General features: G+C 70.7%; 49 protein-coding genes and 4 pseudogenes. 18 read left to right on the top strand and 35 right to left on the bottom strand.

Features of this window, described 5'->3' with window-relative positions:
• Positions 1-96: 96 nt before the first annotated feature.
• Entirely contained in the window at positions 97-912 is an 816-nt protein-coding gene (locus HW837_RS46660) for an oxidoreductase (protein ID WP_193382984.1), read from the bottom strand.
• Between the two features lie 204 nt (positions 913-1116).
• Here HW837_RS46660 and HW837_RS46655 point away from each other — a divergent pair, with 204 nt between their 5' ends.
• From HW837_RS46655 to HW837_RS46645, 3 genes are all read left to right on the top strand, one after another.
• On the top strand, positions 1117-1740 hold the full coding sequence (locus tag HW837_RS46655) for a TetR/AcrR family transcriptional regulator (RefSeq protein WP_193382088.1): 624 nt from the start codon (positions 1117-1119) through the stop codon (positions 1738-1740).
• Positions 1741-2059: 319 nt separating this feature from the next.
• On the top strand, positions 2060-2179 hold the full coding sequence (locus tag HW837_RS46650; protein WP_177262143.1) for an alpha/beta fold hydrolase: 120 nt from the start codon (positions 2060-2062) through the stop codon (positions 2177-2179).
• A gap of 115 nt (positions 2180-2294) precedes the next feature.
• Positions 2295-3017, top strand: coding sequence for a methyltransferase domain-containing protein (locus tag HW837_RS46645; protein ID WP_045558033.1), 723 nt, complete (start codon positions 2295-2297; stop codon positions 3015-3017).
• 63 nt (positions 3018-3080) lie between these two features.
• Here HW837_RS46645 and HW837_RS49460 read toward each other — a convergent pair.
• Positions 3081-3327, bottom strand: a pseudogene (locus HW837_RS49460) (IS5-like element IS4811 family transposase); the annotation flags it as partial.
• Positions 3328-3773: 446 nt separating this feature from the next.
• On the opposite strand from HW837_RS49460, the pseudogene HW837_RS46640 reads away from it, so the two are divergent.
• Positions 3774-4305 (top strand): annotated as a pseudogene (locus tag HW837_RS46640) (DUF1152 domain-containing protein); the annotation flags it as partial.
• Between the two features lie 474 nt (positions 4306-4779).
• Here HW837_RS46640 and HW837_RS46635 read toward each other — a convergent pair.
• The 7 genes from HW837_RS46635 to HW837_RS46605 form a co-directional block, all read right to left on the bottom strand.
• Positions 4780-6945: a 3-hydroxyacyl-CoA dehydrogenase NAD-binding domain-containing protein gene (locus HW837_RS46635; protein WP_193382089.1), complete on the bottom strand. Its 2166-nt coding sequence runs from the start codon at positions 6943-6945 to the stop codon at positions 4780-4782.
• Between the two features lie 38 nt (positions 6946-6983).
• Positions 6984-8198 (bottom strand): acetyl-CoA C-acetyltransferase, encoded by a 1215-nt coding sequence (locus HW837_RS46630; RefSeq protein ID WP_045557804.1) that lies wholly within the window; start codon positions 8196-8198, stop codon positions 6984-6986.
• Positions 8199-8341: 143 nt separating this feature from the next.
• Positions 8342-9889: an acyl-CoA synthetase gene (locus HW837_RS46625; RefSeq protein WP_193382090.1), complete on the bottom strand. Its 1548-nt coding sequence runs from the start codon at positions 9887-9889 to the stop codon at positions 8342-8344.
• A 61-nt stretch (positions 9890-9950) separates the two neighbouring features.
• Positions 9951-11351: an aldehyde dehydrogenase family protein gene (locus tag HW837_RS46620; RefSeq protein ID WP_193382091.1), complete on the bottom strand. Its 1401-nt coding sequence runs from the start codon at positions 11349-11351 to the stop codon at positions 9951-9953.
• Positions 11352-11364: 13 nt separating this feature from the next.
• Positions 11365-12156, bottom strand: coding sequence for a coniferyl-alcohol dehydrogenase (locus HW837_RS46615; protein WP_045557807.1), 792 nt, complete (start codon positions 12154-12156; stop codon positions 11365-11367).
• Positions 12157-12176: 20 nt separating this feature from the next.
• Positions 12177-13436: a cytochrome P450 gene (locus HW837_RS46610; protein WP_093792394.1), complete on the bottom strand. Its 1260-nt coding sequence runs from the start codon at positions 13434-13436 to the stop codon at positions 12177-12179.
• Positions 13437-13473: 37 nt separating this feature from the next.
• Complete coding sequence (locus HW837_RS46605) at positions 13474-13875, bottom strand: SCP2 sterol-binding domain-containing protein (protein ID WP_045557809.1); 402 nt, start codon at positions 13873-13875, stop codon at positions 13474-13476.
• A 244-nt stretch (positions 13876-14119) separates the two neighbouring features.
• On the opposite strand from HW837_RS46605, the gene HW837_RS46600 reads away from it, so the two are divergent.
• Positions 14120-14680 carry a TetR/AcrR family transcriptional regulator gene (locus HW837_RS46600; RefSeq protein WP_045557810.1) on the top strand — a complete coding sequence of 187 codons (561 nt, stop codon included), beginning with the start codon at positions 14120-14122 and terminating at the stop codon, positions 14678-14680.
• Positions 14681-14804: 124 nt separating this feature from the next.
• Positions 14805-15842 carry an MBL fold metallo-hydrolase gene (locus tag HW837_RS46595; protein WP_193382092.1) on the top strand — a complete coding sequence of 346 codons (1038 nt, stop codon included), beginning with the start codon at positions 14805-14807 and terminating at the stop codon, positions 15840-15842.
• A 9-nt stretch (positions 15843-15851) separates the two neighbouring features.
• Here HW837_RS46595 and HW837_RS46590 read toward each other — a convergent pair whose 3' ends face one another.
• Positions 15852-16874 carry a MaoC family dehydratase gene (locus HW837_RS46590; RefSeq protein ID WP_196790401.1) on the bottom strand — a complete coding sequence of 341 codons (1023 nt, stop codon included), beginning with the start codon at positions 16872-16874 and terminating at the stop codon, positions 15852-15854.
• Between the two features lie 53 nt (positions 16875-16927).
• On the bottom strand, positions 16928-17815 hold the full coding sequence (locus HW837_RS46585; RefSeq protein WP_196790402.1) for an HpcH/HpaI aldolase/citrate lyase family protein: 888 nt from the start codon (positions 17813-17815) through the stop codon (positions 16928-16930).
• Between the two features lie 83 nt (positions 17816-17898).
• On the opposite strand from HW837_RS46585, the gene HW837_RS46580 reads away from it, so the two are divergent.
• The 3 genes from HW837_RS46580 to HW837_RS46570 are packed head-to-tail and all read left to right on the top strand — an operon-like array spanning position 17899 to position 20861.
• The gene (locus tag HW837_RS46580; protein ID WP_045557813.1) at positions 17899-19056 is read left to right on the top strand and encodes an acyl-CoA dehydrogenase family protein; all 1158 of its coding nucleotides are present in this window, start codon (positions 17899-17901) and stop codon (positions 19054-19056) included.
• Between the two features lie 37 nt (positions 19057-19093).
• A complete protein-coding gene (locus HW837_RS46575) occupies positions 19094-20143 on the top strand; it encodes an LLM class F420-dependent oxidoreductase (protein ID WP_045557814.1) in 1050 nt (349 codons plus the stop codon).
• Positions 20144-20150: 7 nt separating this feature from the next.
• Entirely contained in the window at positions 20151-20861 is a 711-nt protein-coding gene (locus HW837_RS46570) for a TetR/AcrR family transcriptional regulator (protein ID WP_193382093.1), read from the top strand.
• An 81-nt stretch (positions 20862-20942) separates the two neighbouring features.
• On the opposite strand, the gene HW837_RS46565 is transcribed toward HW837_RS46570, so the two are convergent.
• The 21 genes from HW837_RS46565 to HW837_RS46465 all read right to left on the bottom strand — a co-directional run bounded on the left by HW837_RS46565 (position 20943) and on the right by HW837_RS46465 (position 42418).
• The gene (locus HW837_RS46565) at positions 20943-22085 is read right to left on the bottom strand and encodes a CaiB/BaiF CoA transferase family protein (RefSeq protein ID WP_093792384.1); all 1143 of its coding nucleotides are present in this window, start codon (positions 22083-22085) and stop codon (positions 20943-20945) included.
• Positions 22086-22096: 11 nt separating this feature from the next.
• Entirely contained in the window at positions 22097-23332 is a 1236-nt protein-coding gene (locus HW837_RS46560) for an NAD(P)/FAD-dependent oxidoreductase (RefSeq protein WP_193382094.1), read from the bottom strand.
• On the bottom strand, positions 23332-23523 hold the full coding sequence (locus HW837_RS46555) for a ferredoxin (protein WP_045557817.1): 192 nt from the start codon (positions 23521-23523) through the stop codon (positions 23332-23334). Before HW837_RS46555 ends, HW837_RS46560 begins: the two co-directional genes overlap by 1 nt.
• Positions 23523-24854, bottom strand: a complete 1332-nt coding sequence (locus HW837_RS46550; protein WP_045557818.1) for a phytoene desaturase family protein — start codon at positions 24852-24854, stop codon at positions 23523-23525. The genes HW837_RS46555 and HW837_RS46550 overlap by 1 nt, the downstream gene beginning before the upstream one ends.
• A 36-nt stretch (positions 24855-24890) precedes the next feature.
• On the bottom strand, positions 24891-25754 hold the full coding sequence (locus HW837_RS46545) for an SDR family NAD(P)-dependent oxidoreductase (protein WP_193382095.1): 864 nt from the start codon (positions 25752-25754) through the stop codon (positions 24891-24893).
• A gap of 32 nt (positions 25755-25786) precedes the next feature.
• The gene (locus tag HW837_RS46540) at positions 25787-26953 is read right to left on the bottom strand and encodes an acyl-CoA dehydrogenase family protein (protein ID WP_193382096.1); all 1167 of its coding nucleotides are present in this window, start codon (positions 26951-26953) and stop codon (positions 25787-25789) included.
• A 2-nt stretch (positions 26954-26955) separates the two neighbouring features.
• Positions 26956-28152, bottom strand: a complete 1197-nt coding sequence (locus HW837_RS46535; RefSeq protein WP_313895672.1) for an enoyl-CoA hydratase-related protein — start codon at positions 28150-28152, stop codon at positions 26956-26958.
• Positions 28153-28232: 80 nt separating this feature from the next.
• Entirely contained in the window at positions 28233-29426 is a 1194-nt protein-coding gene (locus HW837_RS46530; RefSeq protein WP_093792376.1) for an acetyl-CoA acetyltransferase, read from the bottom strand.
• On the bottom strand, positions 29423-30889 hold the full coding sequence (locus HW837_RS46525) for an OB-fold domain-containing protein (protein ID WP_093792374.1): 1467 nt from the start codon (positions 30887-30889) through the stop codon (positions 29423-29425). Before HW837_RS46525 ends, HW837_RS46530 begins: the two co-directional genes overlap by 4 nt.
• A gap of 5 nt (positions 30890-30894) precedes the next feature.
• Complete coding sequence (locus tag HW837_RS46520) at positions 30895-32112, bottom strand: acetyl-CoA C-acetyltransferase (RefSeq protein WP_206705204.1); 1218 nt, start codon at positions 32110-32112, stop codon at positions 30895-30897.
• The gene (locus HW837_RS46515) at positions 32109-33371 is read right to left on the bottom strand and encodes an acetyl-CoA hydrolase/transferase family protein (protein WP_193382097.1); all 1263 of its coding nucleotides are present in this window, start codon (positions 33369-33371) and stop codon (positions 32109-32111) included. The genes HW837_RS46520 and HW837_RS46515 overlap by 4 nt, the downstream gene beginning before the upstream one ends.
• Positions 33372-33382: 11 nt before the next feature.
• Positions 33383-33604 (bottom strand): hypothetical protein, encoded by a 222-nt coding sequence (locus HW837_RS46510; RefSeq protein ID WP_177262142.1) that lies wholly within the window; start codon positions 33602-33604, stop codon positions 33383-33385.
• An 11-nt stretch (positions 33605-33615) separates the two neighbouring features.
• The gene (locus HW837_RS46505) at positions 33616-34146 is read right to left on the bottom strand and encodes an aromatic-ring-hydroxylating dioxygenase subunit beta (RefSeq protein WP_193382098.1); all 531 of its coding nucleotides are present in this window, start codon (positions 34144-34146) and stop codon (positions 33616-33618) included.
• A gap of 3 nt (positions 34147-34149) precedes the next feature.
• Positions 34150-35430 carry an aromatic ring-hydroxylating oxygenase subunit alpha gene (locus HW837_RS46500; protein ID WP_045557825.1) on the bottom strand — a complete coding sequence of 427 codons (1281 nt, stop codon included), beginning with the start codon at positions 35428-35430 and terminating at the stop codon, positions 34150-34152.
• A complete protein-coding gene (locus tag HW837_RS46495) occupies positions 35427-37130 on the bottom strand; it encodes a class I adenylate-forming enzyme family protein (protein WP_193382099.1) in 1704 nt (567 codons plus the stop codon). Before HW837_RS46495 ends, HW837_RS46500 begins: the two co-directional genes overlap by 4 nt.
• Before the next feature lie 75 nt (positions 37131-37205).
• Complete coding sequence (locus HW837_RS46490; protein WP_196790403.1) at positions 37206-38822, bottom strand: class I adenylate-forming enzyme family protein; 1617 nt, start codon at positions 38820-38822, stop codon at positions 37206-37208.
• Positions 38823-38824: 2 nt separating this feature from the next.
• Positions 38825-39619: an enoyl-CoA hydratase/isomerase family protein gene (locus HW837_RS46485; RefSeq protein WP_193382101.1), complete on the bottom strand. Its 795-nt coding sequence runs from the start codon at positions 39617-39619 to the stop codon at positions 38825-38827.
• 16 nt (positions 39620-39635) lie between these two features.
• Positions 39636-40445, bottom strand: a complete 810-nt coding sequence (locus tag HW837_RS46480) for an enoyl-CoA hydratase/isomerase family protein (protein WP_193382102.1) — start codon at positions 40443-40445, stop codon at positions 39636-39638.
• Position 40446: 1 nt separating this feature from the next.
• Positions 40447-41220, bottom strand: a complete 774-nt coding sequence (locus HW837_RS46475) for an enoyl-CoA hydratase/isomerase family protein (protein ID WP_196790404.1) — start codon at positions 41218-41220, stop codon at positions 40447-40449.
• On the bottom strand, positions 41217-41966 hold the full coding sequence (gene fabG, locus HW837_RS46470) for a 3-oxoacyl-ACP reductase FabG (RefSeq protein ID WP_193382103.1): 750 nt from the start codon (positions 41964-41966) through the stop codon (positions 41217-41219). The genes HW837_RS46475 and fabG overlap by 4 nt, the downstream gene beginning before the upstream one ends.
• Positions 41966-42418 (bottom strand): MaoC family dehydratase, encoded by a 453-nt coding sequence (locus tag HW837_RS46465; protein WP_193382104.1) that lies wholly within the window; start codon positions 42416-42418, stop codon positions 41966-41968. The genes fabG and HW837_RS46465 overlap by 1 nt, the downstream gene beginning before the upstream one ends.
• Positions 42419-42540: 122 nt before the next feature.
• On the opposite strand from HW837_RS46465, the gene HW837_RS46460 reads away from it, so the two are divergent.
• From HW837_RS46460 to HW837_RS46430, 7 genes and pseudogenes are all read left to right on the top strand, one after another.
• The gene (locus tag HW837_RS46460) at positions 42541-43341 is read left to right on the top strand and encodes an SDR family NAD(P)-dependent oxidoreductase (RefSeq protein WP_193382105.1); all 801 of its coding nucleotides are present in this window, start codon (positions 42541-42543) and stop codon (positions 43339-43341) included.
• Between the two features lie 12 nt (positions 43342-43353).
• The gene (locus HW837_RS46455) at positions 43354-43992 is read left to right on the top strand and encodes a TetR/AcrR family transcriptional regulator (RefSeq protein ID WP_193382106.1); all 639 of its coding nucleotides are present in this window, start codon (positions 43354-43356) and stop codon (positions 43990-43992) included.
• Between the two features lie 50 nt (positions 43993-44042).
• Positions 44043-45197: an acetyl-CoA C-acetyltransferase gene (locus tag HW837_RS46450; protein WP_193382107.1), complete on the top strand. Its 1155-nt coding sequence runs from the start codon at positions 44043-44045 to the stop codon at positions 45195-45197.
• A 4-nt stretch (positions 45198-45201) separates the two neighbouring features.
• Positions 45202-46356 (top strand): acyl-CoA dehydrogenase family protein, encoded by a 1155-nt coding sequence (locus HW837_RS46445; RefSeq protein WP_045557835.1) that lies wholly within the window; start codon positions 45202-45204, stop codon positions 46354-46356.
• Positions 46357-46659: 303 nt separating this feature from the next.
• Positions 46660-47060, top strand: a pseudogene (locus tag HW837_RS50555) (transposase); the annotation flags it as partial.
• A gap of 55 nt (positions 47061-47115) precedes the next feature.
• Positions 47116-47485, top strand: a pseudogene (locus HW837_RS46435) (GH32 C-terminal domain-containing protein); the annotation flags it as partial.
• Positions 47486-47744: 259 nt separating this feature from the next.
• Complete coding sequence (locus HW837_RS46430; RefSeq protein WP_045557837.1) at positions 47745-48395, top strand: TetR/AcrR family transcriptional regulator; 651 nt, start codon at positions 47745-47747, stop codon at positions 48393-48395.
• A gap of 6 nt (positions 48396-48401) precedes the next feature.
• Here the strand turns inward: HW837_RS46430 and HW837_RS49450 are convergent, their stop codons facing one another.
• The 3 genes from HW837_RS49450 to HW837_RS46415 all read right to left on the bottom strand — a co-directional run bounded on the left by HW837_RS49450 (position 48402) and on the right by HW837_RS46415 (position 49792).
• A complete protein-coding gene (locus tag HW837_RS49450; protein ID WP_234442521.1) occupies positions 48402-48572 on the bottom strand; it encodes a hypothetical protein in 171 nt (56 codons plus the stop codon).
• 216 nt (positions 48573-48788) lie between these two features.
• Complete coding sequence (locus tag HW837_RS46420; protein ID WP_193382108.1) at positions 48789-48926, bottom strand: hypothetical protein; 138 nt, start codon at positions 48924-48926, stop codon at positions 48789-48791.
• A 122-nt stretch (positions 48927-49048) separates the two neighbouring features.
• Entirely contained in the window at positions 49049-49792 is a 744-nt protein-coding gene (locus tag HW837_RS46415) for a TetR/AcrR family transcriptional regulator (protein WP_193382109.1), read from the bottom strand.
• 135 nt (positions 49793-49927) lie between these two features.
• On the opposite strand from HW837_RS46415, the gene HW837_RS46410 reads away from it, so the two are divergent.
• Entirely contained in the window at positions 49928-51559 is a 1632-nt protein-coding gene (locus tag HW837_RS46410; RefSeq protein WP_193382110.1) for an MFS transporter, read from the top strand.
• Positions 51560-51795: 236 nt separating this feature from the next.
• The coding region (locus HW837_RS46405; RefSeq protein ID WP_193382111.1) for an FAD-dependent oxidoreductase at positions 51796-52313 on the top strand (518 nt) is incomplete at its 3' end.

Below are 52313 nucleotides of genomic sequence, written 5' to 3'. Positions count from 1 at the left end.
GGACCACCGTCGGCTGACCATCGGGATCACCACCCTGCAGCGCGTGAAAGGTGCCGTGTGGCAGGTCGAAGGTGACGTGTTCAAATTCCATGGGTGTCAGCCGGCCAGTCGGTTGAGCTTGCGGATTTCTCTGTCGAAGGCGCGCGAGGGCACGAACCGGCGCAGGAGGCTGACGCGCTTGGCCATCGGGCCCGCGGGGTACCGGAGCTTGGGCTTGGAATCGGTGGCCGCCGCGACGATCACCTTCGCGACAACGTCCGGGTCGTCGGCGCTGCGCACGGCCGTGGCCAGCACATCTCGGGCGACCTCCCGCTGCGCGGCGTAGACCGGCACGGGCGAGTCGGGTGCCATGCTGCTCGCCTCGAAACCCGTGCGTGTGTAGGTCGGCTCGACCAGCAGCATCCGCACGCCGTGCTCACGAAGCTCGTGGTCGACGGACTCGGCGTAGCCCTCGACCGCATGCTTGGTGGCGGCGTAGACGGCCATGAAGGGGGCTGGGATCCGACCGAGCATCGAGGAGACGTTGACCACGCGGCCACGGCGCTGGGCGCGCATCTGGGGCAGCACCGCGTTCGTCATCCGCATCAGACCGAAGACATTGACGTCGAAGACCTCCTTGGCCTGGTCGATCGAGCTCTCCTCGCCGGCGCCGACCGCGCCCACGCCTGCGTTGTTGACCAGGACGTCGATCCGGCCGAACCGCTCGATCACCTCCTCGACCAGGGAGCGGACCGACTCGTCGCTGGCCACGTCGAGATCGAGGAACGTCACCCCGGCGATCGGCTTGGCGTTCGCCGCATTGCGGCTCGTGCCGACCACCGCGAAGCCGGCACCCACGAGGGCGAGCGCCGCCGCCCGCCCGATCCCGGAGGACGCGCCCGTCACGAGGGCCACTGGGGAAGCTGTCTGCATGGTGGTTCCTTCGGTTGCGGGAACGACTTCGTCGTGCCCTGCGCGGGGTCGCCTGGACTCAGGTCGACACAGTTCCCACCGGTCCTGCAAGCCCGGACCAAGCCGGTCCGGCCAAGCTCGGGATCGTTGTGGACTGAACGGTAAGGAACCTAATGGTTCTGTACTGGGTTGTCAAGAAGGGTGGGTCGGTCGTACCTTCGATGCATGGCCAGACCACGAAGCTTCGACCCCGACCACGTCATGCATGCCGCCGAGCGGCAGTTCCGCACCTCGGGCTACAACGGCACGAGCGTCGACGACATCAGCGCCGCGACCGGCCTGGGCCGCGGCAGCCTCTATGCCGCGTTCGACGGCAAGCGCGGCGTGCTGATGCAGGCGATGACCGGCTACTTCGCCCGGCTGGGGCAGGGTCCGCGGAAGGCGCTCGCCGGACCGGACGAGGGCGCCCTGGAACGCCTGCACGCCTACCTGCTCCGCGCCGTCCACGGGGTGCCACTCGCCCCCGACGTGCCCCCCGCCCCCGACCGGACGGCGGCGGCCTGCTTCGCCGCCAAGATGGCCCTGGAGATCGGCGCCTCCGACCCCGAGGTACAACGCCTGGCCCACGACTGCTTCTCCGTAGTCCGGGCGGCCGTGGCCGAGTGTGTGCAAGCGGCGCAGCGCAACGGCGACATCGACCCCGACGCGGACCCCGACGACCTCGCCTACCTCCTGCTGACCGTCATCCGCGGCAGCGACGTCGTCGGCGCATACGGCCACAGTCCCGACCGCCTCACCTCGATCGCGGAAAGCGCGTTCGCACTCCTGCCCCGCCCACGCCACCACTGACAAGGGCACGGCCGGCCTCGCCGGAATTCGTGCCAGTGCTCCGCCGCGGTGCCCTCGTAGAGCTTGGGTGTCATCCCCGCGGATGCGGGCAGCGGTACGGACTCCCGCCGGGCATCGACGATCGGCGACCGGTCCGATGGTCGCCCTCCTGCGCGAGCGTAAGCCTGACGTCCCGCTCACCCACGTGGCGGACGCCCCCGTGCAACCGGGACCACAACCGGCACAGGCGACCCCAGGTTCCTTACCGTTCAGTACACAACCGTCCTGAGCTCACCCCGGGGCCGACGACAACTGCTTTTCCGTGGAGGTGAGCAACGGCATGGACGACCTCTTCACGAACGGCTTCGAACGCATCGTCATACCCGGCACAGGGCACTTCCCGAACCTCGAACAGCCCAAGGCGGTCGCCGACCACATCCTGGGCTTCCTGAACAGCTGACCCCCTCCAACCACCCAGAACTCGAAGGGTTGACCGAACCATGACTGACAAGGAAAGGCAGGTGGCCACGGCTGTGACGACTCCTTTCGCGGAAAAGCACCGCGGCACCGAGGCCATGCTGGCCCTCCTCGACGCGATGGACCAGATGCCGAGCGCCAGCCTGCTGCGGGCCCGCTCCTACGAGCTGCTGTCTCTTGTCCCGGGCTCGTCCGTCGTGGACGTCGGCTGCGGTGCCGGGCGGGCCGTCGCCGAGCTGGCCGAGCGTGGCGTTAACGCGGTGGGCGTGGATCCCGATCCGTGGATGCTGTCCGCGGCCCGGAAACGGTGGCCGGCGGCCGAGTTCCGGGAGGCGGGGGCGGAGGACCTGCCGTTCGCCGACGGAAGTGTGCGCGGCTACCGTGCCGACAAGGTCTTCCACGCACTTCAGGAGCCATGGCGCGCGGTGGCGGAAGCGCGGCGCGTCCTCTGCCCGGGCGGCAGGATCGTCCTGGTCGGGCAGGACTGGGACGCCATCATGGTCGACTCTGATGATGCCGCGCTCACCCGCACGATCGTGCACGCCCGCGCCGACCTCCTGGGCACGCCCCGCGCCGCCCGCCAGTACCGCAACCTGCTCCTGGACGGCGGCTTCAACGACGTCACCGTCGAGGTGCACACCAGCGTGTTCACCGATCCCGCGATGCTGTCGCTGCTCACCGGGCTCGCCGAGTCTGCCTGCATGAGCGGTGCCGTCGGCCGTGACCAGGCCGATGAGTGGCTTGCCGAACAGCACCGACGCGCCGAGGCCGACCGCTTCCTCATCGCCATTCCGTTCTTCGTGGCTGCCGCCTCCGCCTAGAGAGCAGATGGAGCACGGGCTGCGGGGATCCGCTTGACCGGGGAACGGTGACCACGCCTGCCAGGCGCTCGTGGCCGATGAGGGTTTCCTTGGCCAGCTGGGGGTGGCCCCCTTCCGTGCGAGACGCCTGGCCATGAGGGTGATGACGGCCCAGACGACCAGGGTCTCAGTACTGGATGAGCCGTTCGTAGTCCCGGGCATGGCGTTGTGCGTGCATCATCCACGCGAGCGACCTCGACGCCCCAGCGCCGGGGCAGCACGACGAAGCCACAGGCGTCCTGGGGCGGCTGACCGGCTTGCCGGTCAGGTTGTCACCGGCCCGGTCGAACGGCCGGTCAGCTCGGCGAGTTCACGGCGGGCCTCAGCCTGGTCGTCGAGTACGCCGGCGACGATCCCGATCCGCACGAGCAGTGGCGCGACCTGGCGTCCGCGCCGGTCGCCGACGACGCGTACCGCGTGGTCACCCCGGCCGACTGGTCACCGACGCCCCGCTCGGTCAGGGAACTCGCCGACCGCCCCTGGGTCACCGCACCGCCCGGCACGGCGTGCGGCCGCGCCCTCGCGCGCATCTCCGCGCAGTACGCCTACACCCCGAGCTGCCTACATGACTCCTCCTGTGTCCGTGGCGCACTCTGTGCCAGAGCCCGGAAGAACCCGCCGTAGCCAGGCCTAGGACTTGTCGGACCTAAACGTCACCTTCAGCAAGGCGATGACGTCGTTGTTGCCGGTCCCCCGGAGGTCGGGAGGTTCGAGGTGAACGTCCAGGCGGTGCCGGTGAATTGTCGCCGGAGTGGCCCGTCACCTGGTACCCGTCGGACACGAGGAGGGAGGAGGTCAGAACAGGTCCTAGCGGCAGAACTCCCCCGCACCTTCGCCCTGATCGACCCGGGGAAGAGCCGAGGGCGTCACGCGCCAACTCTAAGAACTGGTCGCCTACTTGCGGCCGACCTCAATCGATGTCCTGGACGTCGGCGGCGACGTGTTGGCCCGAGGCGACGAACCGACGCTGAAGAGCCCACTCGTCCACGCCTTCACTGCCGAGGACGCGGAACCGATCAGCTCAGTCCTGGAATGGCACCCCTCAGAGGCAACAGGCATGCTCGCGGCAGCCGCCCGAGTCGTACGCGGCACGTGCGAAGTCCGAGATGCCGGACTCCCCATCCCCCTCACCAGCGAGAGCCCGACGGTCCACCAGGTCGACTTGGACGAGGCGTTGAACCGCAAGGAGTTGGCTCGCGTCATCATGTCGACAACAACCCTGGCAGAGGTGGAGGCGCTGAGCCGCGAGGCTTCTCTGAGATCGACACCTCACACTCGTCCGTCACGCCCTCGACTACGAGGGCCGATAGGCCCGAAAACACCGCGCCCACAAGCTCATTGACATCGCGCACACGATGGCAACGACGACCGTCCCCCTTCGCTACCACCGAATACGTGACAGAACCGAACGTTTCGCGGTCCCGACCGAGGTACTCGCGCGAGGGGGCGTGCGGCGCTGTCCTGGTGGATCCCCGCCTGGCTGGACCGTCTGTTGCCCGACCTGGACGTCGAGGGCGACAAGCTCGCGCAGAAGATCCCGCTGCCCCGCTCCGCCGCCTCCCGCGGGCATCGGTCTTCGACGCCGACGCCCGCGGCTGATCGCCGTCCTCCTCTGTCCGCCGAGCACGTAGCCGCGGCTCACGACCTCGCTCCGGTAGGTCCGGCCGACCGCAGGACGGCGGCCGGGTCAGGCAGCCTCAAGTCGAACCGTTCCGCTGTCGTTTCAGGCACGGTCGCCGGACGCGTCGGCCCTTGCGACCAGGGACGGCGTCGGGAGGAAGCGCTCACCGTAGCGGTCAGCCAGTTCACGGGCACGCGTCACGAAGCCCGCCACACCTCCCGGGTAGCCCTTGGCGTACTGCACGACGCCCCCGGTCCAGGCCGGGAAACCTATGCCCAGAAGAGACCCGATGTTGGCGTCCGCTTCGGAGAGGATCACCCCTTCGTCGAAACACCGCACAGCCTCCAATACCTCGGCGAACAGCATCCTTTCCCGCATGTCCTCGAAGGAGATCCGGTGCCGACCGGAGCCGAAGTGCTCCGCCAGACCGGGCCACAGCCGAAGGCGCCCGCCCTCGGCGTATTCGTAGAAGCCGGCCCCCGCTGTCCTGCCTCCGCGGTTGAAGTCCCTCACCATGCGGCGCACGACGTCGTCCGCGCCGAAGACGGGCGCGTCCCGCCCCTCCTTCTCCAGGGCCTCGATCGTCTCCTCCCGGACCTTGAGCCAGAGGGTCAACGAGAGTTCGTCCACCAGTTGCAGAGGCGGCGCGGGATACCCGGCCTGAGCGCCCGCCTGCTCGATGGAGGCGGGCGGCAGCCCCTCCCCCACCATGCTCACGGCCTCGTTGACGAACGCCCCGATCACCCGGCTGGTGAAGAATCCCCGGCTGTCGTTGACCACGATCGGAGTCTTGCCGATCTGGCCCGCGAGGTCGATCGCCCGGGCCAAGGTGGCGCCGCTGGTCCGCTCGCCCCGGATGATCTCCAGCAACGGCATCCGCTCGACCGGCGAGAAGAAGTGCAGCCCGATGAAGTCCGCCTGGCGTTCGACACCTTCGGCCAGCCCGGTGATCGGCAGGGTGGAGGTGTTGGAGCCGAGCAGCGCGTCGGGGGCCACGATCTCCTCGATCTCGGCGAAGACCTTGTGCTTGAGTTCCTGGCTCTCGAACACCGCCTCGATCACGACGTCGCAGCCGGTCAGGTCCGAGGGGAGTGCGGTGGCCGTGATCCTTGCCAGGACGGTGTCGGCGTCCGCCTGGGTCATCCGGCCCCGCTGTACCGCCTTGGCAAGGAGCCCTGCCGAATGGTCCCTGCCCTTCTCCGCGGCCTCGGCCGACACGTCTTTGAGGACGACCTCCAGTCCGGCCAGGGCGCAGACGTGGGCGATGCCCGCCCCCATCATGCCCGCGCCGAGGACACCGACCTTGTGTGCGACCGACTTCGCGTGGCCATCGGGCCGGGAGCCGCCGGACTGGATGTGCTGGAGGTCGTAGAAGAACGCCTGGATCATGTTCTTGGCGGTCTGTCCGGTCGCCAGCTCCACGAAGTAGCGCGACTCGATACGCAGCGCGGTGTCGAAGTCCACCTGCGCGCCCTCGACCGCCGCCGACAGGATGGCCCGCGGTGCGGGGACCGGTGCGCCCTTGAGCTGCTTGCGCAGATTCGCGGGGAGGGCGGGCAGGACGGCGGCGAAGGAGGGGGTGGACGGGGTGCCGCCCGGGATGCGGTGTCCCTTGGTGTCCCAGGGCTGCACCGGCTCCGGGTTCGCCCGGAGCCACGCCTTGGCCCGGGGCAGGAGTTCCGCAGCCGTGTCGACGACCTCGTCCACCAGGCCGATGGCCACTGCCGCCTGCGGTCGGTGCTTCTGCCCCTGGAGCAGCACTTTGAGCAGCGCGTCCTGAACGCCGAGCATGCGGACCGTGCGGACGATGCCACCACCGCCGGGCAGCAGGCCGAGAGTGACCTCGGGCAGCCCGATCCGGCAGCCCGGGGTGTCCGCGGCAATCCGGTGGTGACAGGCCAGGGCGATCTCGAGGCCGCCGCCGAGGGCGCTGCCGTTGATGGCGGCGACCACGGGCCTGCCCAGCCGTTCCAGCCTGCGCAGCTGGTCCTTGACCCGGGTGGCGGTGTCGAGGACCGACCGCGCGTCCTCGGAGCGTGCGGCCATGATGTCGTGCAGGTCGCCACCGGCGAAGAAGGTCTTCTTGGCGGAGGTGACCACGACTCCGGTGATGGTGTCGCGCTCCGCTTCCAGCCGGTCGACGGCCCGGCCCATGGACGCGACGTAGGCGGCGTTCATGGTGTTGGCCGACTGGCCCGGGGCGTCCAGAGTCAGTACGACGACGCCGTCCTCGTCACGGGACCAGTGAATGGTGTCCTGCTCGCTCATTTCTTGTCTTCCTCTTCCCTACGACGTGTTGGACGGCGTCAGATGCGTTCGACGAGGGTCGCCACGCCCATGCCGCCGGCGACGCACAGGGTGATCACGGCCCGCCGGGCGCCACGGCGTTCCAACTCGTCGAGGGCGGTGCCCACGAGCATGGCGCCGGTCGCGCCGAGGGGGTGTCCCAGGGCGATGGCGCCGCCGTTGACGTTGAGCTTCTCCAATGGCACGCCCAGGTCCCTCGCGTACTTCAGGACCGCGGAGGCGAAGGCCTCGTTCATCTCGAACAGGTCGATGTCGTCGACCGTCAGCCCGGCGCGGGCGAGCAGCCTGCGAGTGGCCGGGATCGGGCCGGTCAGCATGATCGTGGGATCCGCCCCGGAGGTCGCGGCGCCGGTGATCCGGGCCCGGGGCGTGAGCCCGAGGTCGTGTCCAGCCTGCGCGGAGCCGAGGAGCAGCAGGGCCGCTCCGTCCACGACGCCGGAGGAGTTGCCGGCCGTGTGCCGGTGGTCGACGGACTCCACGTGGTGGTACTTCTGCAGGGCGACCGCGTCGAATCCGCCGGCCTCGCCCACCTTGGCAAACGCGGGCGGCAGCAGGCCCAGGCTCTCCGCGGTGGTCTCGGGCCGCAGGTGTTCGTCGCGGTCGAGCACGACCAGGCCGTTCTGGTCGGTCACCGGGATCACGGAGCCCGCGAACCGGCCCTCCTGCCAGGCCCGTGCCGCTCGCTCGTGCGAGCCCGCCGCGTACCGGTCGAGATCCGCGCGGGTGAAGCCCTCCATGGTGGCGAGGAGGTCGGCGGCGACGCCCTGCGGCACGAATCCCAGGTCGTAGGCGGTGGCCGGGTCGGCCGCGAGGGCTCCGCCGTCCGAGCCCATCGATACCCGCGACATGGACTCCACACCGCCCGCGAGGAACAGGTCGTCCCATCCGGAGCGGATCTTCTGCGCCGCGGTGTTGACCGCCTCCAGGCCGGAGCCGCAGAAGCGGTTGAGCTGGACGCCGGTCACGGTGTCCGGCAGTCCGGCCACGAGGGCGGCGGTGCGCGCGATGTCGCCGCCCTGGTCCCCCACCGGCGTGACGACGCCGAGGACGAGGTCGCTGAGACGGTCGAGGTCCAGAGTCGGGTTGCGCTTGCGCAGGGCGTCGATCAGCCCGACGACCAGGGAGACCGGTTTGGTGCCGTGCAGTGCGCCGGTGTTCTTGCCGCGGCCTCGCGGCGTGCGGATCGCATCGTAGACAAAGGCTTCGGTGGTCACAGGCGGCGGGCCTTTCCCGGCAGTAGATTTGAATCTTGGGTAGATTAGAAAACATGGATGCAGGTGACCGCAGGCGGCTTCCGGCCCATGCTGTAGGAGGCTCCGGCGGGTGGGCCCCTCGGTAAAAGACGGCTGCGCGCGGGTCAGACCAGTCGGGTGGCCTGACCCGCCCAGTACTCGTCCTTCAGCAGGCGCTTCAGGAGCTTGCCGTTGGGGTGCCGGGGCAGTTCCGCGCGGAAGTCCACCGAGCGCGGGCACTTCACGTGCCCCGCGCGGTCGCGGCAGTACGCGATGAGCCGTGCGGCTACGGCCTCGTCGGAGTCGGGGCCCGGCACCCGTGTGACGACGGCCTTGACCTGTTCGCCGAACTCCTCGTCCGGCACGCCGATCACCGCGACGTCCTCGACGTCGGGGTGGCTCGCCAGCAGGCTCTCGATCTCCTGGGGGTAGATGTTCACCCCGCCGCTGATGATCATGTTGCTGAGCCGGTCGGTGAGATGGAGGTAGCCGTCCTCGTCCAGCCTGCCGATGTCGCCCATGGTGGCCAGACCGCCGGGCAGCTGTGCCGACCTGGTCTTGTCCGGGTCCTTGTAGTACTCGAACGGCGGCCCGCCGGAGAAGTAGACGACACCCTCCTGGCCGGGGCCGAGTTCCTCTCCGCCCGCGCCGACGATGTGCACCCGGCCGACCACCGCCCGGCCGACGGCGCCCGGGTGCTCCAGCCACTCCGGGGTGGTGCACACGGTCATGCCATGCCCTTCGGAACCCCCGTAGTACTCGACGAGAATCGGCCCCCACCAGTCGATCATGGCCTGCTTCACCTGCGGCGGGCACGGCGCCGCCGCGTGAATGGCGATTCGGTGGGAGGACGGGTCGTACCCGCGCCGTACCTCCTCGGGCAGCCGGAGCAGACGGGTGAACATGGTGGGCACCCACTGGCTGTGCGTGACATGGTGCTTCGCGATCGACTCCAGGGCCAGGGCGGCGTCGAACTTCCGCAGGAGGACCACGGTCCCGCCGACGGCCGTGACGCTGCGGGTCCATCTGGCCGGCGCCGCGTGGTAGAGCGGGGCCGGGGAGAGGTACACGGTGTCCTCGTCGACCTGGAACATGGACAGGGCCGGTGCGGGGATCGGGGGCGTGGTGCCGAGCGGGGCGCCGACCGAGGTCGGCCTGATGCCCTTGGGCCTGCCCGTCGTACCGGAGGAGTACAGCATCTCGGAGCCCTCGACCGCGCCCGGGAGCGGTTCGGCGGGCTGGCCGCTCTTGAGGACGGACAGTTCCTCGGCCCCGTCGTAAGGCGTTGCGTCGAGGGTCAGAACGGCGACGCCGGGGACCGCCGCCCGTACCGCATCGAGGTGGACTGCCGCGGTCGTCGCGGAGAGGACCACGGCGCCGGCCTCGCAGTCCCTGACGATGTGCGCCACCTCGTCCGGGGCGAGGTGGGTGCTGATCAGCGTGTAGTAGAGGCCCGCGTAGTGCGCGCCCCACACCACCTCCAGGTAGTCGACACGGTTCTCCGCGCAGATCGCCACGTGGTCGCCCGGGGCGAGCCCGCGGCTCCCGAACACGCGCGCGATCCTGTTGGCGGCGTCGTCGAGCTCGCCGTAGGTGAGGACCTCGCCGGTGTCCGCCATGACGACCGCCGGCTTGGTCTCCTTGTCCCCCCGGTGCGCTCCGGGGTACCACATGGGTGAGTCTGGCGCTGGGTTGGGCATGGCGTCCTCACTTGGGTGTCGGTCCGACCGCGGGTCAGAGGATCCGGCGCATCATGCTCAGCGCCTTCTCGGTGTACGGCGGGTACATCACGCGGGGGTCGGGTCTGAAGGTCTTGGCCAGTACGGCCTTGCGGTGGCTGAGCCGCTGGAAGCCCCACTCCCCGTGGTAGGCGCCGATACCGCTGGCGCCGACCCCGCCGAACGGGAGGGAGGGGACGAGGCAGTGCATCGCGACGTGGTTGACGACGGCGCCGCCGGCGGGGATCTCGTCGACGAGCCGGGTGCGTGCCGCCCTGACTCTGGTGAAGACGTACAGGGCCAGCGGCTTGGGGCGACGGGTGACGAAGCGTATGGCCTCGTCGGGCGAGTCGACGGTCAGCACGGGCAGGACGGGTCCGAAGATCTCGTCGGTCATGAGGGGTTCGTCGGGGGCCGGGTCCACGACGACCGTGGGCTCGACGGTCAGCGCGGCGCGGTCGGTGCCGCCCCCGGCCACGACCGAGCCTTCGGTGGCGTCGAGGTAACCGGCGATCCGGTCGAACTGACGCTCGTTGACGATGCGCATCCCGCCGTCCTGGTCGGCACGGAAGGCCTTCATGGACGCGACGACGCGGTCGACCAGAGCATCCCGGACCGTACGCTCCACGAGCACGTAGTCCGGTGCGATGCAGGTCTGTCCCGAGTTCATCAGCTTGACCCACGCGATGCGGCGCGCGGCGACGTCGAGGTCGGCGTCGGCCAGGACGATCGCCGGGCTTTTTCCGCCGAGTTCGAGGGTCACCGGGGTCAGCGTCGGAGCCGCTCCAGCCATGATCTTCTTGCCGATCTCGGTTCCGCCGGTGAACAGCACATGGTCGAAGCCCAGGGCGAGCAGGTCCTGGGTCACCATGGCGTCGCCCTCGACCACCTTGACCGCCTCCGGGTCCAGGTACCGCGGAACCAGCCGCGCCAGCAGCGCGGAGGTGGCCGGGGCCAGCTCGGACGGCTTGAGCACGGCGCAGTTGCCCGCCGCCACCGCCGCGACCAGCGGGCCCAGGCTGAGGTACACCGGGTAGTTCCAGGGCCCGATGACCAGCACGACCCCGAGCGGCTCGTACTGCACCCAGCCCGACGCCGGCTGCTGGCTCAGCGGCATGCGCTGTCGCTTCCGCTTCATCCACGAGCGCAGATGCCGACGTGCGTAGAGCGCCTCTCCCCGGGTGGAGGTGATGTCGCCCAGCCAGGACTCGGCGGCGCCGCGCCCGAGGTCGATGGCCAGGGCTTCGGCGATCTCCGTCTCGCGTTCCGCCACGAGCCGTGCGATGCCGTCGAGCTGCCGCTTGCGCCATTCCGGGCTCCGGGTGCGGCCGTCGGCGTGGACCGACCGCAGGGTCGCCATCAGTGCGTCGAGTCCGGCCGCCTCCTGGGCGGCCTCGGTGCTCGGTGAGGTGGCCATGTCCGTCCGCCCCTCAGACCTGGGGCGCCGGGACGTTGCCGGAGAGGACCGAGGCGGTGATGCCGCCATCGACGGTCAGTGGGTGACCGTTGATCCAGCGGGCCTGGTCCGTCAGCAGGAACAGCGCGGCACCGGCGATGTCGTCCGGTGTGGCGTGCCGGCCGAGCAGCGCCTTCACACCGTCGAGCTGGTCCTTGCCCATCGACTGCTCGAAGTCGGCCAGGATGGGCGTCTCGACCGGCCCCGGCAGTACGGCGTTGATACGCAGGCCCATCTCTCCCAGGGCGAGTGCCATCGCCATCGTGTAGACGGTCGTCGCCTCCTTGGAGAAGTTGTAGGCGTTGCCCTGCTGGGGGTGGTCGGCGAACCATCGCGCGCCTTCTTCGAAGGTGTCGGTGGCCAGCAGTTCCCTGATGGCCCCGAGTCGCTCCTGCCAGCCGAAGCCGGCGGTCGACGACACGATCACGACACAGCCACCCGGCGTCAGCCGCTCCAGCAGCGACTCCGTCAGGTGCCGTACGGCCAGGAAGTTCACGGCGAACACGGTGTCGCCCGGAGCCGTGCCGGGGATGCCCGCGATGTTGAGCAGCCCGTCGAAGGTGCCGTCGAGCCGGCCGACCGCCTCGTCGATGGAGGCGGGGCCGGAGAGATCGACCTCGATGTGGACATGGACCTTCGCCGTGGGCTGGTTACGGTCGAGGCTGTACACCTCCGCGCCGGCGGCGACCAGCTTCTCCGCGACCTCGTGACCGATGCCGGAGGCGGCTCCGGTGACGAGGTAACGCTTTCCCGCGAACTGCGACATCTGACTGCCTCTCAACGCGCTCAGAGGGTGTACGGCATGCTCTTGACGGCACGCACGAAGTTGCCGGCGAGGTACACGGGCTCGCCCACCCGAAGGGTCGGCGCACGGTGCAGCAGCTGGTCGAAGATCTCGGTGAGCTGCATCTTCGCCAGGAAGTTGCCCATGCAGTAGTGCGGACCGCCGCCGCCGAAGGCCAGGTGGTTGTTGGCCGGCCTCAGGATGTCGAGGAGGTGCGGGTCCTTGAAGACGCGCTCGTCCCGGTTCCCGGACGCGTACATCATCAGGACCCAGTCGCCCTCCCTGATCTCCTGCCCGCCCAGCACGGTGTCGCGGGTGGCGGTACGGCGGAAGGTCTGGACGGGGGTGACGTACCGGACGAACTCCTCGACGGCCGGGGCGATCCGGCCCCCGAAGTCCTCCAGCAGCAGTGCCTTCTGGTCGGGGAAGTCCTGAAGGGCGCGGGCGGTCACACTGATCGTGTTGCGGGTGGTGTCGTTGCCGGCGACGGACAGCAGCACGAAGTAGGCGGCGATCTCGTCGTCGGTCAGCCGCCGGCCGTCCACCTCGGCCTGGACCAGGCTGGTCCACAGGTCGTCCTTCGGCTCCGCCCGGCGGCGTTCGGCATGCTCCAGGCCGATCTGCAACAGGGTGACCAGGGCCTCGTTGAGCACCTCGCCCGGTTCGCGCCCTGCGGCGACGTCCTCGTCCGCCCAGGAGACCATGCCGTCGGCGTGATGGGCGGCCAGTTCGCGCTGGTCCTCGGGGAGGCCCATCATCTCGTAGACGGTCCACATGGGCAGCCGCTTGGAGACCTGGCTGACGAAGTCGCCCTCCCGCGTGGTCAGGAGGTCGTCGACGATCGTCGTGGCCTGGCGCCTGATCTGGTCGTGGATCCTCGCGACCTGCCTGGGCGTGAACGCCGAGCTCACCAGGCGCCTGAGCTGGAAGTGGCGTGGAGCGTCCATGGCGAGGAACGACGACGCCGCCTCAAGGATGTCCTCGGGGATCTCCTCGACCATCACTCCGCGTGCCGAGCAGTAGATCTCCGGGTTCTTGCTGACCTCGGCGATGTGCTCGTGCCGGGTGACGGCCCACACGCCGTCGTTCTCCGGGGGCATCAGGGCGCCTTCGAGGGGCGGGTGCCAGCTGACCGGACGCTCGTCGCGGAGCGTGCGGAACGCCTTCTCCCGTTCCTCCCAGGTGCCGGCCCAGAAGGACAACGGGGAGATGCTGACGGGGTCGTACGCCCGTGGCGCGGTTTCGGTGGGCTGGATGGCCATGTTTCCTCCGGGGGTGGGGTGGCGGGCCCGGGCGGGCTCAGAGGACGAGGTCGTCCCGGCCGTCGCCGCGCAGGCTGTCGACGTAGAGGGGGAAGAGCTTCTTGCCCAGCGGTGCCAGCTTGAGCAGGCTCGCCACGTTGCCCTCGACCTTGATCCTGCTCTTGGCCATCGCCAGCGGGAGGTTGACCTTGCCCTGCCAGTAGGCGTTGCCGACGTCGGCCGCCATTCTCATGACGGCCTGCGGGGGCGCACCGCCGGTGCCGTCCCCGACGGTGCCCGCCGTCGTGTCCACTTCCACGACCGTGTCCGGCTCGGTGAAGGCGAACTGCAGCACCATTGCGGTGTCCCGGAGCTTGGGCCCGATCTCCGCGTCGGCGAACGCCGCCTCGAAGATGCCACCGATGTACTTCCTGACCTCGTCCGCGTCCCTGAATCCCACGGTTCCTCCTGACGTCCGCGAGGAAGATCGCCCGAATCCGATGAGCGATTCAAATATAAATTTGATTAGATTCCACACCCAAACGGGTCCCCGACGGGCAGCACCTCAAGTGCCGCGGTCTCGAAAGGGGGTGCGTTTCGGGAACGTAACATAAGTCTTCTTATGGCGACTAGAGCTCGGCACCGAACTCATACGGGCGGGGCGCCTACCATGACTTCCCACACCCCCGACCAGGAGTCCGCGCATGCCCGCACACAAGGATGCCGCCCGCTACTTCGACTGCGCGCTCGCCATCCTCGCCACACAGGGCTACGGCGGACTCAAGCTCGCCCCCCTGTGCGAACGGATGGGCGTGACGACAGGCGCCTTCTATCACCACTTCGCGAACTGGGGCGCCTTCACGGAGGCACTGCTGGACCACTGGCACCGGGAGCGCACCCACCGGCTCGTCGAGCTGGCCCGACGCGAACCGGACCCGCTGGACCAGCTCCAGGTCCTCATCGACGCGGCCATGGAACTCCCGCACGGCGCGGAAGCCGCGATCCGGGCGTGGAGCACGATCGACCCGGCGGTCCACCGGATCCAGGAGAGCGTCGACCTGGAGCGGCACAGCTTCGTCCGGAAGGCGTTCGCCGCCCTGGTCGACCCGGAAGAGGCCGACCGACTCGCCACGCTCGGCATGTACCTGCTGATCGGGTTCGAGCAGGCCGAGTCACTCCGCGACCCGGAAGTGCTCTCGTGGGCGCTGCACGAGCTGAAGAGGACGGCAACCAAGGGAGCGGCACGGCGCTCCGTGCCACGATGACCGGTCCCGCCACGCCCACTCCGGCGCGCCGCTAACCACCCGGCCGGCCGGCGCCCTGACCCACCTGCGAATTTTAATATACGATAGATAAAAACCATCCGCCGTCAGCTTGCAGGAGCATACTTTGGCGCCCCCACTGCTCGAACAACCCGACGACTGGACCGAACCCGGAGCCCACCCCGTGGTGGACCACGTGTACCGCATCCCTCTGACCCTGCCGGTGGACGGGCTGGCGGCGGTCAACGTCTATCTGATCGAGGACGACGACGGCCTGCTGCTGATCGACTCGGGCTGGGCCGGGCCCGACACCGAGAAGGCACTGACCGAAGCGGTGCAGAGCCTCGGACACCGCCTGGACGACATCGGGCAGATCATCGTGACCCACGCCCACTGGGACCACTACACCCAGGCCCTGGCGTTGCGTGAGTCGATCGGCAGCCGGGTCCGGGTCGGCTGGGAAGAGCGCCACACGATCGAGGGCTTCGATCTGGAGGACGGGGTGTGGCCCCGCCAGGTAGAGCTGCTGCGTGAGTGCGGCGCCCCCGAGCTGGCAGCCCTGATCGCCGCCGTACAGGTCGAACAGAGCGACCGGGACATGCCGTTCGGGCCTCCGGACGAGTGGCTGAGGGACGGTGAGCGGATCGATCTCGCACACCGCCGCCTGGACATACGGGCCACGCCCGGCCACACGCGGGGGCATGTCGTGGTCGGGGACCCGACCGACGGCCTGCTGTTCTCCGGTGACCACGTGCTGCCGCACATCACACCGTCGCTGGGCTTCGAACGCTCGCCTGAGCGCTACCCGCTACGGTCCTATCTCGCCTCCCTGCGCTTGACCCGACAGCTGCCGGACGCGCTGCTCCTGCCCGCCCACGGCCCCGTGACCAGGAGCGTCCACACCCGGGTGGACCAGCTGATCGCGCATCACGAGGAGCGGCTGGACGAGGTCCTCCGGCAGGTCGCGGCCGGCGCGGACACGGCCCACGAGGTGGCCCGCGCCCTGCCGTGGACCCGTCGACGGAGCGGGCTCGACGAACTTCCGCCGGTTCACCGGATGACCGCGGTGCTGGAGATCGACGCCCACCTGGATGTCCTGGCCCAGCTGGGAGCGGTCAGCCCGCAACGCGTCGACGGGGTCCGGCGGTTCACGTCGGCCGCGTGACGGTGCTCCTCATGCGAGCACGACCGCATAGCGCCAGTCCAGGACGGAGCGGGCGGGCTCGTCGCCGCCGACGGCGCGGACCTGCGAGCGCAGGTGCGCCAGCCCGCCGTGTTCGCCCAGCGACCGCAGGCGCTCCACGGCCACCGTGCTGTACAGGGTGTCGCCCTCATGGACGGGACCCAGGTGGTCGCAGCTGTGCCAACCCGCCACGGTGACGATGGAGGGCAGGGCTCGGGCGGCCTGCGCGAGGGCCACGCCGATCGTGTGGCCGCCGTAGACGAGCCGCCGCCCGCCCGCGGCATGCCGGTCGTGGTGCACCATGGCCACGTTGAGCGTGAGCCGGGCCAACTCGGGAGCGCCCGACACGACGTCCCCGCCGCCGACCTCCCAGACCATGCCCTCGGCCAGATCAGCGAACCGGGGTCCGGCCACCCGCCGAGCGAACCGGTCGAGTCGCCATCCCCGCACCACCGCGGCTAGCCCCGCGTCGTCGGGTTCGGCACCCACGGCGTCGAGGTCGGCCGCGTGGTGGGTACCGGCTTCCGGGTCCCGCAGGGGCAGCATGGCGCACCGCCAGAAATCCAGTACCGGGCGATCGTGCTGGTCGGTGGTGGTGATGCGCAGGGCGGCCAGACCAGTGGGACGGCGCCCGGGACGCGCCTTGTTGCGACGCAGGGCGACGACCTCCGTGGAGGTACGCAGCGTGTCGCCGATGAGCGGCGTGCGGCGCAGGACCAGGCCACGGTAGAAGAGATTGGCTTTCACATGATGGGTGGCCAGCGTGGACTGGCCGATCGCCACGTCCCAGACCAGGGCGGGATGGGCGAGGGTGGCCTGGCCCGTCACGGCGCGGCTCAGTTCCTCGTCCAGCGGGAGCGCGAGCCGGTCCCCCACGATCGACTGGTGGGTGGCGGCGTGACCGGAGGTCAGGGTCACCCCGGGCGCCCCGCCGAACACCTGCCCCACGGCGAGTTCGTCGAAGTACGGCCCCTCGGCCGTACGTGCCGTCTCCTTCGGGATCGCCGCACTCACTCCCGTGCCCCTCTCTTCCTCGGCCGTCGATGACTCGCCTTCAGGAGCGGTGCTCACGCTGTCGCCCTTCCCACGCGGGCGAGTATCCGGCGTGCGGCGACCGCCACGGCCTCGTCGACCATGTGTCCGTCCACGACGACGGCGCCCTCGGCGCGCGCGTGCCCCCGCTCCAGGGCGGTCAGCACCGTCCGGGCCCTCGCCACCTCATCGGGCGACGGTGTGAACGCCTCGTTGACCTGGGCGATCTGACGGGGATGGATGACCCATTTGCCGTCGAAGCCGAGGCGCGCGGCACGGCGCACCTGCCCGGCGAACTCCTCGTCGGCGGCCACCCCGAGATACGGACCGTCCACGGCGGCGAGGCCTGCCCCGCGAGCCGCTGTCAGGATCTCGTCCTGCGTGCGCAGCCAGGTTTCCGCCGGCGCGTCGGCGGCTCGCCCGAGCGACGCGGCCAGGTCGGCGTAGCCGATGATCAGGGTGGTCAGCCGGGGCGTCGCCGTCACGATCTCGCGCAGGTTGGCCAGTCCCGCCGCCGTCTCGATCAGTGCCTGTACGGGGACCGGGTCGACGCGGTTGACGGCTGCCTCCGCGCCCGCCAGCAGCCGGTCCACGAAGGCGAGGTCACCGGCCGACTCGACCTTGGGCAGCACCACGGACACCCGCGTGCCCTGCCGCGCACACGCGACGACGTCCTCGTGACACCACGGTGTCCGGGGCGCGTTCACCCGGACCGCGATCCACGGACCGGCCTCCGGCGCACGGGCCAGCCAGGCGGTGACGCGTTCCCGTGCGTCCGCCTTGGCCGTGGCCGCGACCGCGTCCTCGAGGTCGAGCACGATCTCGTCCGCTTCCGACGCGAGGGCCTTCGCCATCTTGTGCTCGTCCGAGCCGGGTACCGACAGACGTGCCCTGAGCGCACCCGCCGAAATATTCGCGGTCACCTCGTCCCCTCTCCCTCATTATCTAATCTAAATTAGACTATAATCGAGCGACGCGAGTCCGGTAGCCGAGTGAGGAGACCTCTATGCCCACCCTGTCCGAGGAGGAACAGGACGTCGTCGATGTCGTCCGGGAGTTCGTCGACCGGGATGTGCGGCCCGTGGTGCGGGAGCTGGAGCACGCCAACGAGTATCCCGAGAAACTGATCGAGCAGATGAAGGCGCTCGGGATCTACGGCCTGGCCGTCCCGGAGTCCTACGGCGGGGCGCCGGTGTCCACGTCCTGCTATGTCGGCGTGACCGAACAGCTGGCCCGCGGCTGGATGAGCCTGGCCGGGGCGATGGGCGGCCACACGGTCGTCGCCAAGCTCCTCCTCGCCTTCGGCACCGAGGAGCAGAAGAGCCGCTACCTGCCGAAGATGGCGACGGGGGAACTGCGGGCCACGATGGCGCTCACCGAGCCGGGCGGCGGCTCCGATCTCCAGGCCATGGGCACCGTCGCCCGTCGGCGGCCGGACGGCGACTACGTCGTCTCCGGCGCCAAGACCTGGATCAGCAACGCCCGCCGCTCCGGACTCATCGCACTGCTGTGCAAGACGGACCCCGACGCCTCGCCCCGCCACAAGGGCATCAGCATCCTGCTCGTCGAGCACGGCCCCGGCCTCACCGTCTCCCGCGACCTGCCCAAGCTGGGCTACAAGGGCGTCGAGAGCTGCGAACTCTCCTTCGACGGCTACCGGGCGCCGGGCGACGCGCTCCTGGGCGGCGTCGAAGGACACGGGTTCGCACAGATGATGAAGGGCCTGGAGACGGGCCGTATCCAGGTCGCCGCGCGGGCACTCGGTGTCGGTCAGGCGGCCCTGGACGACGCCCTGCGTTACGCCCAAGAGCGCGAGAGCTTCGGCAAGCCGATCTGGCGGCACCAGGCGGTCGGCCACCGTCTCGCCGACATGGCCACGAAGCTCGTCGCGGCACGACAGCTGGTGCTGTACGCCGCGGAACGCCACGACTCCGGGGACCGGTGCGACATGGAGGCGGGCATGGCCAAGCTGTTCGCCTCCGAGACCGCCATGGAGATCGCGCTCGACGCGGTCCGGATCCACGGGGGGTACGGCTACTCCACCGAGTACGACGTCGAGCGCTACTTCCGCGACGCCCCCCTGATGATCGTCGGCGAGGGCACCAACGAGATCCAGCGCAACGTCATCGCCGCCCAGCTGGTCGACAGAGGCGGTCTGGCGTGAACCGGCCACCGCAGTCCACGACCGACCGGAGGACCACGTGAAACTCTCGATGCTGCTGTCCAAGTACACCGGCGATCCGGTGGCCACCGCCGGCCTCGTGCGCGACCTGGAGTCCGCGGGCCTGGACCTGGTGTGGGTCCCCGAGGCCTACGGTTTCGACGCCATGACCCTCGTCGGCTATCTCGCCGCGACAACCGAACGGATCCGGATCGGCACCGGCATCGTCAACGTCTTCAGTCGCACCCCCACCCTCCTGGCCATGAGTGCCGCCGCCGCGGACAGCCTCTCCCGGGGCCGTTTCGCCCTCGGTCTCGGCGCTTCCGGGCCGCAGGTCGTCGAAGGCTTCCACGGGGTGCCGTTCGACCGGCCGATGCGGCGGATCACCGAGACGATCGAGATCTGCCGGAAGACGTGGCGGCGCCAGGAACCCCTCACCCATGACGGCAGGGTCTACCAACTGCCCCTGCCCGCGGACCGCGGAACCGGGCTCGGCAAGCCGCTGCGGCTGATCAACCATCCGTACCGCGCCGACATCCCCGTCTACTGGGCCTCACTGATGGAACGCTCGGTGACCGCGACGGCCGAAGTGGCGGACGGCTGGCTTCCGTTGTTCTTCATGCCGGACAAGGCGGCGGAGGTCTTCGGGCCCGCGCTCGCCGCGGGAACCGCACGCCGCTCCCCCGAACTGCCACCGCTCGACATCGTCGCCGGCGGCCCGGTCGCCGTCGGGGAGAACCTCCCGGTCGACGACCTGCTCGACCTGGAACGGCCCACGGCCGCCCGGTACATCGGCGGTATGGGCTCCCGCGACAAGAACTTCTACAACGACCTGGCCCGCCGATACGGCTTCGAGGCCGAGGCCGAGCTCATCCAGGACCTCTATCTGGACGGCAAGAAGAAGGAGGCCGAGGCCGCGGTCCCCCGGGAGTGGCTGGCCCGGACCACGCTGATCGGTCCGCCGGGTCTGGTGGCGGAACGGATCCACGCGTACCGGGAGGCCGGCGTGACGACCCTGAACCTGGACCCGGTGGGGCCGGACCCGGCCGGCACAGTGGAGGCCGTCCGGCGGCTGGTCGACGACCTATAGTTGACCCGTGCCTAGAAAATCCGCGGGTAAGCCGCCGGCCGATCCGTCCGACTCCAAGTCGGCGCGCACACGCGAACGCATCCTGGACGCGGCGGCCCACGTCCTCAGCCGCAAGGGCTACGCCGGAACACGGCTGAGTGACGTGGCGGAGCAGGCGGAGATCCAGGCTCCCGCCATCTACTACTACTTCTCCTCCCGGGAAGTACTGATCGAAGAGGTCATGTGGGTCGGTGTGGCCCGCCTGAGGGAGCATGTGGCGGAGGCGCTCGAAGCGCTCCCGCCGGACACCACCCCCATGGACCGCATCGACACCGCCGTGGAGGAACACCTGCGCTTTCAGCTGGCCATCTCCGACTTCGCCACCGCCGCGATCCGCAACGCGGGCCAGGTCCCCGAGGACATCCGCACCCGGCAGCTCGCCGAGGAGGGCAAGTACGGAGACATCTGGCGCACGCTCGTCCAAGACGCCCAGAAGGCGGGTGAACTCCGCGCCGACCTCGAACCCCGAGTCGCCCGGATGCTGGTCCTGGGCGCCCTGAACTGGGCGACCGAGTGGTGGAATCCCCGCCAGGGCTCGCTGGACGTCGTGGTACGCACCGCGAAATCCCTGGTGCGGCACGGCCTGGAAGTGTCTACCACGCAGGAACAGGGCGGCGCGCGGCTGTCAGGGGGTTCCCGGGGCCGGCGGACGGCCACGTCGGCGAGCCGAACGGCCTGAGAGACGCATACAGGGGCCTCAGGAGCTTCCCCGCTTCAGAGCGTAATCTAATGTAAATTAGAGAATTAGCGTGACAAAAAGTCAGGCCTGCACGGCGGCGCCCGACGACAGCAAGCCCTCGGCGTCCTCGACGTCCCACGACGTGAGGACGTCGGCGGTGTGCCGGCCCGGCACCGGCGGGGGCGATCCGAGAGCGGTGGGCGTCGCGGAGAAGCGGGGTGCGGGCGCCGGCTGGAGGACGCCGTCGCGTTCCACGAGTGTGCCGCGGGCCCTGATGTGCGGGTGGTTCGACGCTTCGCGCAGGCTCAGTACCGGCGCCACGCACGCGTCCGACGTGGAGAACGCCTTGGCCCATTCGTCCTGGGTACGGCTCGCGAACGCCGCCGCGAGGCGCTCGCGCAGCCGTGGCCAACCGGTGCGGTCGTGCTGGACGGCGGGGTCCTCGTCGAGTCCGAGAACGGCGAGCAGTTCCGCGTAGAACTTCGGTTCCAGGGCGCCGACCGCCATGTGACGGCCGTCGGAGGTCTCGTACACCGCGTAGAACGGCGCTCCGCCGTCCAGGAGGTTCACGCCGCGCTCGTCCTGCCACGTTCCGGTCGCCAGCATCATGTGGGTGCCGGCTAGCAGATGGGCCGTGCCGTCCACGATGGCGGCGTCCACGACCTGCCCCCGGCCGGTGCGCTCGGCCTCACGCAGGGCGGCCAGGACTCCGATGACGAGGTACGTCCCGCCGCCACCGAAGTCGCCGACGAGATTGAGCGGGATCTGCGGCGGGCCGCCGGCGCGACCGACGGCGTGCAGGGCGCCCGTCAGGGCGATGTACCCGATGTCGTGCCCGGCCAGTCGGGCCAGCGGCCCGTCCTGGCCCCAGCCGGTCATACGGCCGTAGACCAGGCGCGGGTTCCTGGCGAGGCAGTCGTCGGGGCCGAGACCGAGCCGCTCGGCGACTCCCGGGCGGTAACCCTCGATGAGGATGTCAGCCCGGGCCGCCATGTCCAGTACGGCCCGCACGGCGTCCGGTCGCTTCAGGTCGAGCAGGACCGACTTCTTCCCCCGGTTGAGGACGTCCACGTGCTCGAAGCCCGGGAACAGCCCGCTGCCGCCGGGGCGGTCGACCCGGACCACCTCGGCGCCCAGGTCCGCCAGGGTCATGCCCGCGAACGGGCCCGGGCCGATGCCCGCGAGTTCCAGCACCCTGCATCCCGAGAGCGGGCCGTCTGCCATCTTCTTCCCTCTCATACGTCGGCGGTCTGCCGGGATTCGCTCCGTGACCGGGCGAACGCGAGCCCTTCCTCCCACGAGGCGCCCCGGGCGACGAGTCGCCGGTATTTCATGATCTCGGTGGGCCTGTTGACGGCCAGGGCCCCCACCAGCCGGTCACCCGCGCGGTACAGGGCGACGCCTTGGTGGTCGCGCTCGATGTCGCCGTCGGCCACGGCGATCTCCTCCGCGTCGGGGACGCCGACGAACTGGATACGGGTGTCGTACTGGTCGGACCAGAAGTAGGGCACTGTCGCGTAGCCCTTCGCCGCCCCGGGGTTCAGGGCGTTGCGGGCGGCGAGGGCCCCCTGTTCGGCCGCGCTGGTCCAGTGCTCCAGGCGCATGGGCCGGTCGAAGACGGGGTTGTGCCAGCGGGCGACATCGCCCGCCGCATACACGTTCTCGGCTCCGGTGCGGAGTGTCTCGTCGCAGACCACGCCGTCGTCCAGGGTCAGGCCGGAACCCTCCAGCCAGTCGGTGGCGGGTACCGCGCCGGTGCCGACGACGACCAGGTCGGCGTCGAGCACGCTCCCGTCGGAGAGCCGGACCCTTTCGACCCGGCCCTCCCCCTCCAGCGCGGTGACGCTCAGCCCGCACCGCAGATCGGTGCCGTGGCGCCGGTGCAGGGAGGCGAGAGCGCCTCCCATGGTCTCGCCGACAGCACGTACCAGCGGCGTCGCCTGTGCCTCGACCACGACGACGTCCAGCCCGCGTTTCCTGGCGGCGGCAGCGGTCTCGGCGCCGATGAAACCGGCGCCGATCACCACGGTCCGCGCCCCGGCGTCGAGGGCACGTCGGACGGCGGCCGCGTCGTCCAGGGTGCGCAGCGTGTGTACGCCTGTCAGGCCCTCGGTGCCGGGCAGCCGGCGCGCGGTCGCGCCGGTGGCGATGACCAGGGCGTCGTAGCCGATGGGCCGCTCACCGACGACGACCGTACGGGCCGCGGTGTCCAGGCACGTGGCGGGGGCGCCCAGCAGGAGTTCCGCGCCGAGTTCGGTGCGGAACACCTCCTTGGTGCGGAAGGTCGGCGGTGGCACGTCCGCACCGTTCGCGTCGAGGAACTGCTTGGAGAGCGGGGGCCGGTCGTACGGGAGGTGCGGCTCGGCCCCGACGAGGGTGATCCGCCCCTCGAAACCGCCTTTGCGTGCGGCCTCGACGGCCCGGAGCCCGGCCAGGGACGCGCCGACGACGACCAGCTGGCGGGTTCCCATCAGGGCTCCAGCCGGAGGGCCTCGGTCGGGCAGCCCGCGATGGCTTCCTCGACGTCGGAAAGAGTCCCTGGGGGGACGGTCTCCGTCATCAGCACGAGTTCGCCCTCGTCGTTCACTTCGAACACGTCGGGTGCCAGGGACTCGCAGATACCCAGACCTGTGCACTTGGAACGGTCAACGGTGATCTTCATCAGTGCTCCTTCGGGGCTCCGGTCGGCTCGGCCGCGACGCCGACCGGGTGGTGTCGCAGGATCTGTTCGACGACGAGCTTCGCGGTCTCCGCGCAGGCCGTGGTGCCGCCGTTGGCGTACTCCTTGACCGCGTCGCCGACGTTCCAGAGGTTGGGGACGGGAGTGGTGTTCGGGAGGTCGAAGCCCGCCACAGCACGTTGCGGAGGCCAGCCGTCGCGGGTGACGACGGTGGACAGGATCCGGGCGCGATCGAAACCCGGGATCTGGTCGCGGAGATCGGCCATGAGCAGCTCGGTCTCGGCCGCCTCGTCGAAGTCGCCGACAGCCGGCTGCGGGACGGCCGTACCCACGTAGAGGTGCCAGCCCTCCGGTGCCATCTCCGGGCAGGTCGCGGTGAAGTTGGCGACGTAGCACATGCGGCGGGTGCTGGCGAAACTGAGGAGGCCCGGTGCCTCGACCAGGCGCTCCTGGCTGGCGAAGTTGACCGAGATCATCGCGCAGGGCCGGTCGCCGCGCCGTACCGAGGTCAGGTACTCCTCGGAAAAGTGCTCCTCGCCGGCGAGTGTCACGGTGGCGGCCGGCCCGATGTCGCTGACCGCCAACCGGCAGGCGACCTCGGTGTCCTGGCCGTCGCGGGCGACGACGGCGCCGGTGACCCGGCCGGCGTCCACCGTCAGGCTGCGCACCTCGCTGTCCAGCCAGACCTCACCGCCGCCGGCGGTGACCACGTCGGCGAGCGCGCGCCAGATCCCGATGGTGCCGTCGGGACAGAACCCGAACTTCTTGAAGGCGCTCTTGCGGGTGAAGTAGGTGAGGAAGACACGGGCGGGCAGTTCCTCGGAACTCACCGCGAAGACCGATCCGCACATGTTGCGGAAGACACCGTGTACGGATTCGTTCTTGGTGTACCGGCGGATCCAGTCGGCGGTGGACAGTTCGGCGTCGGGCAGGCCGCTGTCCTCGCGGGCGGCACCGAGGCCGCCGAGGAGCTTGGCGCCCTGGCGGGTGAGCTTGGACAGCAGCATGCCCCAGCCGCCGCCGGTCACGTCGATGTCCTTGCCGCCGATGCGGTACAGGATGGGCGGGTTGGCCCGGCGGACGTCGAACTTGGCACCGACCTCCTGGAAGGTCTCCTCGGTGATGCCGCCCACCTCGATGACGATGGCCCCGTTGTTGACCTTGAAGCCGTCGATGTCGTGGGTGGAGGCCCGCCCGCCCACACGGTCGAGGCGTTCCACCACGAGGGTGCGGTAACCGTGGTGGGTCAGGCGGGCGGCGGTGAACAGGCCGCCCGCGCCGGCGCCGATGACCAGGGCGTCGAAGGATTTCACGAAGGCTGTCTCCTTTACGGGCTCAGGTTTCCGGGCTCAGGCCAGCGGATTGGTGCCGACGGCGGCGCCGTCCATGTCGGTGATGTCGGACCAGCGGTCGGCGACGTCCTGGAGGCTCGGGGTGCCGGCGAAGGTCACCCCCTTGGAGGCGAAGTACGCGACCCGCTGGACGCGGTCGCCGCCGGCGATCAGCACCGTTCCGGTGTCGGTGCATTCGTCGGTCAGCAGATGGGCGACGACGGGTGCCACGAACTCGGCCGGCAGCCGCTCCAGGAGTTCGGCGGGGGCGGCGTCCTCACTCATCCGGGTCCTGGCCAGCGGTGCGACCGCGTTGGCGAGGATGTTGTACTTGCGCCCCTCGACGGCGAGCGTGTTGACCAGGCCGACCAGGCCGAGCTTGGCGGCGCCGTAGTTGGCCTGTCCGAAGTTGCCGTAGAGCCCGGAGGTGGAGGTGGCCATGACCACCCGGCCGTGTCCCTGCTCGCGGAAGTGCGGCCAGGCGGCGCGGGTGACGTGGTACCCGCCGAAGAGGTGCACGCGCTGCACGGCCTCCCACTGGTCCACCGTCATCTTCGCGAAGGACGCGTCCCGCAGGATGCCCGCGTTGTTGACCACGCCGTGCACGGCCCCGTACTCCCGCAGGGCGGTGCCGATCACGCCGATTGCGCCCTCCTCGGTGGCCACGCTGTCGTAGCTGGCGACCGCCTGGCCGCCCGCGGCCCGGATCTCGGCGACGACGGCGTCGGCCATCGTGTTGCCCGATCCGGTGCCGTCCCGCGCGCCACCGAGGTCGTTGACGACGACTCGGGCGCCGTGCCGGGCCAACAGCAGCGCGTACTCGCGCCCCAGCCCGCCGCCCGCGCCGGTCACCACGACGACCCGGTCCTGTACTCCTGCCATATGGGTACTCCTCGTTGCTCGGGATGGAGGGATCAGTACGAGTTCGGCAGGCCGAGGCTGTGCTGGGCCACGAAGTTGAGCACCATCTCCCGGCTGACCGGGGCGGTGCGCAGCATGCGGGCGACGAACCACAGGTCGGCCAGGCCGTACTCGCGGGACAGGCCGTTGCCGCCATGGGTCTGGATCGCCTGGTCGAGGGCCCTGAGAGAGGCTTCGGCGGCGGTGAACTTCGCGATGTTGGCCGCCGCCGCGGCGTCCTGTCCGGCGTCGAACAGCTCCGCGCTGCGGGCCGTGGCGAGCCGGGCGAGCTCGACCCCGATGTGCGCTTCCGCGAGGGGGTGGGAGATGCCCTGATGAGCTCCGATCGGAGCGGACCACACCGTGCGTTCGCGGGCGTAGTCGCGGGCCTTGCCCACCGCGTAGCGGCCGATGCCGTTGCTGAGCGCCGATGCGGTGATGCGCTCGGGGTTGAGGCCGGCGAAGACCTGCCGCAGGCCCTTGCCGCGCTCCCCGATCAGGGCGTCGCCGGTCACCCGGACGTCGTCGAAGAACAGGGTGAACTGTTTGTCCGGGCAGACCAGTTCGGTCTCGATGGGCTGGAACTGCAGGCCGGGCGAGTCGACGGGAACAACGAACAGGGACAGCGGGCTGCGTCCGGACGCCGAGGGGGCGAGGTCGCCGTCCCGGGTGACGACGAGCACGGCGTCCGCCTCGTTCAGGGCGGATATGAAGTACTTGGAGCCCGAGATGCGCCAACCCTCGCCGTCGGAGCGCGCGGTGGTGGTGATGGCATGGCTGTTGGATCCGGCGTCCGGCTCGGTGATGGCGAACGCCATCCTCCGGCGACCCGTGGCGATGTCCGGCAGCCAGGCCCGCTTCATCTCCGGCGAGGCGTGGGCAGCGAGGATCGAGCCGCAGATGGCGGGCGAGATGACGCTGCTGAGGAGCGGCATGCCATGCGCCGACAACTCCTCGAGGACCACCACGAGTTCGGCGAGACCCGCGCCCCCGCCCCCGTACTCCTCGGGAAGGTGGACGCCCAGCAGCCCGGCCTCCCCCAGTTCGCTCCACAGCTCCTCCACGCCCGCGCCCGTCCGGGCACGTTCGCTGTAGTACGCGTGCCCGTAGCGGGCGGCGATCTTGGCGGTGCTCTCCCGGATCAGCCGATGCTCGTCGCTGTCCGTGATCAGTGTTGTCATCGCTACCGTCCCTGGAACGTGGGCTTGCGCTTGTCGATGAAGGCGGCGACGGCCGCCGAGGCGTCCGATGTCCGGGCGGTGCGGGAGATCGCGTCCGCCTCGGCCGCCAACTGCTCGGCCAGCGTGGCCGACCAGGTTTCGCGCAGCAGGCGGCGGATCTCGCCATGGGCGCGGGTGGGGCCGTCGGCCAGTCGCCGGGCGACCGCGAGGGCTTCGTCGGCCAGTTCACCGGCCGGCAGCACGCGTGTCGCCAAGCCCCATTCGACGGCCTCGTGAGCGTCGAGCACCCGCTGTTCGAAGTAGAACTCGGCTGCCCGGCGGGGTCCCACGAGCCTCGGCAGGAACCAGGAGTTGCCACCGTCACCGGACAGCCCGAGGGCCGTGAACCCGGAGGCGAACTTGGTGCCCTCGGCGGCCAGCACGATGTCGGCGCAGTACAGCAGCCCCAGCCCGCCGCCCGCGACCGCGCCGTGCGCGGCGCACACGATCGGCGCGTCGAGCCTGCTGAGCAGACGAAGCGCCTCGTGGTAGGGCGAGATCATCCTGCGCAACGCGCCGGGCAGTTGGGCGCCGGCGTTGTCCGCGAAGACGGCGATGTCGCCGCCCACGGTGAGGGCGGGACCGTCGCCCGTGATCAGTACCGCCCGCACGTCCGGATCGGCGGCCAGACGCTGGGCGACCTCGTACAGGTCGTCGGCCATGGCCTGGTCGAGGGCGTTGCGGACGTACGGGCGGTCGAGCCGGAGCTCGGCGAGTCCGTCGGTGACGCGGAGGACCACGGTCGACAGGGCCCGGCCGGTGACCAGGGCCTCGGACCAGCGTGCGCTGTCCGTCAGTTGGACGAGGCCGGCGATCCGCTCACCCTCGAAGCTCAGGAGGTGCAAGAACTCCGCGTCGAGCTTGCCGCCGCCTTGTCTCGCCTCGCCCACGTACCGGCCGGTGACCAGCAGGTCGCCGTCTTCGAGGTGGCGGAAACCCACAGGTTCCGCCCGGGCGTCGTAGCTTCTGGCGATCCGGCCCCAGAACTCGCGGCGCATGGCGTCGGACCCGGTGTACGTCCCGCCCAGGCCCAGCGGGAGTCCCTCGGTGGTCCGGCCCTCGAACGCGGGATGCAGGATCCGGTCGAGCCGCTCGCGGTCTCCGTGGGCCAACGCCCGGTAGAGCTCGGCCGCCACCGCCTCTTTCCCATCGTGTCGCACGCTCACAGCCTCCAGTTTCGAATCTAATATAAATAAGATTCCGACTCCGGGTCAACGCCCCTTCCGCCGGGCGGGACCGGTCACCCCGGGTCGGGACCCACGACCGAGACGAACGAGACGCATCCGCCCGGCCGCCCGCCCAGGTTGTGGGTGAGGCCGAGACGCGGATCCGTCAGCTGGCGCTCGCCCGCCTCACCGCGGAACTGCAGCCAGCACTCGTACAGCATCCGCAGGCCGCTGGCCCCGACGGGATGACCGAAGGACTTCAGCCCGCCGTCGGGGTTCACGGGCAGCCGGCCGTCCAGCTCGAAGGCCCCGTCCAGGACGTCCTTCCACGCCTGGCCGCGCTCGGCGAACCCCAGGTCCTCCATCAGCACCACCTCGGTCGGGGTGAAGCAGTCGTGCACCTCGGCGAGCGATATCTGCGTGCCCGGGTCGGTGACGCCCGCTTGCCGGTAGGCGTCGGCGGCGGCGTGGACCACCTCCGGGAAGGTGGTGTAGTCGTAGCCGGGGTCCATGGCTCCACTGACGGCCCCCGCGACCAGGGACAGCCCCTTCACGTACATCGGCCGGTCCGTGTAGCGCAGGGCGTCCTCGGCCCGGACTATCAGGGCGCAGGCGGCGCCGTCGGAGACCCCGGAGCAGTCGAAGACCCCGAGCCGTCCGGCCACCAGGGGCGCCCGCTCGATCGTCTCCTTGGCGACCACGGAGCGGAACTGGGCCTTGGGGTTGCGGGCGCCGTTGGCGTGGTTCTTCCAGGCGACGTGCGTCATCGCCTCCCGCATCGCGGCCGGATCCACCCCGTACCGCGCGCAGTACGCCGGATCGAGCAGGGAGAAGGCGGCCGGCGCGGTCAGTGACAGCTCGGGCGCCGTGCCGTCGCCCGGCGGGTCGGAGCGCAGCAGTCCGGAGAAGCCGGAGTCCTTCAGCTTCTCCACACCGACGGCCATCACCCGGTCGTACGCCCCGGAGGCGACCGCGTAGCAGGCGTTGCGGAAGGCCTCCGATCCGGTGGCGCAGTAGTTCTCGACCCGGGTGACGGGCTTGTGATCCAGGGCCAGCGGGCGGCTGAGCGTGAGGCCGGACTGTCCGGAGCCGAGGGTGCCCAGCCAGTAGGCGTCCACGTCCTCGGCCGCCAGGGCCGGGGTCCCGTCGAAGCACTCCTGGGTCGCGTCGAGGAGCAGGTCGTCCGCCGAACGCTCCCAGTGCTCGCCGAAGGATGTGCACCCCATGCCGACGACCGCGACCCTGTCGCGGATCCCGTTGCTGCTCATGCCGTGCCCTCCCGCTCACTCTTGTCCGCCGCAGCGGAGGCCTTCGAACCGGCCGTCGCACGAGCCGTCGTACCGGCCGTCGTACGGGCCTTCCAGAAGTAGTTGTGCACGCCGCCCGCGGTGTGCAGCCGCCGGAAGACCGGCTCGACCCGTACACCCACGTCGAGTTCGTCGGCCACCGTGTCGGCGATCTCCAGCGTGCAGCGCCCGCCGCCGTCGAAGTCGACCACCGCGTCGATCAGCGGGGGCGAGGGCGAGTGGGCGAGCCGGTCGACGGTGTACGTCGCCACCGTGCCGGTCGTCCCGGCCAGCGGCACGGCCGCCATCGCGTCCACCGCGCCGCAGTCCTTGCACACCCGGGCGGGCGGCAGGTGGACGAAGCCGCAGTTCTCGCAGCGGCTGCCGGTGAACCCGAACTTCCACCCCTCCCCGCGTGCCGACGGCGGTCCTGCCGGCCGATCCGGTTCGGGCCTGCGCGGCGGCTCCCGCTCCAGCCACCCGCGCCAGGTCAGATACGTCGGGTACGGGACAGGCCGGCCCTCGGCGAGTTGCCGGGCGAGGGGGTCGTGCTGCCTGGCCGAGGGGAGGCGGTCGGTGGTCCGCAGCAGGAGGGCGTCGCAGCCGTCGGCGGCGGAGAGCAGCAGGATGGTCTCGTCGGCGCCGGCGCGGTCGAGGACGTCGGCCAGGGCGAGCCCGGCGTCGGCCGCTCCGGAATGCCCGAGGGGTGAGCCGCTCGCCGACAGACGTGCGGGGAAGACCTTGGCGGCGCGCTTGCGGACGGCCGCGTTCGGTGAGACGAGCAGCACGTGGTCGGGCTGTCCGGTGCCGGCGGCTTTCAGAGCGCGCTGTGCGGTGTCCTCGATCAGCGGCAGGTAGCGTTCCAGGCCGAACCGTTCCTCCCACTGCTCGCCGGACGGGCTCCCCGGGGTGCGCCAGCGGTCGAGGAACTCGGCGGTGGCCGAGGTGTGGGCGAGGATCTCGGCGACCGCCGCGTCCGCCGCGCCGAAGAGGAAGGCCGCCGCGCCGTCTCCCCCGTCCCGCTCGTCGGCCGAGCCGGGGCGCCCGGTGCGGACGTCGGACAGTACGGCGAGACCGCCGTCGAACCCGGCGGCGCGCAGCGCGGCGATCCCGGAGCGCGCGGAGCCTGCCAGGTCCGCCGCGAAGGTGTCGCGCGGCAGGCCGAGTGCGGCGTGCAGGGCGCAGGCGTTGGTCTTGTCGAGGTAGGCGGGAGAGGTGGTCGCGAAGTACAGCGACGCCGGTGCGGGCGGGGCGGGCCGCAGGCGGCGGGCGGCTTCGACGCCCATGGTGGTGCTGTCCTCGTCGAAGGAGGCGGCCACACGGGCGCCGCGGCCCGCGCGGACACCGAGGGCGGTGCCCAGTTCGTCACGCATGACGCGGTGCCGGGGAAGGTAGGTGGCGTAGGAGACGATGCCGTAAGGGCTGCGGGGCAGGGTGGTCGTCATGGTGGTCAGGCCGCCTCGAAGATCGCGGCCATGCCCTGGCCGCCGCCGATGCACATGGTCTCGAGGGCGTACCGGCCGCCGCGGCGCCGCAGTTCGTGCAGCATGGTGGCGAGGACGCGTACCCCTGTGGCGGCGATGGGGTGGCCGAGTGAGATGCCGGAGCCGTTGACGTTGAGCCGGTCGTCGTCCTCGTCGTACTTGAATCCCCATTCCTTCACGACGGCGAGCACCTGGCAGGCGAACGCCTCGTTCAGCTCGACGAGGTCGAGGTCGTCGAATCCCAGCCCGGTCCGGGCGAACAGTTTGGCGACCGCCGGCACCGGGCCGATGCCCATGACCGAGGGCTCGCAGCCGGCGGCCGCCCAGCCGCGCAGGATACCCATGGGTTCCAGGCCGAGTTCGCCGAGCTTGTCCTCGGCGACCACGAGACAGGCCGCGGCGGCGTCGTTCTGCTGGCTGGAGTTGCCCGCGGTGACGGTGCCGTCGGGCAGCAACGGACGCAGTCCGGCGAGGATCTCTTCGGTGGTGCCGGGGCGGATGCCCTCGTCGCGTTCGCACGACAGGGGGTCACCGGGTCGCCGGCGAGGGAGGTCGACCGGCACGATCTCGTCGGCGAAGCGTCCGGCGTCCCAGGCCGCGGCGGCGCGCCGGTGGCTGCTGGCCGCGTACGCGTCGGCCTCCTCGCGGGTGATGGCGTAGCGCTCGGCGAGGTTCTCGGCCGTCTCGATCATTCCGCTGATGGGGCCGAACCGCTCCTGCGGCTGCGAGCGTTCCCGGCCCCGGTCGAGGCGGTCGTAGAGCTGCACGGTGCCGGAGCGGCTGCCCCAGCGGACGTCCGGGGAGTAGTGCTCGATGTTGCTCATGCTCTCCACGCCGCCCGCCAGGACCACGTCGGCGGCCCCGGTCTGGACCGTCATCGCGGCGGTGACCACGGCCTGGAGTCCGCCGCCGCAGCGCCGGTCGAGCTGGAAGCCGGGCACCTCGACCGGCAGACCGGCTTGGAGGGCGGCCCAGCGGCCGATGCACGGGGCCTCGGAGTTCGCGTACGACTGGGCGAAGACGACATCGTCGATACGGTGCGGGTCGACACCGGAGCGCTCGACCACGGCCTTGATGACAGTGGCGGCCAGGTCGTGCGCGGGTACGGGTCGCAGGGTGCCGCCGAAGGTGCCGACGGGGGTGCGCAGCGGTGTGACGATCGCGGCGCGGCGCAGGGCTGTCATGCCGGGACTCCTTGCTCTTCGAGCGCGGCTTCCAGCGCCGCTCGGTGGTCGGGGTGGGCGATGGCGAGCATGCGTTCACGGCGTACGCTCAGCGGCTGTCCGCGCAGGTCGGCGACGCCGTACTCGGTGACGAAGAGTCCCGCGTCGCTGCGGGAGGTGCTGACCGGGCCGGACAGCCGGGCCACGATGCGGCTGGCGGTACCGGCGGTGGAGGGCAGCGCGACGACGGGCAGGCCGCCCGGTGACTGGGCGGCTCCACGCAGGAAGTCGCCGGCGCCGCCGACCGCGCCGACGTAACTCCCCCTGGCCAGCTCGGAGTTGACCTGGCCGCTGAGATCCACCTCGATGGCCGAGTTGATGGCGACCAGCCGGTGCTGGGCGGCCAGCGTCCGCGGGTCGTGGGTGTAGGCGGTGTCGCGCAGCTGGATCGCGGGGTTGCGGTGGGCGTAGCGGAACAGCCGCCGGGTACCCATCAGCAGGCCGCCGACCGAGCAGCCACGGTCGAGCGTCTTGCGGGCGCCCGTCACCACTCCCGTCTCGATCAGGTCCATGGCCGCGTCGTTGATCAGGCCGGAGTGGATGCCCAGGTCACGGCGGTCCGTCAGCAGCCCGAGCACGGCCTCCGGAAGCCCGCCGACGCCGAACTGGAGCGTGACCCCGTCCTCCACCAGGCCGGCCACGCGGGCCGCCACTTGTGCGGTGACGCCGTCGGACGCGGCGGGCCGGACCTCGGCGGGCGGGCGGGACGTGTGGATCACGACGTCGAGGTCGGAGGCACCCAGCGTGCGGGAGCCACAGGTCTGCGGGACCTGGTCGTTGACCTCGGCGATCACCACCCGCGCGGTGTGCAGGGCCGCGCTCAGGTAGTCGTCGGCCAGCCCCGGGCTGTGGCGGCCGTGCTCGTCCGCCGGAGGGAGCTGGAGAAGCACCACGTCGGCGCGGACGGGGCCCGTGGTGAGCAGACCGGGGAGGCTGGAATAGGGGGCGGGGAGCACGTCGAGCTTCCCCGCCCGGTGCAGAGCCCGGTTGCCGCCGCTGCCTGTGTAGGAGACGAAGGAGACCATGTCCGCGTGGTCCGGCCGCACGGTGTCGGTGGCCGGGATCCCGAGGAAGCATCTGAAGGGCCCGATCCCGGCGCGCTGACGCATCAGCCGCTCGGTCAGGGTCCGCGGCTCGGCGCACGCCTGGCCCCAGGCGACGGTGTCGCCCGCCCGGACGTAGCGGGACAGGTCGAGTTCGTCGGGTGCGATGACGTCCATGTGCCGGCCCGTCAGCTGCCGGCGTCTTCGCGCCAGCGGTCCGCCGAGGGGTCGAGCAGCCTGGACAGGTGTCCGTCGGGGAGCCACACCAGGGCTTCCAGTTCGAGCGCGTCCAGGTGTCTGACCCGCCCGGTGCGCCGGTCCTCCAGCCGGAGCCGGGGGCCGTTGGCGGTGGTGTCCACGCTCACCGCGACCTCGGCGAACTCGCTGCCCACGATCTCGTTCCCGTTCATCGGTGCCGCCCTCAGATCAGGAAGGACAGGGTCGGCAGCGCACGGTCGTGGTCGACCAGGACGACCTTCTTGTACGCCAGCCGCAGCCGCCCGTCGACGAGACGCAGCCGGTACGTGGTGCGCCCGGCCCATATCTCCTTGCCGCGCTCGCGGGACTCGACCAGCACGAAGTTGGCGCCGACGGTCAGGTCTCCGGGCTCCCGGCCCGGACCGGCGGCGTCGTCGTCGTCGTCGTCGAGGATCTCCACGTTGGAGACGATCCGGCGCAGGTGGGAGGGCGGTGACTGGGCGTACCGCTTGCCGGTCCTGAGCTGCCCCAGCCGGGTGGCGATACGACTGCGGTTGTCGCTGATCACCGACATCTGCTGTACGGGGTCACCGTCCGGGGTGCCCGCGGGCACCCAGTAGAGGGCGTCGTCGGTCCACAGCGCCTCCCACGCGTCGTAGTCGTGCTCGTCCGCGTAACGGGCCTCGCGGTACAGGAACTGCTCCACCTGGCGCAGGTCGAGTGCGGTGTCGTCGGTGGTGGCCGGTGCGGTCACTTCTTAAGCCTCCATCAGGTTCCGGTAGTGCGACCAGAAGCCCCGCATGCCCGTCTCGTCGGTCGCGGTGCCGATACGGAAGCCGTTGTCGTCGGTGCGTTCCCGGTCCACTCCGCGTCGGATGTCGACCCATTCCGGCTCGCGCAGGGCGACGCCGCGCTGGTTGCGTTCGTACATCTCGGTGTCGTCGGCGAGCAGCATCCCGGCCGGCCCGGCCGAGCCGACGCACTGCGACACCATGCGCCGGTTGAGTTCGGGGGCGCCCTTGAGCTGGATGGCGGTGGCGTGCTGGACGCACTCGCCGGCCGTCAGCGGCTGGATGACGAAGAGCTGGATCTCGGCGATGAAGAGGTTGGGGAAGATCATCACGTGCGGGGACCCCTCGACGAGGATCTCCTCGGCGGCGGGGCCGTGGAGTTCCCTCATGCGCGCCACGTACTGGGGCACCCGGTCCTCGGTGGTGCCGAACCAGCGCATCGGCTCGCCGAAGCGGCGGAACTCCGGGCGCAGGTCGTTCTCGCTGTGGCCGCCGCCCAGGTCGCGGGTCACGGCCGTGGAGTTGTCGCTGTACAGGGCGCCGATCGGGCTGCCGGTGACGCTGAAGATGGAGCCGTGCACGAACTGCGGGTGGTAGCCGTCCGTCTCGTTCTCCGCGAGGAGCTTCCAGTTGGCGCGCGTGCGGTGCTTGAGCCAGCCGGCGGTGAGCTCGACCTCGCCCTCCGGGGAGAGCCGTGCGAGACGGTCCAGTTCTCCGGCGGCGGCGCCGAGGTGTTCGGTGAGCGTCGGGCCGTCGGATGCGAAGCTGCCGAAGACGAAACCCTGGTGGGAGGCGACCCTGGGGAGGCGGCCGAGGCCGAGGGCCAGCTTGCCCTTGCCGCCGTAGCCCTTGTTGTAGGGGTAGCCCAGCAGGTCGCCGTTGTTGCGGTACGTCCAGCCGTGGTAGGGGCAGCGGAAGGAGTTGGAGTTGCCGCTCGGCGCGTCGCACACCAGGTTGCCGCGGTGGGCGCAGCGGTTGAGCAGCAGGTGCACCTCGCCGTCGCGGTCCCGGGTCATGACGACGTCCTGCGGCCCGATGTTCTTGCGTACGTAGTCGCCCGGTCGACGTACCTCGCTCTCATGCCCGACGTAGACCCAGGTGCGGTACCAGATGCGCTCCAGTTCCTCGGCGAAGATCTCCGGATCGGTGTAGAGCGATCCGTGCACCCTGGTCGGCTGGATCAGCCGTGCGTACTTGTCCGCCTTGTCCGTCTGCTGGTGTGCCGTCTCCGGCAGCGTGGCCGTCATGCTTCGCCATCCTCGATTCGCTTCTGGGCGTACTGCGCCAGCCGGAACTTCTGCACCTTGCCGGTGGGGGTGGTGGGCAGTTCGGCGGCGTCCAGGAACAGCACGTGCTTGGGGACCTTGAACCGCGCGAGCCGCTGCTTGCACAGCGCGACGACATCCGCGGCGGAGAGGTCCGCGCCGGGAGCACGGACCACACAGGCGCACCCGGCGTCGCCCCATCGTTCGTCGGGCACGCCCACCAGGTAGACCTGGCTGATCGCGGGGTGGGCGGTGAGCAGGTCCTCGATCTCCTTGGGCATGACCAGTTCGCCGCCGCTCTTGTACAACTCCTTTGTGCGGCCGGTGACTTCGAGGTATCCGTCGTCCCGGACCCGGCCCAGGTCGCCGGAGTGCACCCAGCCGTCCCGCAGGGCCTTCGCGGTCTCCTCGGGTTTCTTCCAGAAGCCCCGCATGTGCGTCGGGCCCTGGGAGACCAGTTCGCCCTCGGCTCCGGGAGGAAGGTCCTCTCCGGTGAGCGGGTCGATCGCCTTGTACGTGGCGAGCGTGCCGTCGGGCAGTCCGGCCGGGCCGGCCAGTTTGGGTCTGCCGACGGTGCCGGCCTGCCGCTCCAGCGGATCTTCGGGAAGGGTCAACGTCATCGCGCCACCGCACTCGGTCATGCCGTATCCCGTGGTGATCTCCTCCACGCCGAGTTCCGCACGCACCCGCTTCCAGAGCCAGACCGGGGCCGGGGCCGCGCCGGACAGCAGCGCGGTGAGCGAGGAGAGGTCGTGGTCCTCGCGTGCGGGGTGTTCCAGTAGGGCCACGGTCATCGTGGGCACGCAGAGGATGTCGGTGGCGCGGTGCCGCTGGATCCCGGCGAGGTAACGGACCGGGTCGAAGGCGGTCTGCGGGACGATCGCGCCGCCGACCGTCATCGCGGCGAGCATCCCCTCGACGTAGCCGAACATGTGGTAGCAGGGCAGCGAGAACAGGATCCTGCGGCCGTCCTGGAACGCCCGGGTCAAGGCCGAGGCGTAGGCGGTCCGCAGCACGGAGTCATGGGTGACGAGGACACCCTTGGGCGAGCCGGTGGTGCCGGAGGTGTAGAGCAGGTCCCCGATCTCGTCCGGCCGGGCAGCTCCGGCGGGGCACTCCCCTCGGTGGCGGTCGCCCAAGTCCGCGAGCGAGGCCACGGTCGGCACGCCGTCGCGCGGCTCGGTGCCTTCGGTGGGCAGCAGGACGACCTGCCGCAGGTGAGGCAGCGCGGTCGCCGCGCCGGCGTCCCAGCCGGGTGCGACGGCGTCGAGCATGGTCTGGTAGTCGAGGTCGCCGAACGCGGTCATGGAGATCAGGACGGAGCACTCGGACTGGGCCAGGACGTAGGCCAGTTCCTCCTGGCGGTAGAGGTAGTTGAACGGGATCGCCACGGCACCGGTCCGGGCGACGGCGAACTTCAGCGGGGCGAACTCCAGGAAGTTCGCCATCAGCAGCCCCACCCGGTCGCCGGGGCGCACACCGAGCGCGGCAAGACCGTCCGCGAGGCGGGCGGCCCACTCGGCCGTCTCGGCGTAGCCGATGGTCCGCTCGTCCGTGATGACGAAGGGACGGTCTCCGTACCGCGCGGCGCAGTGGTCGAGCCAGTCGTCGAGGGTGCGTGGGGTCCAGCGCGGGAACCGGGCACTCAGGTGCTCGCGGCGCCGCTCGATTTCCGAGGTCACGAAACACCTCCTTTTTCTAATTGACGTTAGATTAAATGACGAGGGCGGAGATAGGCAACCACCGGTTCACGGGACTCACCCCAGTCGGCGCAGGATCCCCGCGGCGGCGGCCTCACGGAGCTTGAACTTGCGCACCTTGCCGGCCGGAGTGACCGGCATCTCGTCGGCGACGTACCAGTACTGCGGGACCTTGTACTTGGCCAGGCGGCCGCGGCAGTGCTCGACCAGGGCATCGTGCAGGCCGTCGTACACCTGTCCCCGAAGACGTACGACCGCTGCCACGGCCTCGCCCCACCTCTCGTCCGGCAGGGCCACCACGGCTGCCTCCAGCACGGCCTCGTGCCCCAGCAGGCAGGTCTCTATCTCGGCCGGCGCGATGTTCTCGCCACCGCGGATGATCAGGTCCTTCAGCCGTCCGGTGATGGTGATCACCCCGCGCGCGTCCATGGCGCCGAGATCACCGGTGTGCACCCAGCCCTCGGCGTCGACCGTGCGCGCGGTCGCGTCCGGATCGTGCAGGTACCCGATCATCTGCTGGTAGCCGCGGGCGCAGATCTCACCCGGCGTGCCGAGCGGCTGCACCTGGCCGGTCACCGGGTGGACGATCTTGCACTCCACCTGCGGCAGCGGCCGCCCCACGGTGTCCCTGACGTCCGTGTCGTCGTCCGTGACCCGGGTGGCGGTCAGGGTGGGGCCCAGTTCCGTCTGGCCGTACAGGTTGTGCACGCGGGCGCCGAACAGTTTCCGGGTCGCCTCGATCAGAGGGGCGGGCACATTGGCGCCGCCCACGAGGACCTTGCGCAGGGCGGGGGCCGGACCTCCCGTCTCCCGGGCGGTCTCGTTCAGGGCGGACAGCATGGCGGGCACGCAGAACAGGAGGGAGGCCCGCTCCTCGCGCATCGACTCCAGTACGGGGCCGGGCCGGAACTGCTCGACCAGTACGAGGCAGCCTCCCAGCCACAGGGTGCCGAGGGTGGCGACCACGCACCCGGCCGTGTGGAACATCGGCAGCGGGCTGACGTGCACCGCTCCCGGCTCGGCCTGAACCGTCTCCAGGTTCAGTCGCGCGACGTTGACCAGAGACCGATGGGTCAGCAGCACACCCTTCGGTAGGCCGGTGGTGCCCGAGGTGTACTGGAGCATCACCGGTGCACCGGGGTCCTGGACAGCCGCGTCCGGCAGATCCCGCGGCTCGGCGTTCCACCGGTCGTGTTCGGCGAGGGAGACCACGTGCCGCAGCCCGGGGCACCGGGGCCGGACGGCCGCGGCGACGGCCGCGAGGTCGTAGTCGCGGCTGACGTCCGCGTGCAGCAGCGCGACGGCTCCGGAGTGGTTGAGGGCATGGACGAGTTCCTCGGGCCGCAGTACGGGGTTGAGGGCGACCAGGGTCACTCCGGCCAGCGCGGCGCCGTACTGGACGATCGGCCACTCGACGACGTTCGGCGCCCACAGGGCGACGAACTCCCCCGGCTCGGCCAGTCTCAGCAGGGCGGCGGCCACCCGCCGGGCCTCGGTGTACAGCTGCCCGTAGGTCAGCCTGCGTTCCGCACCACCGCCGTGCGCGCCACCTGCCAGGGCCGCGGCGTCGGCGTGGGTCACGGCCCGCTCCGCCAGCAGGGAACCGACGGTGTGGTCGACCAGGGGCACACTCTCGTCCCTCGGCCACAGTGAGGACACCAGTGGTTCTGTCATGTTCAGCATCCCTTGAACTCGGGGCGGCGCCGTTCGCGGAAAGCGGCGACGCCTTCGGCGAAGTCCGCCGAGTCGAAGAGCCGGATCTGGTGCTCGACCTCGTGGTCGAGTGCCGCGAGCGGATCGCCCCCGGCGCGGACGCCGAGCATCGCCCGCAGAGCGGAGACCGCGAGGGGCGGGCCCTCGGCGATGCGTTCGGCGTCGGCGAGCGCCCGGTCCAACGCGGCCCCGGGCTCGGTCAGTACGTCGGCGAGACCGAGGGTGAGCGTTTCCGGACCCTGGACCGGGCGGGGCAGCAGGAGCAGCTGCCGGGCGACCGCCGGACCGGTCCTGGCCGGCAGGGACACGGTGATCCCCATGTCACCGGCGAGGCCGACGCCGGTGAACGCCGTGCTGAACGACGCGTCGGTCGCGGCGACCACCCGGTCGCAGGCCAGCGCGAGCGCCGCCCCCGCGCCGTACGCGAAACCCTCGACGGCCGCCACCACCGGTGTGGGCCCGTCCCAGATGGCCCGGATCACCCGCTGGGCCGCCTCGGCCCTGGGGCGGGTCTCCTCGGGGCTCTGCCGACGCATCGTGGAGATGTCCCCGCCCGAACAGAAGGTGCCGGCGCTGCCGGTCAGCACGATCGCCCGTACGGTGTCGTCGGCCATCGCGGACTCCAGCATCTCCGCGAGCACCACCCGCAGCGCCAGGTCGATCGCGTTGCGCTTCTTGGGCCGGTTCAGGGTCAGTACCCGGACGGCGCCGTGGTCCTCGGCCAGCACGATGTCCTCGCCGCTGTGTTGCTCAGTCATGGCGTCTCATCCCCTGTCACCGTCCCGTGAAGACCGGGGGCCTGCGCTCGATGACCGCCGCCAGCCCCTCCCTGGAATCCGCCGTTCCCGACAGTTCGGCGACCGTACGGGCCTCCTCGGCCAGTCGCTCCTCGACGCCGGCGCCCACCCCGCCCCACACCAGCCGCTTGGTCGCCGCCAGCGCCAGGGGCGCGCCCGCGGCGAGGCCGCCGGCGAACGCGAGGGCCTCGTCGAGCAGCCGGTCGTCCGGCACGACCCGGGTGAGCAGCCCCGCGTCCAGCGCCTCGGCGGCGGTCAGGGTGGGGTTGGTCAGCAGGATCTCCATGGCCTTGCGCAGACCCACGAGCCGGGTCAGCGTCACCGAGACTCCGGCGTCCGGGGCCATTCCGACCCGGACCGCGCCCGACATGAACCGCGCCGACTCCGCGGCGATGACGAAGTCCGCCGCGCACACCAGCCCGAAGCCACCGCCTCCGGCCGCGAAGCCGTGCACCGCGGCGACGACCGGGGCACGCAGCTGGAGCAGCGCGGAGGTGGTGATCTGCAGCCAGGTTGTGGCCTCCCGCAGGTACTCCGGGAGTTTCTCCCCCAGGCCGGCGAAGGTGTGGACATCGCCGCCCGCGCAGAAGTTGCGGCCCTCTCCGGTGATCAGCACCACGCGCGCCCCGTCCTCGGCGTGGCAGCGCATGACGGCCGCGTGCAGTGCGCGCAGGAAGGGCACGTCCATGCCGTTGGACGCCTCCGGACGGTTGAGCCGCAGCCGTGCGACTCCGTCCGTGTCCAGGTCCAGGAGCACCGGCCCGGAGTCGATCAGTTTGTCCGTCATCTCACTCACCTCTCGCCGTGAAGGCCTCGATTGCGGCACCGGCCGCCGCCCCGCCCAGGTGATCGAGCACCGCGGCCCGCTCCAGGGCGAGGCCGTCCGCCAGCGGCAGCCGCAGCCCCTCGTACACCAGGCGCTTCGCGGTGCCGAGCGCCCGGGGGTCCATACCGCCGAGCCGTTCGGCGAACGCGGCGACCGCCTCCTCGAACCCGCTTTCCGGCAGGCACCGGTACGCCAGCCCCCAGGCCACGGCCTCCGCGCCGGACAGGCGGTCCCCGGTGAGGATGTGGGCCAGGGCCCGCTGGCGGCCCACGAGGCGGGGCAGCCGCTGGGTGCTGCCGCCGCCCGGTACCTGGCCGAAGTTGGCATGCGTGTCGGAGATCCGGGCGTCGTCGCGCACCAGAGCGATGTCGCAGGACTGCATCAGTTCGAAGCCACCGGCCATGGCGTACCCCTCGACGACGGCCACCACGGGGACCGGCAGGGTCGCGATGAGGGCGCAGGCCCGGCCGAAGTTGTCGAACAGCGGCGCCATCGCCCCCGGTCCGCCGGCCCGCAGACGCTGCAGCTCCTTGAAGTCGCCGCCGGCGCAGAAGTTGCCTCCCGCGCCCCGGATCAGGACGACCCGTGCCGCTGACGCCACCTCCGTCAGGGCGCGCTCCAGCTGTGCGCCGAGTTCGACCGTGATCGCGTTCATCACCTCGGGGCGGTTCAGCAGGACGTGGCCGACCGCACCGTCCACGCGCGTGCGCACCACCTGGGTGTCCTGGGTACTCACATCGACCGCCCGCCCCCCACCTCGAGAACCGCGCCGGTCGTGTAGCTGGACAGTTCGCTCGCGAGATAGAGGACGGCCCCGGCGACCTCTTCGGGCCGTCCTGCCCGCCTCATGGGGATGTCGGCCTCGCGGGCCGCGAAGACGTCCGGGGGCATCGCCTCGGTCATGGCGGTGCGGATCAGGCCGGGCTGCACCGCGTTGACCCGCACCCCGTGGTGGGCGAGTTCTTTGGCCGCCGCCTTCGTCATGCCGACGATCCCCGCCTTGGCCGCGCTGTAGTTGGTCTGGCCGGGGTTGCCGGACTTCCCGGACAGCGAGGAGATGTTCACGATCGAGCCGCTTCTGGCCTCGCGCATCACCGCCGCGGCCGCCCGGACGCCGAGCCAGGTCCCCCGGAGGTGCACGCCGATCACGGCGTCGAAGTCCTCCGCGGTCATCTTCCTCAGCGAGGCGTCACGGGTGATCCCCGCGTTGTTCACCAGTACGTCCAACGCGCCGAACCGCTCGACGGCCCGGCCCACCATGTTCTCGACCGCCGTCTCGTCCGTGACGTCACAGCCGAGAGCCAGTACGGAAGCCGGGTCGTCCCCGCCGATGTCGGCTGCGGCCCGCTCCGCGCGTCCGGCGTCCACGTCGGCCACGGTCACCCGTGCGCCGTGCTCGTGCAGCAGCCGGGCGATCGCCAGGCCGATCCCCTGGCCGGCGCCCGTGACGATCGCGGACCGGCCCGCTATCAGCCCGCCCATCAGCCGAGATACCGTACGACGGAGTCCACGACGCAGGCCGGCTTCGCGCCGCCCTCGATCTCGATGACCGTCGACAGCTTCAGCTGGACCGCGCCGTCGAGAGGTGTGACCTCGGTGATCGTCGAGGTGGCCCGCAGTTTGGCACCGACGGGCACCGGGGCGGGGAAGCGCACCTTGTCGAGGCCGTAGTTCACGGCCATGCTCACCCCCTCGACCTGGTAGAGCCGCTGCAGGAACACCGGCAGCAGGGACAGCGTGAGCAGGCCGTGCGCGATGGTGGAACCGAAGGGCCCCTGGGCAGCGCGCCCGGCGTCCACATGGATCCACTGATGGTCCCCCGTGGCGTCGGCGAATTGGTCGATGCGCTCCTGGTCCACCTCGACCCAGTCGGTGGTGCCGAGCGACTCGCCTGCCGCGGCGGCGAGTCCGGCTAGTCCGTTGAAGATCTTCATGTCGCGCTCCGGGGCTGGTCAGAATTTTGAATCTAATCTAGATTCATAAATCGCAACGGGTCAACGGTCGTGCGACGGGTCAACGGTTGGCAGCGGGCCGCGCACCACGAGGGAGCGAGCGGATGGATCTGGAACTCGGCGGGGCACGGGTGTTGGTCACCGGTGGTGCCTCGAACATCGGCCGGGGCATCGTGCACGGCTTCGCCGCGGAAGGCGCCCGTGTACTGATCTGCGACATCGACGCGGAGCAGGCCGCCAAGACACGTGCCGAAGCGCTGGAGCGGGGAGCGGCCGGGGCGGAGGTCGCCGTCATCGATCTGACGGCCGAGGGTGCCGGCGTCACGGCCGTCGAACACATCGTCGCCGCCTGGGGCGGAATCGACGTACTCGTGAACAACGCGGGGCTGAGCCTGCCGGGGTTCGTCGCCCAGGACGCGGCCCGCGACGGCTGGCGGCGGATGGTGGACCTCAATCTGTTCGGTTCTATCGAGTGCACCCGTGCGGCCCTCGACGCGATGCGGCCCGAGGGCCGCGGATCCATCGTGTTCATCTCCAGCGACGCCGCCTTCGGGGAGATACGGCAGGGGGTGTACGGGGCGACCAAGGCCGCGGTGATCGCCTTCGCCCGCACGGTCGCCCGGGAGCACGGCCGGGACGGCATCCGGTCGAACGTCGTCTGCCCGGGACTCGTCGTCCCCCAGAGCCCGGACGCGATCGGGGCGGGCAGCCTGTGGACCCGGGGCGACCAGGCCGCCGTCTTCGACGACCGGCAGATCGAGGCAGTCCGCAAGAACATCCCACTGCGCCGGCTCACCACGCCGGAGGACATCGCGGACGCCGTGGTCTGGGTCTCCTCGGCACGCCGCGCCCGGCAGGTGACGGGCCAGGTCTTCTCGGTCAGCGGCGGCTACTCGATGCCGTAGGAGGCGCGCTCAGTGAACACCACCAGCAGAAACGGCACCAGCGCACACGGCACGAGAACCCCGGCCGTCAAGGCTGCGGCGACCCGGAACCGCATTCTCGCCGCGGCCGCTCGGACGCTGAGCCTCAAGGGCTACTCCGCGACCAGGCTGGCCGACATCGCCGAACGGGCCGGTGTGCGTCCGCCCGCCGTGTACTACTACTTCTCCTCCCGCGAGGAGCTGATCGCCGAGGTGATGGCGGTCGGCCAACTGCGGCTTCGGGAGCACGTCGAGACCGCGCTGGCCGCGCTGCCCGACGACACTCCCCCGATGGACCGGATCTGTGCCGCCGTAGAGGCGCATCTGCGGGTCGAGCTGCACCTGTCGGACTTCGCGACCGCGGTCAGCCGCAACAGCGGGCAGCTGCCCGAGGACATCCGCGCCCGCCTGCGGGCGGACAGTGGCGCCTACTTCGACCTGTGGCGGGACCTGCTGGCGAGAGCCAGGGCCGCGGGAGCCGTCAGGAACGACATCGACCTGCGAGCGGCGCGCATGCTCGTCATGGGAGCCCTCAACTGGACGCCGGAGTGGTGGAACCCGCGGCAGGGTTCGCTGACCGGTGTCATCCGCACCGCGCAGAGCCTGGTGCGGCACGGACTGGGCGTGTCCTGACCCGGGCCCGCCCTCATCCCCCCCTTCGCACAGCACACTGGAGGACCGTCATGCCCGAGGCCTACATCGTCGACGCGGTACGCACCCCGGTCGGCAAACGCGGCGGCGGCTTCGCCGGAACGCACCCGGCCGATCTCGCCGCCCACGTCATCCGCTCACTGGTCGCACGCCACGACTTCGACCCCGCCGCCGTCGACGACGTCATTCTCGGCTGCCTCGACCAGATCGGCTCGCAGGCCGGCGACATCGCGCGGACCAGCGCGCTGGCCGCCGGGCTGCCCGAGTCGGTGCCCGGTACGACCATCGACCGGCAGTGCGGCTCGTCCCAGCAGGCGGTCCACTTCGCCGCGCAGGCCGTCATGTCCGGCACGGCCGACCTCATCGTGGCCGGCGGTGTGCAGAAGATGAGTCAGTTCCCCATCCTGTCCGGGTTCACCGCCGGGGAGCCCTATGGGTCGACCGATCCGTGGACCGACTGCAAGGGCTGGCACGCCCGCTACGGCGACCAGGAGATCTCCCAGTTCCGCGGCGCGGAGATGATCGCGGAGAAGTGGGGCGTGGAACGCGCGGTCATGGAGGAGTTCGCGCTGGAGAGTCACCGCCGGGCCCTGACAGCCCAGCGAGAGGGCCGGTTCGACGCCGAGATCATTCCTTTCGAAGGGGTCGTGTCGGACGAGGGTCCGCGGCCGGACACCACACTGGAGAAGATGGCCGGGCTCGCGACACTGACGCCCGGCGGGCGCCTGACCGCCGCGGTGGCCAGCCAGATCTCCGACGCCTCCTCCGCGATGCTGATCGCCTCGGAGGACGCCGTACGCACTCACTCCCTCACACCCCGGGCCCGCATCCACCACATGTCGGTGCGCGGCTCCGACCCGGTCATGATGCTCACCGCTCCCATCCCTGCCACGGAGCACGCCCTCAAGAAGTCCGGACTCACCATCGACGACATCGATCTCGTCGAGATCAACGAGGCGTTCGCCTCCGTGGTGCTCGCCTGGCAGGCCGACATCGGCGCCGATCCGGCCCGGGTCAACGTCAACGGCGGTGCCATCGCCCTCGGTCACCCGCTCGGGGCCACCGGGACGCGGCTGATGACCACCCTGCTCCACGAGCTGGAGCGCACCGGCGGCCGCTACGGTCTGCAGACCATGTGCGAGGGCGGCGGTCAGGCCAACGTCACCATCATCGAGAGGCTCGGCTGACCTGATGCGACGGGGCCTGTACACAGACGATCACGAGCAGTACCGGGAGACCGTCCGCGAGTTCCTCGCGCGTGAGGTCGTCCCCCACCACCAGCGGTGGGAGGCCGACCGGTGGATCGACCGCAAGGTGTTCGCCGCGGCTGCCCAACAGGGTGTCTACGGCCTGCAGATCGGCGAGGAACACGGCGGCTCCGGCGAGCGGGACTACCGCTATCGCATGGTCGTCTGCGAGGAGATCGCCCGCGTCCACGCGCTCTCCTTCGGTCTCACCGTCTCCCTCCAGGACGACCTGGTGCTGCACTATCTGCTGGACCTGACCACGGACGAACAGAGGCGGCGCTGGCTGCCGGGCTTCGCCTCCGGCGAGATCATCGGAGCGCTGGCGATGACCGAACCCGGGACCGGCAGCGACCTGCGGGGCATCCGCACCTCGGCCCGCCGCGACGGCGACGACTGGGTCCTGAACGGACAGAAGACCTTCATCTCCAGTGGCATCATGGCCGATCTGGTGATCGTCGCCGCGCGTACGGATCCGGAAGGCGGCTCGGGGGGCTTCACTCTCCTGGTGGTCGAGCGGGACATGCCCGGCTTCACCCGCGGCCGCAAACTGGACAAGATCGGACTGCCCGGCCAGGACACGGCCGAACTGTTCTTCGAGGACGTGCGGGTACCGGCCGCCAACGTCCTCGGCCCGGTGGGATCCGGCCTCCAGCAGCTCATGAGCCACCTTCCCCGGGAACGTCTCGGCGTGACGGCCACGGCCATCGCGACCAGCCGGGCGGTCTTCGATCTGACCCGTGCCTATTGCTTCGAGCGCCGGGCTTTCGGCCGCCCCATCGGCGACCTCCAGCACATCCGCTTCGAACTCGCCGAGATGGCCACCGAGATCGACGTCGCCGAGGCCTACGTCGACCGCTCGGTACACGCCTACAACGCCGGTGAACTGACCGCCGTGGACGCGGCGAAAGGCAAGTGGTACGTAAGCGAACTACAGAAGCGGGTCATCGACCGTTGCCTGCAACTGCACGGCGGCTACGGCTACATGACGGAATATCCGGTCGCTCGCGCATTCGTCGACACAAGAGTCCAGACGATCTACGGCGGCACCACCGAGATCATGAAGGAGCTCATCGGACGCGATCTGGCATCCAACGGGTGACGCGGAGGTGCCTGAGAGTAACAGGCATCCTCTGCGGCGGTGAACGGCTGGCTCTTCACGGTGACGGGGTTGAGCCGGCTCGTCGTTATCTGCCCGGAGTCGGTCCAGTCGGTCGGCGCCTGCCAGGGCGTTGGGGACATCTCAGGCGTAGGCCGACGGGAAAGTGATCACGGGCCCTACGTCAGGGTCGTCGAAGTACGCCGGCGCGCAGTTGTAGTCGGCTGGCGGTGGTTTGCTGACGGCGGATTCGTCGGGGAGCAGCCCGTGAGGTGAAGGCGTCAACCACGGCCTGGGGAGCCTGAGATGACGAAACGGCTGCCGTGTCCGCCCGGCGCCCGGTCCGCTGGACGCGTACGCCGTCCGCGATGATCTCTTCAGGACACCGGCCCAGCGGAGGGGGTTTCGTGACTACCTCGCCGGGCTGCTGCTGCCCCGTGATCGCCACAAGACGCTGACCTGTCTGGCCGACGCCGAACCGGTGGCCGGTGGCCGGCATGCGGCGGCTGCACTTCTTCTTGTCCGAGTCGACCTGGAGCCAGGAAGAGGTCGATGCCCGCCGCCTGGAACTGGTGCCGGCCGACCCGGCCACCGCCCCGCACCCGGGCGGGGTACTGGTGATCGATGACTCCGGCGACCGCAAGGACGGCACGGCCACACTGGTGGTGGTCGGGGCGGCGTTCGTGGTCGCGGTTGGGCGGCGTGAGCGGGCGCGATCATGTCTTCACGCCGGCAAGGCGTTCCCGACAGGGACCAGAAGGACTGACCTGCGACATCACCTGGGACCAACTGACGGGTGCCGGGCCGGCAGTTGCGGCGCTCGGCGGACGGCGGGCGGCACGTCGACGTGGGGGTCTACGGCGACCACGCCTTCGTCGACCGCGGTTGCACCGCCGGCCTCGATGCCTCGGACCGCCGGCAGGAGGGCCGGACGCCCTTCGACCTGTCCGCCCGCACGGTCCACCTGCGCGTCCTCGTCGACCGCACGTCCGTCGAGAAGTTCGGCGACGACAGCCGGTACGCGCACTCGACCGTGGTCTTCCCTGACGTGTCCGACACCGAGCTGACCCTGTTCACCATCGACAGGCAGGCGGTGTTCCGGAACATGGTGATCCGGGAGTTCGCGGTCTGATCCGACGGGGGCGTGGCCGGTGGGGTGACCGCCACGGACGAGGTCGGCGGCGGCGCCCGGCGCGCCTGAGCTCTCGTCGAGGAACAAGCGCGAGGGCCGCAGCGGGCGCGCTCGGTTCCGCGTCGGCCGAGCTTCGAGGCCACGAGGTGGGGCGGGTCCCGCGTGAGGCAGCGGCCACTGGGGCGTGATACGGCGGCTTCGGCTCGGCGTGACAAAATGGAAGGCCGTTCGTCCATCCTTCGATGCTGCGAGGTTCTCCGTGAGCAAGCACGTGGCCCGCGAGCCGCTGCGCCGTAATTCGCGGTCCAACCGGGCGCGCATCCTGGCCACGGCCCGTGAGGAGCTGGGGCGGAACCCCGATGTCACGCTGGAGGAGCTGGCGCGGGCCGCCGGGGTCGTCCGGCGCACCCTCTTCGGGCACTTCCCGGGGCGGGCGGCGCTGGTGGAGGCGCTCGCCGAGGAAGCCGCCGAGACGTTGCGGAACACGGTGGAGGCCGGGTCGGAGCCGGGGGAGTCGGCCGAGCGGGCGTTGGCGCGGTGCGTACTCCGGATGTGGCCCGTGGGCGACCGCTACCGCATGCTGCTGGCGCTCACCCGGCGGGACCTCGGCGCCGGGCGCCTCGCCGAGGTGCTCGCGCCGGCCCGGGAGGCCGTCACCGGGATCCTGGAGCGCGGGCAGCGGGACGGCGTCTTCCACTCCCATCTGCCGCCGGCCGTGCAGAGCGCCAGCCTGATGGCGTTGATCGTGGCTCTGGTGGAGTCCGTCAACACCGGCGCGCTGGAGGACGACGGGCACCGCATCGCCACGGCCACCCTCATCGCGGCCGGCGTGCCGGAGGATCGGGCGAGCGCGGTGGTCGAGGAGGTCGCGTCGGCGATGGCTACGGTTCTTCCGGCCGACGACGCCTGATGCCTCTCAGGCCGACCCGTTCGACGAGGTGTCCCGGGCGTCGTCGCGGCGGAAGGTGACCGACTTGCCGGAGAAGTGGGCGGTGAGGCCCTGCTCCCTGGTGGTGACCGAGCGCAGTCGGAGGCCGTCGGGGATGTTCCGCGGCGCGATCGGCTCGGCGAAGACCTGGCCGAGCAACGTCTCACCGGCCTCGGGCAGGGCGACGCGGCCCGCGACCTTGAAGTCCTTGAAGATGACGCGGTTGCCGGAGGCCGCCGAGACGGTCGTCGTCGCGGTGACCTCGAAGCCGAGGGTGGTCAGGACGAGGGCACGGATCCGGTCGGAACCGTAGCCCCGGGTCAGTTCCAGGCCCAGAGCGTCGGACAGGTCCGCGTACGACAGGAAGACGGTCGCCTACGCCGAGCGCGCCCCGGCCTCGCTGTCGTCGTCCGATTTCGTCAACCCGTCCATCCGCAGGGCGAGTACGGTCACCAGCAGCCGGCGGTCGGAGCCGTCGGCGGGTTCGTGCGAGTACGAGTACGAAACTCGCACTCCTGGTCACAGTCGTGCTCGGGGCGGGGGCGGTACATCGGCCCTCCTCCAAAGGGCTTCGGGGGACAGGGAGTTGGGGGCGGACATTTGTGTGAGTGCGAGTGGTGTGCGGGCACGGGGTTTCAGACGGTACTCGGGCGTGACCCGGACTTCCGTACCTGATCGACCTTCGCGGCGGCGGTGTCCGGGGCGACTCCGGCGGCGATGAGGGCGGCTGTGGCGGCGCCGGTACCGTCGTCGGACCACAGGCCGCAGTCGACGCAGTCGAGCAGGGTCAGCAGTTCGGCCTCGATGGCTCGGGTGAGCGGGTCGGGCGGGACGGTGGTCTGGAAGACGCCCTGTCGGCGGCCGTGGGCGAAGACCCTCGTGGCCACGTCGCGGGCGGGGGCCAGCAGTTCGTCGACGCGTGCGCGTGCGAGGTCATGGCCGCGGGCCAGCCGGATGAGGGCGCGGTAGCGGTCGCCGACGGGCCACACCATGAGGAGGAATCGCGCCAGGTCCGCGACGGCGTCGGGGGTCGGGGCCGGGGCACCCGCGACGGCGCGCCGGATCGCCTCCGCGGCCTCGGTGGCCAGGCCGTCGACGAGCGCGGCCCGGCAGGCGAAGTGGACGTACACGGTGCGCCGGGCCACACCGGCGGCACCGGCGATGTCCTCCAGGCTGCTGTCGGGGTCGCGGGTCAGTTCCCGCCGGGCCGCGTCGAGGATCCGGGCACGAGTGGCCCGCGCCTCCCGACGCTGCGCCGAAGTCGAGGTCGAAGTCGGCGCGGGGGACGAAGTCGAAGTCGGAGGGGGCGGCGTCTCGTGGGGCCGGGCCGGAGGCCGTCTCGGCCTCGTCGTCGGTGTTCGTGCTGGTCGGCTGGTCACGTCGGTACCTCGAGGGCGGGTGGGAAGAGAGAGTCATCGCGATAGTTGCACAGCAAGGGGCAATAAACTAGTGTGCACATCGATGGGCAATTAAGTACTTCCGCTCATCCGCCCCGTCCCTCTCAGGAGCTACTGATGCCCTTCCTTGCAAACACCCCCGTGGAGAAGATGACCGGGCCGTACGCGCGGCGCTGGTGGGCGCTGCTCGTGCTGTGCCTGAGCCTGTTGATCACGGTGATGGCGAACACGTCGCTGATCGTGGCCGCCCCCGCCATGACCACCGACCTGGGCCTGAGCAGCAGTGATCTGCAGTGGGTCGTCGACAGCTACACCGTTCCGTACGCGGCGCTGATGCTGGTGCTGGGCGCGATCGGCGACAAGTACAGCCGGCGCGGCGCGCTGGTACTGGGTCTGCTGATCTTCGCCGGCGGTTCGGTGATGGGGAGCCTGGTCGACGAGACCTCGCTGGTCATCGCGGCCCGCGCGATCATGGGTGTCGGCGCGGCGGTCGTGATGCCGGCCACGCTGTCCCTGGTGGTCGCGACCTTCCCCCGGAGCGAGCGGACCAAGGCCATCACCGCCTGGGCCGCGACCTCCGGGCTGGCGGTAGCCGTCGGCCCGCTGGTCTCCGGCTGGCTGCTGGAGGACCACGCCTGGGGTTCCACCTTCCTGATCAACGTGCCGATCGCCCTCCTCGGCGTGGTCGGCGCGCTCGCCCTGGTGCCGCCGTCCAAGGCGGAGGGCATGGGCCGGATCGACTACGTCGGCGGTCTGCTGTCGATCGTCACCGTCGGCTCCCTGATCTACGCCGCCATCGAGGGCCCGCACTCCGGCTGGGGCGTCGGCCCCGTCACCGCGGCCGTGGTCGCCGGTGTCGGTCTGGCCGCCTTCGTCGCCTGGGAGCTGCGCCACCCGCACCCGATGCTGGACGTCCGCAAGTTCGCGGTGCGGCCCTTCAGCGGCTCGATGCTCGCGGTGCTGTTCTTCTTCTTCGGCATGTTCGCCGTGATCTACTACGTGACGCAGTTCCTGCAGTTCGTCCTCGGCTACGGCTCCCTGGACACGGGCGTACGGCTGCTGCCGCTGGCCGGTGCGGTGTTCCTCGGGTCCGCGCTGACCGGGATGCTCACCCCGAAGCTGGGCGTGAAGCCGATGGTCGTGACCGGCCTGGCCGTCGGCACGGCGGGCATGTTCCTGCTCACCCAGATCGACAAGGGCTCGACGTACGGGGACTTCCTGGCGCCGATGATGATGCTGGGCCTCGCGCTCGGACTGGCCATCTCCCCGGCGACCGACACGATCATGGGCTCCTTCCCCGAGTCCGAGCTGGGCGTCGGCGGCGGTGTCAACGACACCGCGCTGGAGCTGGGCGGTGCGCTGGGCATCGCGGTGCTGGGCTCGCTGCTGGGCACGGCCTACCGCGACGAGCTGACCGACCTGGTGGGCAACCGGCTCCCGGCGGAGGCGATGGAGACCGCCAAGGACTCGGTCGGCGCCGGCCTGGCCGTCGCGCAGCGGGTCGCGCAGGATCCCTCCGCCGGGCCCCAGCAGGCCCAGGCCGCCGTGGACGCCGTCCACCAGGCCTTCGCCCACGGCGTCGCCCAGACCAGCCTCATCGGCGGGATCATCATGGCCGCCGGAACCCTGATCGTCCTCGCGGTCATGCCGGGCCGGCGCGGCTTCGCGAAGCACAACGCCGAGCCGGGGGCCGGGACCACGGCGAACGAGGCGACGGCCGTGCGGGAGCACACCGGGGCCACCCGCTGAATCGCCGGCGGGGCGTCCACTGCATCGCCGGGGACGCGTCCGCCGGGTCGCCGGGCACCACCTCCGCCGGCTCCTGTCGGAACACCTCACCGTCCTCGGCGAACGCGTCGTCGTACCCGGCGTGGGGCACTTCCCGCACGTCGAACAGCCCAAGACGGTCGCCGATCACATCCTGGGCTTCCTGAACAGCTGCCCCCCCTCTCCCACCACCCAGAACTCGAAGGGTCGACCGAACCATGACTGACAAGGAAAGGCAGGAGGCCGTGACTGCGACGGCTCCCGCGGACGCGAGCGACGCACTGGCCGAGGGGATTGTCGACGCGGTGGTGATCGGCGGGGGCGCCGCGGGGCTGAACGGTGCACTGATCCTCGCCCGCTCCCGCCGCTCGGTCGTCGTGATCGACAGCGGCTCCCCGCGCAACGCACCCGCCCAGGCCGTGCACGGCCTGCTCGCACTGGACGGCACCCCGCCCTCCGAGATCCTTCGACGGGGCCGGGAGCAGGTGCGCCAGTACGGCGGACGCGTCGTTGACGGCGAGGTGGTCTCGGCCGAGTCCGCCGCCCCGTCGGCGGACGGGGACCTGCGGTTCACCGTCACCCTGGCCGACGGCCGCCCCATCACCGCCCGCCGCATCCTGGTGGCCACCGGCCTCACGGATGTGCTGCCCCAGGTGCCCGGGCTCGCCGGGCACTGGGGGCACAGTGTGGTGCACTGCCCGTACTGCCACGGCTGGGAGGTGCGCGACGAGCCCAT

The organism is Streptomyces caniscabiei (assembly GCF_014930365.1).
Classification (GTDB): Bacteria; Actinomycetota; Actinomycetes; order Streptomycetales; family Streptomycetaceae; genus Streptomyces; species Streptomyces caniscabiei.
The sequence above is the reverse complement of the archived record's forward strand: the minus strand, read 5'-3'. Positions and strand labels throughout refer to the sequence as shown.

What these genes read in the sequence shown, in the direction of transcription:
- HW837_RS46445 (WP_045557835.1), top strand. Translation starts at nt 45,202, where the DNA reads ATGCGACGGGGCCTGTACACAGACGATCACGAGCAGTACCGGGAGACC.
- HW837_RS46565 (WP_093792384.1), bottom strand. Translation starts at nt 22,085, where the DNA reads ATGGCAGACGGCCCGCTCTCGGGATGCAGGGTGCTGGAACTCGCGGGC.
- HW837_RS46485 (WP_193382101.1), bottom strand. Translation starts at nt 39,619, where the DNA reads ATGACTGAGCAACACAGCGGCGAGGACATCGTGCTGGCCGAGGACCAC.
- HW837_RS46510 (WP_177262142.1), bottom strand. Translation starts at nt 33,604, where the DNA reads ATGAACGGGAACGAGATCGTGGGCAGCGAGTTCGCCGAGGTCGCGGTG.
- HW837_RS46515 (WP_193382097.1), bottom strand. Translation starts at nt 33,371, where the DNA reads ATGGACGTCATCGCACCCGACGAACTCGACCTGTCCCGCTACGTCCGG.
- HW837_RS46450 (WP_193382107.1), top strand. Translation starts at nt 44,043, where the DNA reads ATGCCCGAGGCCTACATCGTCGACGCGGTACGCACCCCGGTCGGCAAA.
- fabG (WP_193382103.1), bottom strand. Translation starts at nt 41,966, where the DNA reads ATGGGCGGGCTGATAGCGGGCCGGTCCGCGATCGTCACGGGCGCCGGC.
- HW837_RS46600 (WP_045557810.1), top strand. Translation starts at nt 14,120, where the DNA reads ATGCCCGCACACAAGGATGCCGCCCGCTACTTCGACTGCGCGCTCGCC.
- HW837_RS46660 (WP_193382984.1), bottom strand. Translation starts at nt 912, where the DNA reads ATGCAGACAGCTTCCCCAGTGGCCCTCGTGACGGGCGCGTCCTCCGGG.
- HW837_RS46580 (WP_045557813.1), top strand. Translation starts at nt 17,899, where the DNA reads ATGCCCACCCTGTCCGAGGAGGAACAGGACGTCGTCGATGTCGTCCGG.
- HW837_RS46480 (WP_193382102.1), bottom strand. Translation starts at nt 40,445, where the DNA reads ATGACGGACAAACTGATCGACTCCGGGCCGGTGCTCCTGGACCTGGAC.
- HW837_RS46610 (WP_093792394.1), bottom strand. Translation starts at nt 13,436, where the DNA reads ATGGCCATCCAGCCCACCGAAACCGCGCCACGGGCGTACGACCCCGTC.
- HW837_RS46500 (WP_045557825.1), bottom strand. Translation starts at nt 35,430, where the DNA reads ATGACGGCCACGCTGCCGGAGACGGCACACCAGCAGACGGACAAGGCG.
- HW837_RS46560 (WP_193382094.1), bottom strand. Translation starts at nt 23,332, where the DNA reads ATGGGAACCCGCCAGCTGGTCGTCGTCGGCGCGTCCCTGGCCGGGCTC.
- HW837_RS46635 (WP_193382089.1), bottom strand. Translation starts at nt 6,945, where the DNA reads ATGAGCGAGCAGGACACCATTCACTGGTCCCGTGACGAGGACGGCGTC.
- HW837_RS46625 (WP_193382090.1), bottom strand. Translation starts at nt 9,889, where the DNA reads ATGTGGTACCCCGGAGCGCACCGGGGGGACAAGGAGACCAAGCCGGCG.
- HW837_RS46525 (WP_093792374.1), bottom strand. Translation starts at nt 30,889, where the DNA reads ATGACGACCACCCTGCCCCGCAGCCCTTACGGCATCGTCTCCTACGCC.
- HW837_RS46615 (WP_045557807.1), bottom strand. Translation starts at nt 12,156, where the DNA reads ATGTCGCAGTTCGCGGGAAAGCGTTACCTCGTCACCGGAGCCGCCTCC.
- HW837_RS46540 (WP_193382096.1), bottom strand. Translation starts at nt 26,953, where the DNA reads ATGACAACACTGATCACGGACAGCGACGAGCATCGGCTGATCCGGGAG.
- HW837_RS46410 (WP_193382110.1), top strand. Translation starts at nt 49,928, where the DNA reads ATGCCCTTCCTTGCAAACACCCCCGTGGAGAAGATGACCGGGCCGTAC.
- HW837_RS46645 (WP_045558033.1), top strand. Translation starts at nt 2,295, where the DNA reads ATGCTGGCCCTCCTCGACGCGATGGACCAGATGCCGAGCGCCAGCCTG.
- HW837_RS46620 (WP_193382091.1), bottom strand. Translation starts at nt 11,351, where the DNA reads ATGGCCACCTCACCGAGCACCGAGGCCGCCCAGGAGGCGGCCGGACTC.
- HW837_RS46490 (WP_196790403.1), bottom strand. Translation starts at nt 38,822, where the DNA reads ATGACAGAACCACTGGTGTCCTCACTGTGGCCGAGGGACGAGAGTGTG.
- HW837_RS46655 (WP_193382088.1), top strand. Translation starts at nt 1,117, where the DNA reads ATGGCCAGACCACGAAGCTTCGACCCCGACCACGTCATGCATGCCGCC.
- HW837_RS46460 (WP_193382105.1), top strand. Translation starts at nt 42,541, where the DNA reads ATGGATCTGGAACTCGGCGGGGCACGGGTGTTGGTCACCGGTGGTGCC.
- HW837_RS46530 (WP_093792376.1), bottom strand. Translation starts at nt 29,426, where the DNA reads ATGAGCAGCAACGGGATCCGCGACAGGGTCGCGGTCGTCGGCATGGGG.
- HW837_RS46555 (WP_045557817.1), bottom strand. Translation starts at nt 23,523, where the DNA reads ATGAAGATCACCGTTGACCGTTCCAAGTGCACAGGTCTGGGTATCTGC.
- HW837_RS46650 (WP_177262143.1), top strand. Translation starts at nt 2,060, where the DNA reads ATGGACGACCTCTTCACGAACGGCTTCGAACGCATCGTCATACCCGGC.
- HW837_RS46465 (WP_193382104.1), bottom strand. Translation starts at nt 42,418, where the DNA reads ATGAAGATCTTCAACGGACTAGCCGGACTCGCCGCCGCGGCAGGCGAG.
- HW837_RS46520 (WP_206705204.1), bottom strand. Translation starts at nt 32,112, where the DNA reads ATGACAGCCCTGCGCCGCGCCGCGATCGTCACACCGCTGCGCACCCCC.
- HW837_RS46545 (WP_193382095.1), bottom strand. Translation starts at nt 25,754, where the DNA reads ATGGCAGGAGTACAGGACCGGGTCGTCGTGGTGACCGGCGCGGGCGGC.